Below are 57,671 nucleotides of genomic sequence, written 5' to 3'. Positions count from 1 at the left end.
TTGGCCTGATCCATATTCACGCGGGCAAGGGCGTATACATCACCGACCGCCAGAATCAGCCACCTCTGGGACAGGACCGCAACCGCCAGGCCGGGCAGGTTTATCAATTCCGGCTGGCCATCGAACCCTATGTCGCCGGTTTGGCCGCCCAAATGCGCAACAAGGACCATCTGGCCGCCCTTGAAGCCAGCATTACCGAAATGCGCACCGCATTTGAAAATGACGATCTGATTGCCGCGGCGACGGCCGATACAGAATTTCACGAAGTTCTTCTATTGGCGTCAGGTAATCCGATGTTTGCCAAGGCCATGCATCCTGCCGCCCAGATCATCCACGAAAACCAGATGCTGCCCTTTGCCAATGCCAAGGCGATTGCCGCCCCGCTGGCCGAACATGAACAGGTTTTGCGCTATGTCCGCGAACACAACCCGTCTGGCGCACGCGACGCCATGCATTTTCATGTTCTGAGTGCCGCGACCCGCGCCAAGATCGCCTTTTTGCGCCCGTGATCCGAAATCCCGGTAAAACAAAACAAAACAAAACAAAACAAAACCCCCACCCGCTTTCGCGGATGGGGGTTTCATTAACGCGGTGCCATTCACAAGGAATGGCAAACCGAATTAGGCAGCCGACAGGTCGTCAGCCGAAACGCGACCCGAACGGGAATCGGTGCGCAGTTCGTAGTTGATTTTGTCGCCTTCCTGCGGGTGGCCCATGCCAGCGCGCTCAACAGCGCTGATGTGCAGGAATACGTCATTTCCGCCTTCGTCCGGCTGAATGAAACCAAAACCTTTAGTTGCGTTGAACCATTTAACGGTACCAGTTGCCATCTTTAAATCTCCTATCGAGTATTGATTGGCGTTACGACACACCCCGCGTGGGTGCGCCTATAGAGGTTCGAAAAACAATCAGGCGCGTTCACGCCGCGACTGTTTTCCAGAAGAGTTTGCGCGACCCGATCCGCCCGGCTGCCCGCCAGACTGTGGGCCACGTGGATTGCGATTGCGGTTCGCACCGCCGCGCTTGCCTTGCGGATTGGCATTGCGGGCACCATTGCCCCCGTTGCCTTTCGCGCGGCGTTCCTCGGTGCTGCCCATAAAGGACAGACCGGAAGAAATTGAATTGTCGCCCTGCGCACGGTCGCGGCGGTTTCCATCGGAATCAACGCGCTTGACCGGGCGCTTGCGCCCATCGGAAGAACCGGCATTGCCTGCCGGGCCATTTCCACGACCGTTGGCCGGGCTGGATTTGATCCCGCCCTTGTAACGGCTTCTGGATTTTTCGAGTGCCGGGTTTACCTCTGCCTGTGCATTGGCATTTCCCTCGCCATCACGACGCTGGGACGACTGGCGTGCCGGACGATCACTTGAACGTTCCGGACGATTACCGGCTGCTGCACGGCTGCCTTCGCCGTCACGACGGGCATTGCCACCAGCATTGCGACCGCCATTCCCATTACCACGACCGTTTCCACGGCCCTGACCATTTGCAGCACCACGTCCCTGGCCACGACCCTGGCCCTGACCACGACCGCCGCCTTCACGACGACCACGGTTGGTTTCGCGTGCTTCGGCCGACTGTGCCTCTTCGGCCGCCGCGGCTTCTGCGTCGCGACGGTCGATCACCGGGATCGACTGACGGGTGGTTTTTTCGATATCGCGCAGAAGACCGCGTTCTTCTTCATCACAGAACGCAATCGCCGTACCGCTGGCACCGCCACGGGCCGTACGGCCGATACGGTGCACATAGCTTTCCGGAACATTGGGAAGCTCGAAATTCACGACATGGGTCACGCCATCAACGTCAATACCGCGTGCGGCGATATCGGTCGCGACAAGCACACCGATCTGACCATCCTTAAAGGCGTTCAGGGCGCGCTCGCGCTGGTTCTGGCTTTTATTGCCGTGAATGGCGGCTGCACTGATTTTATTGGCTTCAAGATGACGTGCAACACGGTCCGCACCGCGCTTGGTGCGCGTAAAGACCAGCGTACGCTTGAAAGCCGGATTATCAAGAAGCTCTGCCAGAAGCTGACGCTTGCGGGTCCGCTCGATCAGGTAAACCGACTGGTCAACACGTTCCTGGGTGGTTGCAACCGGGGTCACGGAAACCTTGACCGGATCGGAAAGCATATCACCGGCCAGCTGACCGATCTGGGTCGGCATCGTCGCCGAGAAGAACAGGTTCTGACGATCACGCGGCAACATCTTGATGATGCGCTTGATCGGCGGCAGGAAGCCAAGATCAAGCATATGGTCGGCCTCATCGAGCACAACCACATCAACATGCTTCAGCGTCAGTTTGCCACTATCAACATGATCCAGAAGACGGCCCGGCGTCGCGACCAGAACCTCGATGCCCGGCGTAATCGCCTTGATCTGCGGACCATGGGCAACACCGCCCACAACCACAGCAACACGGACATTCAGGAACCGGCCATAGGCACGGAAACTGTCACCGATCTGTGCGGCAAGCTCGCGCGTCGGCGCAAGCACAAGCACACGGCAGGCACCTTTGGGTGTACGGCCTTCGGTTTTGGAAAGTCGATCAAGAATCGGCAACGCGAATGCTGCCGTCTTGCCGGTACCGGTCTGGGCGATACCAAGCAGGTCCTTACCTTGAAGCAGGGACGGAATGGACTGCGCCTGGATGGGTGTCGGCGCGTCATAGCCTTCTTGCGCCAATGCGCGAAGGACCGGCTCGGCCAGGCCGAGTTCGGAAAACTGGGTCAAATAAGGGTAACTCGTAAATTAGAGGCTGCAGACAGCTGGGACAACGCCCGGTGAAATATAGTAATCAGGTCTGCGCCTTGCAGTTCTGGAAGCACCCGCGTAGCTGGACACTTCAATGCGTTCTTAGGTCAACCACTCAACAGTGGGGGATATACATCCCCTCTACGCTTCTGGAGCGATCAAATTTCTGCGACACCATGCGCAGAGTTTGCCCATCTTGTCAAACGCCATATTTGTGACAGCCCCGCGTTTTACGCAAACAGACCCGGCAGATTTGCGCGCCGGGCCTTCGTCACAGCCAAGAAAAGCTACTATTTCCAAAACCCCATCCGGGGCCTCACCACATTCTCACAGAATTCCTTGAAAGTGAGCACATTTGGATGCCCCGCGTACTCATTCTTCAGCCCCGCCACCTTGCGCTCAGACAGCAAACTTTCGGGAATTACAAGCTGAACATTAATTCTCGCCATATCTTCAATCGTGCTTGCGGGAATGTTCTCATCCACGGTTGTCAGGTATAAATCACGATCTCCTTTTTCCCGCTCTACCTGCTTCCATCGCTCACGCAAGGTTGTTTTTGCACTAAGAATAAGCCCCTGCTGATTCTCAATTTTAACCCTCTTAGCGTAAGAAAGTGATGGAAGAACAAAATCTGGACGCTTTTTATTCTCCAGAACGACTTGCTTTTCGAACGGAATTAAAGCTGCACCCAACATCGCTTCAATATGATGCTCGTAAGAGTATCCTGCCCGCGACTTTCGTTGCTGGCTGGCTGACAACATCAATTTGTCAATTTCAGCCAATGCATCGGTAAGGCGCCGCATGATTTCAATGGCATTAAAGGCCTTTGGCTCATCCCCAAACACTATCCTCACCAGCTGAACTGCGCGCTCTTGGCGCTGATACTCTCGAAATAGATCCCACTCAATACTCCTGCTGATCTCGCGTAATGCGTCGCCGGGACAGTCCATTTCAAATGGATTAATATCTTTGCGCCTATGGATATCCATGAACTTGGATCTTGCAATGTGAGCAAGCTCAAGTGTTGTCGGCATTTTCGCGCTTGTAGCTGCGAAAAGTCCTATTTCTCCTCTTTGCCAAGCAGCTACAATTTGATCAGCAAAACCCAGAATTCCCTCTTGCTCCTGCTGCTTGACAACTCCTGTATCAAATTCACCAACGATGAAATCAGGTTCGAGGCTTAACAGATCTTCCAAATAGGCGACTTCTTCAGACGTAGAATCAATTGTCATACATATGAAGACTGTCCCTCCCGCTCTCTGTTGCTTTGCCATCAAGAAAAAAGACGCAGGCAACAAGTCGCAAAATAGTGACTTCGGAAGTCCAGTTAAGTGAGTTTCGGGCCCCTTGCTGGTATAATGAACCAGTCGGCTTCGCTTCTCTTCGTTGCCATTCTGCGGCCAAACCGTAGAGAAGAAGCTTTCTCGAATTGGTTTTGCTTCAGGATCCAACCTCTCCTTCACTGAGAGTTCCGGGAAAAAGCCTCCCTCCCGTTGCTCTTGCGGAATGTAGACCCCAGCCTGATGCTTGTTTGGAAAACGCGCCCAATCACGGTCATTGTTGGATAGCTTTTTTACAAGCACGCGATCCGATGTCTCAAATAGCCTCAACAGAAGTTCTGTATCACTACTCAAACCATCGAAGTTGAGCTCTCCTTGCAAGTTCATCGGCTTCTCCCCCGAATCTCGTTATGGTTGCTATTACCTTTAAGCCAATCCGACACCATATTCACTAGACTAGAGAAATCAAGCCGACCTTTCCCTTTTAACGAGCATTCCCAGACAATTAACGTTCTTATCTGCTTATCATGTAATTGAACTAAAGCCTGGCTATCGCGGAGCCTGTTTCTGCTCAGCTTTTCCCTCCAGAATTCCTCACGAGACTTAGGCCACCTGAACAGGTGACAATCGTGGCCATGCCAAAAGCATCCATGTACGAATATGACAGCATTATATTTGGGAAGAACAAGATCAGGCTTACCCGGCAACTGCCTGTCATGAAGGCGATAGCGAAAACCCCGGGCGTACAACGCCTTACGGACCAAGATTTCTGGCCTTGTATCCGTCGCGCGAATTTTTGACATCATCTTGCTGCGTTGTTCAGGCGAGACAATATCAGCCAAACAATTACTCCGCTGCGACGCTCTCTTCGTTCACGACAACTGCACCCTCCGCCCTCATGCTCTTCAACACATAAGGCTTCATCTGCCGTGCTATTTCCTTGATCACCGGCACGACGACAGAATTTCCGAACTGTTTGTATGCACGGGTATCAGAGACAGGAATTTTCATCGTAAAAGTATCATCGTCAAACCCCATCAGGCGGGCACATTCACGCGGCGTCAAACGGCGCGGATTCCGTCCTTCACCCTGATCGATCAGAATTTCACTGCCATCCTTGTAATAGCGCGCAGAAAGCGTTCTCGCCTTGTCGTCCGGCCCGCAAAGACCGAAGCCAAACCCGTTTCCTTTCGCCTTATGCTTCGCAGCATAATCAAACAGATACTTCCAGAGCTTGTCCGACAACGTATATTTCGGGTTCACAACACTTGAAACATTGGCCTGCGCATCTTCAGGCTGCAATGTAAACTGATGCTCCGGCTCTTCGTCGGGGGCATGCAATATTGTACCTATGACCGGCCCGGAAGCAGCATCTGCAAACTTGCAGGCGTCGAAATCGAAGCCAACATCTTTTCGAAAGCCGACAATAAAAATTCGTTCACGGTGCTGAGGTACATAGCCTTTCCCGTCAACGACACGGGCCTGAACGTGATAACCAAGCTCGTCGCGCAATGCGCCCATAATAGTATTGAACGTGTCACCCTTGTTGTGGCTTTTCAGGTTCTTTACATTCTCAAGCATGAAAGCTGCCGGCTTGTGGTGCTTGAGAATGCGAAGAACATCAAAGAAAAGCGTGCCTTGTGCCTTATCCATGAAACCGTGAGCGCGCCCAAGAGCATTTTTCTTCGATACACCGGCAATCGAGAACGGCTGACACGGAAACCCTGCAAGCAGAACATCATGTGCCGGAATTTCTTCGGCCTTGATCTGCGTTATATCCCCTGCGATCTGGTGATTGTCATTCGGGAAGTTCTCCCGATACGTTTTCTGCGCATATGTGTCCCACTCGCTGGTAAAAACACATTTCCCGCCCGCCGCTTCGAATCCGCGCCGAACTCCGCCGATTCCCGCAAACAGATCAATAAAGGTGAAATCGCTCATCGACTGGTCCCGGTTAAAATTCTTTTTGTATATCAAGGTGCTTTCAAGGTCTTGCAGGCATCCTCTCTCAGGAATGCTTTTCCCTGAATCCCATTGCTCGACCGTCTGTCTTGATACACCAAACCATGCTGCCGCGTCATCAAGAGACCAGCCGTTTGCTGTACGTAGTGCGTGAAAACCGGCTTCCATTGCGCACCTCCTTACAGAAATAAGAACAAAACAAGAATAACTTTTATCGTAATTCATGCAAGTGAAGAATCACGTTTTGTTCTTATTTCAAGTTGTGAGCGCGAGTTACCGCGCTCACAAAAGTCGAAGGCCCGCATTTAATAGGCAGAACAAGGGTTCGCCGCACCACAAGGGTTATAGGCAGCACACGGATTTGCTGCCGCACACGGGTTGCTTGCCGCTGCCGGGGCACAGGGCGATGCCGCGCACGGGTTATAGGCACCGCACGGGCTTGCCGCGCACGGATTGGCCGCAGCACAGGGATTGCCAAGACTGCGCGGATTCAAACGTGCCGCACAGGGACTTGCCGCACCACAGGGGTTATAGGCCGCACACGGGTTCGCGGAACACGGCGATGCAGCGCACGGGTTATACCCCGCCCCACACGGACTCGCCGCACAAGGGTTTGCAGCACAAGGATTATATCCCGCCCCACATGGATTGGCGGCACATGGATTGGCCGCACACGGATTATAGCCCGCACCGCAAGGATTGGCGCCACAAGGATTGGCACCACACGGGTTCGCGCCGCACGGATTTGCCGCACACGGATTCCCCGCACAGGGATTTGCGCCTGCTGCCGGACGTTTTGCCGGGGCCGGGTTGGCGATGGCCGGAATGTTTGCCGTGTGGGTGTAGTGATCAAGGGCGACCGCGCCGGTCGCTGCCAAAAAGACCGCACCGAACAGAAGGGTGTTTTTCTCGCTCATTTCCGGAATCCATCCAATCCAAATGCCGGACGCAGGGCGATACCGACCCAGCTGCCTGCAAAGGCCAGCACAAACCACAACCAGCCATGCACGCTGCCCGATGCGATCCCGCTAAAGAATGCACCGATATTGCAACCAAATGCCAGACGCGCGCCATAGCCCATCAGGATGCCGCCAACCGCGGCCGCCAGAAGCGACGCCATCGGCACCGAAACCTTCGGCGCGAATTTACCGGCAAGGGCGGCGGCAAAGGCCGCACCGATCACGATGCCGAAATTCATCACCGAGGTATTGTCTTCAAGAACCGAATTGCCAAGCGCCTTGGCAGGCCCCGCCCAGTTCCAGAATTCCCAGGTTTCGACCGGAATGCCGATGACCTGGGCGATCTTCGCACCCCACAGGCCAAAGCCGAACGTAATCGACCACGGATGACCGGCAATCAAAAGGGTCGCAATGTTAAGGCCGGCTAAAAGCAACCCGGTCCAGACCAGCGGCCAGGGACCATGGAACAGGCGCGCCAAACCGGCACGCGGTGCCTTGGGCGTTGCTTCAAGCGACCCGTGGGCACGCTTTTCGACAATCACCGTGATCAATGCGACAAGTGCCAGACCGCCAAAGGTCACGGCAAGTCCGCCACCAACGCCAAGCTCGCGCCCCAAACTCATCGGCGGCAAGGCCGGAAGTTCAAGCCACATTGGCAAATGCGCCGTCCCGATCACTGCCCCGATGATAAAGAACACAAGGGTCAGCAACATCCGCGAACTGCCGCCACCAACCGTAAACAGCGTTCCCGAACCACAACCACCGCCAAGCTGCATGCCAAGGCCAAACATAAAGGCCCCGACCAGAACCGATGTCCCGACCGGTGCGACCGCCCCGACAATCGGATCACCCAACGGATTGCCAAGCGCCAGCATCGGGATAAAGGCCGCGGCCGCCACCCCGATCATCAAAAGCTGGGCACGCATTGCACGCCCGCGCTTCTCGACCGAGAACCGGCGCCAGCCACCGGTAAAACCGAATGACGCATGATAAAGGGAAATACCCAGCAATCCGCCAAGGCCGTAAAGAACCGCCTGATGAAGATCAACTGCTTGGGCAATGGCAATACCGACAATCACAAACAGCACTGCCGTCATCGCGGCCGGGCCTTTGTCAAAGTCAAATCCCGGGGCTTCCGGGCGAGCTTTAAGGGTCGTTTCTGACATGGTGACGCTCAGTAACGTTAAATGAAATCTTTAAACGCGAACGGAACCGGGTCGCCCCGATTCCGTCCAAAACAAGTCTGCCAACAAGGTCGGTATGATACCCGGATTTATTCCGGAATGATCATCTCGCGGCTCGGATCAGCAGCCCATTCGGTCATGGAGCCATCATACATTGCAGTGTTTTTGTTGCCCATCACTTCAGACAGACCAAACCACGCAACCGATGCCCAGTGACCGGTATTGCAATAGGTGATTTCCTTGGCGTCAGTCGCGACACCTGCATCGGCCACCAGCGATTCAATCACGTCAGATGCGACAAACGCACCGTTCTGATCGCTATAGAATTCCGACTGTGCGATGTTTTTCGCACCCGGAACGGCACCGGCACGGGCAACCACACCGCTTTTGGTTTCGCCCTTGAACTGCGATACCGGACGCGCATCAATCAGCGCGACACCCGCATCACGTGCCTTGGCAACGTCATCGGCAGTCGCCAGAAGTTCCGGACGGAAATCGGCGTTAAAGGCCACAGCACCCGGTGCAACCGCATCGGTCGAAACCGCTTTGCCCGCGGCAAGCCATGCGCGCTGACCACCATCAAGAATGGTAACCGCGTCATGACCCAGAACCTTGAAGGTCCAGTAAACACGGGTCGCGCCACCAAAGTCGGAGCTGTTTTCACCGGCCGGGACAATAACAACCTGTTTGTCATTATCGATACCAAGCGAACCGATACGGCCCGAAATCACATCAAGCGGCGGCAACATGCCGACAACATTGTCGACCTTCGCACGCCAGCCGAACTTGCCATAGGGCGCATAAACCGAACCCGGAATGTGACCTGCATCATAGGGGCTGCCCTCTTTGGTCAGCGAACGGATGTCCACAACAACCAAAGACGGGTTATCAAGATTCGCTTCAACCCAGTTGGCATCAACCAACGGCTTGTCGGTCAGGCGTTCGGCCTGGGCCGCACTGCCAGCAAAGGCAAATGCCACAGCTGCAACAGCAGAAAGAACAAGAGCGCGCATGGGGCCTGTCTCCATCATTCTGAAATATTCATAAAACTGTGAAAGAGATGTAATCACCCACAGAAAAATGTCAATAATTCATTTATAACACAATTTTTATGTTTAATTAACGAGCGATCTAACAGAAGCCCCCGAACATGAGGATCGCGTGCCCCGCAAATGCAGCATCACTGCGCGCCTTCGGATTTCCGCGGAAAGAAATGATGATTACCCCGCCCAATGCCCGGAACGCAGTCCCCAACCGCCAACCACATTAATCAATGCGACGGCACGTTTGATCCAAGCGCAGTAAAGGCCGTGCCGATGCGATCAATTTTCTCGGCTTCGGCTGCCAGGGAACCTGTTCCGTCATCCCCTTTGTAATAGGAACAGAAATCCGGAATGACCCAGGTGTTTTCAAGCACACGGATATCGTAGCGATCCCGAATGGTGTCCCGTTCAATAATCAGACGGGTATTTGCAAAGGCATGGAAATCCCCGTCCATCATCACCCCGTCATCGGTAATAACACACGGATCATAGCCATATCCCGCCGGCCACGGCTTCAGGGTGTCCTTGACATAGGCAATCGCCACATCGGGCGGCATAAACTCAACCGCGGTCTGATCAATGCCCGCTGTTTTGAACTCGCACCCGGCCAGTCCGGTTAGCAGCATTGTCGCCCCTGCCAGCTTCTTGAAGTTTGTCACGTGCTCTTCCCCTGTTTAACCGAACAAATGTAATTCAAATTTGCCCCCTAGCGACTTGCAGGACGCGGGGTTGCCGTTAAATGTTTGCGGGCCTGTTCAAGCCCCGCCAGTTCCGATGGACACAAAGCATCGGGAATATCCCCGGATGCAACCACATCCATTCCGGCCGTCAATTTTTCGATTGGGGCCGAAATCGGGGATGCCGAAACCGCACTTGCACTGACTTCCTTACCCGGTTTCAGGCCAATCAATGTTCCGTCAGCCAAACGCACCGACATATCCGATTTCAAACCGCGCCCGGCATTAAGGTCAAGGATCACAAATCCCCAATCCGCTCTGACCTCGCGGATGCGACCAACCACGTTTTCGGAAACCTTGCCTTCCCGGCATGTACGCAAAGCTGCCTCCGCGCTGCTGACGTCATCAACGGCCCGCTGATATAGTATCTCTGCACGTGCATCACTGTTTTCACTATAAGGCAGGAAAGCAACCGCCGGCGGCTCTGCAAGCGGATCATCAAGCCCTTCGAACTCAAGGGCCGCAAGATGGATGATCTCTTTCTTTTCGGGACCGGTGACAATCAGCGCCATGCCACTGGGGAAAATCTGCACCCTGTCGACGGCATAGGCCCCCTCTTCCCTGTTCTCCCGTCGCTCCCACAACAATGTCCCGCTTGCACCACTGTATTTGCGAACGAACAGTGTTTTCTTGCCCTCTGATGACGCTTGTTCAATACCGGCAATAACGATGTCTTTTCCATCCACCGCGAACTCGACAGACTCTCTGTAATTCCTGTTCACGACCGGCATCAGGCCAAAGGACCTTAACCACAAGGGCTGACCTGAAGACAAGGAAACCGCATGAACTTCGTGGACCATTCCCTTATTGTCCGGCAGGTATCTTTTCGTCAGGAAATAAGCATTGCTGCCATCTTCCGACACCTGGACGGACATGATAATCCGCCTGAGATTATCAGGCGAAAAGTATCCCTCGTTATATTCATAGGTCTTCCCGTTAACCGGACTGCCCCGCAGTTCCTTAACGAGGCGTCCGCCCTTATCAAATTTCAAAATCTTTTGGGGCGCCCATGCTGTGCGATCATAAAACGCATAGAAATTTCCAAGCCCATCTCGTGCAAGCCCGACCACATCGGGATTATCGTTTTTGGATTTCCCCTGATAAAACTGGCGCCATTGTCGGTTACCGTCGGCGGCATATCGCTCGATGAAATATCGCTCGCCCCCTAAACTAAAGGCCATAACGAACCCGCCTACGCCGTCCGCAACCAAATATCTGGTATTTCCGTAATACGCGATCTCGCCCGGAAGCGCTTCATTCTGCGGATTAAACTGCCACCGAACCCGCCCCAACGGATCCAGTTCAAAGGCCAATGCCCGCGTCAAATGGTTTTCGTTACGCCATCCACCATTGACCATCTGGCCCCCCACGACGATCCGTCCATAATCGACATCGATATATGCCGACATATAGTTGGCGACCGCCCCGCCATATACCGTTCTCCATTGCTGATCACCATTGGCATCGTGGAAGCTCACCACGATATTGGCCTCTGCAAGGTCATCGTTTGTCCACCGGGCAACAACGTAGCTACCGTCGGGATAAAGTAACGGTGTCCCGCGGGCAGTAATATCGCGACGCCAGCTTGTCGACATTGCCTTTTTACGGCGATTTAGCTCTGTCTGAATTGCCTTGGCACGTTTTTGCAATTTCCCGCCATTGGCAAGATATCGGTTGATCGCATCTTCGGCGGCCTCGTTCCGATGCATACGCATCAATGCCTGGGCCTCGGCAAACTCGATTTCGACACCAACCGGTTCACCAAGCGCCCGGATCCGTGCTGACAGCGCAAGCGTTTCCTGATCATCCGCCCTTAACACGGCATCACCAAGGATACGGGCAAGTGCTTTGAAATCGTCACTTACCTGTGCAACAGCAACTTGTTCCGAGACGACAAGAAACAAGGCCGCGATTACGAGCCTGCGGGTAAAATGCAACACCATTTTAAGACCCTCGACCCGGTGTCACATTGATTGCGTTTTCCCGCGTGCATGTCGTCGACGTATCTTTACAAAGATACGTATTGCGCCGGGCAAGGATGTTTCCCGGCAGCTTGTAGCGTTCCGATATATTGCTGTCATAGGGCGCAATTGCTTTCTCGCAGAAGAAAATCAGCCCTTTGTTAAACGCAACACTGCGCCCCTCGTAATCCGCATCACGACAACCGACATATCCAAGCGCCTCGGGCAATGGATTATTGGTCAGCGTGTTCTGTGTTGGCCCGTCACAATACCAGGCATCTGCGCCAAACCCCGGATCCTTTTCTTTTTTGTGATAACAATACGCCAACGCTTCTTCGCGACTAACAGGTGCCGATGCCAAGGAAAGACCTTGGCTCCCCTGATCGCCCAATGTTTGTTTCGCCGTTGGTGCCAATGGCGTACTGGCCGTGCCCCCGCCCAGCGCAATAACAATCGTCCTGTTCTCTGACGAACGCGTCGTTCCCTGCGAGCCAGAGGGGACTTTGACAGACGGAAGCCCCCCGGAAATGCCCGGCAACCCGGTTGACGTCGAACCAGTTTGGCCGCCCGATTGCGTAATATTTCGCGATTGATTAAGGGCCGCATCCAATTGACGACGTGCTGCCTCGGCTTGTCTGTCCGCGGCTTCGGCTGCTGCCCGGCTTTGATTGGCAACCGCTGCGGCCTGTGCATCGGCGCGGCGTTGCGCATTGATTGCATCGACCGTTGCATAGGCCGAATTTACGGCTGCCTGCCCCTGTATCTGCGCAGACGCAATGGCATTTGCATTGCGGGTGATCGCTTCCATAATGATGCTGTTTGCACTTGCTTGGGCTGCGGCATTTTCGGCGGCACGGCGCGCAGCAGCAGCTTCCCGTTTCGCTTCTCGCTCGGCTTGGGCAAGCATCTCTTCGCGACGCTCTGCTTCTTCTTTCTCAGCCCGAAGCCTGTCACGTTCGGCTTTGGCTATGTCGGCCAGGTTTTTGCGTGCAAGCTTTTCGTCTTCTCGCGCGATATCAAGCCTGTCGCCTTCGGCTTTACGCTCATCGCGTGTTTGCGCTTCTTGCGCCACGCGTTGTTCATTCGCGGCAAGTGACCCGTTCAGTGCTTCCAGAAGGATTTGATCAAGCAAGGCAGAACTGCTCGGGGCAGCGACTGCTGTGAAAGACCACACGATGAAACCAATCGACGCTACCAATCTCAGCATTTCACACCCGCAACATTACCTTGTGCGAGAAAAATCTACTTTAGGGTTTGCCCATCGGCAACTTGGAAATCCTAAGGACGCAAATTATTCAGATACCGGGCAAATTCACCCGCAAACGCGTCCTGCGTTTCGCGGGACCGCAATGCGGGCGGGCGGGTCAGGAAACCGTGCAGGGATGCGATGACAAACTCCGCCACCGCCGAGGATTCAACATCGGTTCGCACGGTCTTGTTAAACTGTGCCCGGCTGATTTGTGATGCCAAGCCACGCCGCCAATAGCGGTAAACGCCATCAATGCGTTTGCGCAATCCTTCATCAAGCTCGCCCGCACCCGATGCCAGACGGGCCAGCGGACAGCCGCCTTCCAGAAGTTCCGGTGCATCATCGCGGCCCAGTCGATCCACCTGCCCCATCATCACCGGCAGGATGTCATGGACTTCCTCAAGCTCATCAAGCCACACCGCATCGATATAGCCCGGCAAACATTCATCGATCACCGCATTGACCAGTTTGGCCTTGCCCGAAAAATGATGATAAAGCGCGCCTTTGGTGCACCCGCTGATATCAAGGATATTGGCAATCGATGCCCCGCCAAATCCGGCCCGGCGCACTTCACCAAATGCCGCATCCAGAAGCTTCTGCCGGGTCAGGTCGGGATCGCGCACCCGCTTGGGCACCAGCGCACCGCCGGAATGCGGCCCAACCTCCATGCTTTCATCCACTTCAAGCGTATCATCATCGGCGTGATCATCGGCGCGCGTGATCCGCGAAAGGGCTGCTGAAATGCTGAAAGGTTCTTTGGACATCGTGGCGATCTGATATGGAAATGAGTGTTGTTTTTCAGGTTCCTCTGTTTTCCCGCCAAGGTCAACCAGACAGCCTGCATATTGAATGCTTTCTCTATGCGGATTGATGACGCAGCCCCTTGCAATTCAATGCAAAGCATACTCTATTGTTGGAAATGCTCGTTTATGGGCGCGCCCCAATTACCCGTCGGATAGCAGATGCAGCTTGATTCCATCGCCTTTGTCGCAGCCGAAACCAAAATCGCACAGGATGCGATGTATCGGCTGAAACATCGTTATGGCCATACAGCCCCGGACAAGGCCGAAGTCATCGTCGCCCTTGGCGGTGACGGCTTCATGCTCGAAACCCTGCACCGCTATATGGGCCGCAAGGTGCCGATTTATGGCATGAACCGCGGCACTGTCGGGTTCCTGATGAATGAATTCCGTGAAATGGGCCTGCCCGAACGCATCGCCGAGGCCCAAACCGTCGAACTTCATCCCCTTCAGATGGAAGCCCACACCGTTTCTGGCGAAAGCCTGTGCGCCCTTGCGATCAACGAAGTTTCCCTTCTGCGTGAAACCCGCCAGGCCGCCAAACTGCGCATCAAGGTCGACGGTGTTGAACGTCTGGCCGAACTGGTTTGTGATGGCGCGCTTGTCTGTACGCCTGCGGGCAGCACGGCCTATAACCTGTCCGCACATGGCCCGATCCTGCCGATGGGCAGTGGCTTGCTGGCCTTAACGCCAATAAGCCCGTTTCGCCCGCGCCGCTGGCGTGGTGCGTTGCTCCCGCACGGGGCCGAAGTTGTCTTTACCATCGAAAACCCGGAAAAACGCCCGGTTTCTGCCGTGGCCGACTATACCGAGGTCCGCGATGTTTCCCATGTCAAGATCCGCGAAGATCGCAACATGAAGATCAAATTGCTGTTTGATCCCGAACATAATCTCGAAGAGCGTATCCTTAAGGAACAATTCGTCGAATGACCACCGCCGCACTTGCACCGTCACAAGACACCATTGACTGGTGCCGCAAACTGATTGCCCACCCGTCGGTCAGCATGACCCCGAACATGGCCCTGATCGAAGAGGTGAAAGCCTTCCTCGACGGGCTTGGCTATGAAACCCTTGTTGTCCGCGATGACAGCAACACCAAGGCCAATCTTTATGCCACCATCGGCCCGGCCGTGAATGGCGGCGTGATCCTGTCAGGTCACAGCGACGTTGTCCCGACCGAGGGCCAGAACTGGGCATCCGATCCCTATGGCATCGATATCCGCGACGGCAAACTTTATGGCCGCGGATCATGTGACATGAAGGGCTTCCTGGCCTGTTTGCTGGCCAAGGCCGAGACATTCAAAAACGCCGATCTGCGCGTGCCGATCCATCTGGCCTTTACCTATGACGAGGAAGTCGGATGTCTTGGCGTGCCAAGTCTGGTCGAGGCGATTAACAACCTGCCGCACAAACCCGCCATGTGCATTGTTGGTGAACCGACCGAGATGAAGGTCATCACCCAGCACAAAGGCAAATATTCCGCCCGGGCGCATTTCACCGGCCGGTCGGGGCATTCGTCGCTTCCGGGCGAAGGTGTTAACGCTGTTGAATTCGCCTCGGAATTTGTTGTCTTCCTGCGCAAGCTGGGCCGCAAATGCCGCGATGAAGGCCCGCATGATGATGAATTCGTGCCCAATCACACCACCTTCCATACCGGCGTGATCAAGGGCGGCACACAGCTTAATATCATCCCGCAGAATTGCTTTGTCGATTTTGAATTCCGCAATCTGCCCAATGATGATCGTGATGCGCTCAAGGCGCAGATTTTCGAATATCTCGACACGGTCCTAATCCCGGAAATGCGCGAAACCTATGCCGATGTCGGGGTCGAGATCGAAGTGGTTTCCGACATGCCGGGCCTTGCCACGGGCGATGACGAGGAAGTCACCAAACTGGTCATGGCGCTGACCGGCGCCAACACGACCGGCAAGGTAAGCTTTGGCACAGAAGCCGGGGTCTTTTCCGCGATGGGCGATATTCCGACCGTGGTCTGTGGCCCGGGCAATATCGAACAGGCCCACAAGCCAGACGAGTTCATCGAACTTGATCAGTTGGGCCGCTGCGAAGTGTTTCTGGATAAATTGCTGGCCGTTCTGGTCAAGTAACCGGCCAGATCACCGCACATATATAAAAGGGCTGCGAATTTCGCAGCCCTTTGTCGTTTGGCACATCAGGTCTGGATCAAACCAGATTGGCGTCAAAGAATTCCGCGGTGCGTTCGTTTGCCGTATTGGCATCGGCCTCGTCATAATGGGCGCCACCCTTGCGCGCAAAGGCATGATCACGCCCCGGATAGATATGAAGCTCGGTCAGGGAATGATCGCCAAGTGCTTCCTTGATCACGTCCTGCGCCTCGGCCGGGATATATTCATCATTGCCCGCAAGATGCACGATCAGCGGCTTTTTGATGTTATCGGCCTCGTTCATGTAATTATTCATGCCGCCTCCGTAATAGGCCGCAAAGGCATCGCCATCGGTTCGTGTTGCCGACAGGAAGGTCAAAAGCCCGCCAAGGCAGAAACCAACAACCCCGACCTTGCCATTGGCCCCCTCGATACCGCGCGCGGCCGTCATGGTTGCGGCGATGTCTTCAACGCCCTTATCAACGTTGAACGCCTGGTAATAGCCAAAGGCCTGCTTCCATTCGGCTTCGGACTTGTCGGTAATGTCGATGCCCGGCTTGATCCGCCAGAACAGGTCGGGACATACCGCGATATAGCCCTGCTTGGCATAATCATCGGCAATCCCGCGCATCACCGCATTGACGCCAAAGATTTCCTGAATAACCACAACAACCGGCGCCGGAAGGATTGCCGGCATCGCCACATAGGCCTCGAAATTCCCGTCCGGGGTGGTCACATCAAGCTTTGTCATCGCAATCAACCTCCTTGTTTTGATCTTTATGTCCAGTCAGTTAAGACCAGAATACCCGATCACAAGGGGATCGCTGCAAAAAACCACGCCCGCCCGTCGATAAATCACGATGACACGATTTGGGGTCGCTATATCGGGTTGCTAAATCCCGTGCGGCTGGTTGAACTCGGCCGCCATCTGGTCAAGTTCATGCCACAGGCTTTCGGCAAAGCTGCGCAGGACCATGATTTCAAAGCATTCCACGTCGGTGCGCGTGATCATCGCACCGATATGACCAATCATGGTCATCGCCGACGCACCCACAGCAAAAACATCATCGGCAAGATCAACCATCGTCCCCTTGATCAGAACATCACGGACCTTCGCCCCCGAAAGCATGATCCGAACCCGGCCATGGGTCTGATCGGACAGCGCAAATTCGGCGGGCATGTGCCCGGCAATCTCGGCAAAGCGGCCTTGTGAAATGTCGCAATCCCCAACCCAGAACCACTGGCCGGGCGACGGCGAACGAAGCCCGCCGCCAAGGTCGGGCGCAATATCGCCCAAAACCTTGGTAAGGCCGCTTTCATCTGGCGCGCCATTACCCAGAACATGAATGACAAAGCCCGCACTGACCGGCGCGATATGAACCGCGGCATGCCCGTTGGCATCCGGCTTGGCCGGAAATGGCGATACGTTATTAAGCAGAAAATCACGCATGGAGCTTCTCATTCTCTGGATCGACAAAGGCCGGATTGCAAAGGATGCCGGTAATGCTGGTCCCGGCAAGACCGTTCCAGATGACGACTTCCTCGCCATACCGTTCCGGCCCGCCTTTCACCAGCGCCAGGCCAATCGCATGACCAAGGCTTGGCGAATAACACATCGAGGTGACATAACCCTGATCATTGGCAAGACTGACCTCGTCCCCGACCTTAAGGATATGCGACCCGGTGGCAAATTTGTCCTCCGGTGATTTCGGCTTGATCCCGACCAGTGCCGGGCGCATCGGATCAAGAAGTCCTTCGCGCCGGTTCATCACCCGACCGATAAAGTCATCCTTGGTCACCGAAACCATCCGCCCCATACCAAGATCGGCGGGCGTCACCGTGCCATTAATCTCGGCATGGGTGACATGGCCCTTTTCAATCCGCATGACGCCAAGCGCCTCGGTGCCATATGGCGCAATGTCAAATTCCTTGCCCGCCACCATGATGGCATCGGCAACGCTTTCGCCATATCCGGCCGGAACCGCGATTTCATAGGCAAGCTCGCCCGAGAAGGAAATTCTGAACAACCGCCCGGTCAGCCGACCGCCAAACATCGAAACTTCGCGCGCGGCAAGGAACGGGAACGCCTCGTTTGAAATATCGTCATCAATGATCTTGGCCAGAACATCACGGGCCTTTGGTCCGGCAACCGCCATCTGTGCCCATTGATCGGTCGCCGATGCCAGCCGCACATCAAGTTCGGGCCACAAAACCTGCGCACAGAACTCAAGATGGGTCAAAACCCCCGCCGCAAGGGCGGTTGTCGTCGTCATGAAGTAATGATTTTCGGCCAAACAACTGGTCGTGCCATCATCATAGACCAAACCATCCTCGCGCAGCATGATGCCATAACGCGCCTTGCCAACGGGCAATTTCAGGAAGGCATTGCAATAAACCCGGTTCAGGAACTCTGCCGCGTCGGCACCAAAAATCTCGATCTTGCCAAGGGTTGAAACATCACAAATCCCGACATTTTCGCGCACATTGCGAACCTCGCGATCAACACTGTCGCGCCAGAATGTCTCGCCGTCTTTCGGGAACCAGCTTGATCTGTACCAAAGCCCGGTTTCAACAAACTTCGCCCCGTTGCGTGCGGCCCATCCATGAAGCGGCGATTTGCGCACCGGCTGGAATTCGAACCCCTTCGATGCGCCAACAAGTGCGCCAAACGACACCGGCGTATAAAACGGGCGGAATGTCGTTGTGCCAATCTCGCCGGGCGACACACCCTTGTTTTGGGCAAGGATGCCAATCGCATTCACATTCGATGTCTTGCCCTGATCGGTCGCCATGCCGTTGGTGGTATAACGCTTGGCAAGTTCGACGTGATCATATCCTTCGCGCATCGCAAGGTTGATATCACCCGCCGTCACATCGTTCTGATAATCAACAAACGCCTTGCCCTTGCTGGGTGGCACCGACCAGATCGCAACCGTTCCCTGCGCAATATCATCGACCTGTTCCAGACCAGGCAAACTTGCCGGCTCCCCGGTTAATCCAAGCACGCCCAATACCGAAACCGCCGCCTTGGCACCGGCCACAAAGCACGATGCGATCCCGGCATTTCCGGCAACCGCCCCTGCGGGCACCATGCCATCGCAATTTTCGGGCGGCAGGAAACCAACATGTTCATCCGACCAGACCGGCTTTGCCCCGCGATGACAGGCCAGATGCACAATCGGGCTATAGCCCCCCGAAACGGCAAGCGCATCAACCGCAATCACTTCATCGCGGCCATCATCATGACGCACGGCAATCGATTTGATCACCTTGCGTCCGGCCGTATCACGAACCATCGCCCCGGCAATCAACCGTGCCTTGCCGTCGTAATCAATATCGGGGCATTTGCGCGGATCAATGATCGCTGCAACCTCGATCCCGCTTGCTTCAAGGTCCAGCGCGGTCTGATAGGCCTGATTGTTATTGGCAAAAAGGGCAACGCGCTTGCCCGGTGCGACACCAAACGCATTAAGGTAGGTCCGCATCGCACCCGCCGTCATCACACCGGGCCGGTCATTGCCGCCAAACACAATCGGGCGTTCCTCGGCCCCGGTTGCCAGAATGACCTGTTTGGCAACAATACGCCAAAGCCGTTCCATCGCCCGGTTCGGATTGATCGCCGTCTCGGCAAGATGCTTTTGCACCCGCTCAACCGCGGCAAAGACCTGATCGTCATAGGCCCCGAAAACAGTGGTGCGTTTTTTGATCTCGACATTGGGCATGGCATGCAATTCACCAACCATATCGGCCAGAACCGCATCGGCGGGCTTACCGCCAATCATGCTGCCTTCGGCCAACATGCCACCGCCAAGCTGCGCACCTTCATCGGCAATAATCACCCGTGCCCCTGCCCGGCCCGCGGTCAGTGCCGCGGCAAGTCCGGCGGGACCGGACCCGATCACCAGAACATCGCAATGCGCCCAGCATTTCTCGTAATAGCCGGGATCGGGATCATAACTTGCCCGGCCAAGACCGGCGGCCTTGCGGATCAGCGGTTCATAAACCTTTTCCCAGAATGCCGCGGGCCACATGAATGTCTTGTAATAGAACCCGGCACCCAGCAACGGCCCCAAAAGGCCATTCATCGCCCCGATATCAAAATCCACATTCGGCCAGCAATTCTGTGATCGCGCTTCAAGCCCGTCAAAAAGTTCCGCCATGGTCGCACGGGTATTGGGATCCCGACGGCCATCACGCCCGATGGTCAAAAGTGCATTGGGTTCTGCCGCCCCGGCGGTCAGGATGCCACGCGGGCGGTGATATTTGAAACTGCGCCCGACCAGTTGCCTGCCATTGGCAAGCAGGGCGGACGCCACCGTATCACCGCCAAAACCGCGAAGCTTCTCGCCGTTAAAGCTGAATTCACGCACATCATCGCGATCAATCAGCGTACCGCCATCCATCCGGAAACTGGTCATGCCCGGCCCTCCGCCTTAAGAGTACTGGCATCAACCACGTTACTGGTTTCATGGGTGACCGTGTTGCGATCCAGCACCAGCCAGCGACGGCATCCGCCCGAATGGTGCCAATATTCCCGATGCTGCCCGCGCGGGTTATCGCGCAGATAGACATGATCAAACCAGATGCTTTCATCCGCACCCGCAACCGGACGCGGGGTTGCGACTTCGCCGCGCACGGTAAATTCCTCACGGGGGCGGGAACCGCAATGAGGACATTTGACAAGACTGCTCATTTCCAAATTCCTTTGCGGCTTAGTGCAGGTTGGCCTGGGCACCAACGCCCTTTTCATCAAGCAGATAACCGCGTGCAAATCGGTCCATGCGGAATGCGGTCGCGGTTTCATGCGGGCGATCGGTCGCCAGCAAATGGGCATAGCAATAGCCCGATGCAGGCGTCGCCTTGAACCCGCCATAACACCAACCCCCATTGAAATAGAGATTGCCGATATGGGTCCGATCCATGATCGGCGATCCATCCATGCTCATATCCATGATGCCGCCCCAACTGCGCAGGATACGCACCCGCGACAATGCCGGGATCATCGCCATTCCGGCCTCGGCAACATGTTCAACACAGGCAAGGTTGCCGCGCTGGGCATAGGAATTATACCCCTCGATATCCCCGCCAAACACAAGCCCGCCCTTATCGGACTGCGACACATAAAAATGCCCGGCCCCGAATGTGACGACCGTATCGATAAACGGCTTCAACCCCTCGGACACAAACGCCTGAAGCGCGTGACTTTCAATAGGAAGGCGCATATCGACCATTTGCGCCACATGGCTTGAACTGCCCGCAACCGCCATTGCAAGTTTGCCGCACTTGATTGCGCCACGGGTGGTTTGAACGCCCGTGATCTGATCACCATCACGGTCAATCGCCGTGACTTCGCAATTCTGGATGATATCAACACCGTTCTGATCGGCCCCACGGGCAAATCCCCAGGCCACCGCATCATGGCGCACCGTACCGCCACGCGCCTGCATCAAACCGCCCATGATCGGAAAACGCGCATTGTCGTAATCCAGAAATGGCAGCTTTTCACGCACCTGATCACGATTAAGCAGGTCTGCATCCACCCCGTGCAACCGCATGGCATTGCCACGCCGCGTATAGGCATCGCGCTGTACGTCGGAATGATACAAATTGATCACGCCACGCTGGGACACCATGGCGTTGAAATTGAAATCCTGCTCCAATCCTTCCCACAGCTTCATCGAGAATTCATAGAACGGGTTATTGCCTTCAAGCAGATAGTTCGACCGGATGATCGTCGTATTACGCCCGATATTCCCCGACCCCAGATAGCCCTTTTCAAGAACGGCCACATTGCGGACGCCAAACACCTTGGAAAGGTAATAGGCCGTCGCCAATCCATGCCCGCCACCGCCAATGATGATCACATCATAACGGGGTTTCGGGTCGGGATTGCGCCAGGCCGGTTTCCAGTTCTTGTTCTTGGAAAAAGCATTGCCAAGCAATGACAGGGCTGAATAACGCATCTTTGATCTTTCGCTGTTGCCCGCAACGGGTACCAACCGATCTTGACAGAGCCACAATTTCCAGCTTGTCTAAAAAAGACATCTAATAACATATTTGGGACATCACATTTGATGCCGCCAAACGCGCGATCAGGGGCATGTGATGACATCGGAAACCGAAATCAGGGCCAAATCCAAACCGGCCACCCCGGTCACACCTGCCGCCAAGACATCGTCACCACAGCCGCAAATGCATTCTCACTCCCCCGCCGGTCCGACTGCGTTCCCGGCCCCGCAACAAATCGGCTTTTTTCTGCTGCCCGATTTCGCGCTGATGTCCTATGCCTCGGCAATTGAACCGTTGCGGGCTGCCAATCTTCTGGCCGGGCGGCCGGTGTACAACATCCTGAATTATTCGGTGTCCGGCGGGCATATCGCCTCGTCCTCGGGCACAGCGGTCCCGACCACGCCACTGGCCCAGGCCCCGACCAATTTGCACAGCCTGTTTGTCTGTGCCGGTGGCCATCCGTCGCAATGGCAGGCCCCCGGAATGCTGCCGGCCTTGCGCAAACTGGCCCGCTGGGGCGTGCGGATGGGCGGCATTTCCAGCGGGGCCTATGTGCTGGCGGCTGCCGGACTGTTGGGACAACGCCAATTCACCATCCATTGGGAACATGCCCCGGCCCTGATCGAAGCCTTTCCCGATCTCGAACCACAGCGTGCCCGCTTTGTCATGGATGGCGACCGGATCACGTGTGGCGGCGGGGTCGCGCCGCTTGATATGATGCATGCGATGATTGCCGAGAATCTCGGATCGGATTTCGCCACCCGGGTTTCGGACTGGTTCCTGCATACCCAGGTCGGCACATCAACCGGATCACAGCGCGCATCCCTTGCCGAACGTTACAACCTTCATCATCCGGGACTGTTGCGGGTTCTCGAAAAGATGGAAACCACCATCGAAGACCCGAAATCCCGCGAAGAAATGGCGCGCTTTGCCCGCCTGTCCACCCGTCAGCTTGATCGTCTGTTTGATCAGCATCTCGGGAAGTCGTTCCTTGAAACCTATCGTCAGGTCCGCCTTGATCATGCCCACCGGCTTTTGACCCAAAGTGCCCTGACCATTTCCGAAATTGCCTTTGCCACCGGCTTTTCAAACAGCAGCCATTTCTCGCGCAGCTACAAGGCAACCTACGGTATCACGCCAAGCATGGCACGCGGCGACTGATCGCTGCATTCCCCACCCCGTTCGGCAAGGAAACCTATCCAACCGAGGGGCGCATATCCCGGACAACGATTTCGACAGAATCGGCACGACTCAACGAGTCTGCATATTTGATATGCATAATTTTTCAAGGCCTATTTTTTAAACATTTGATCTATCGGCGATCCACCAACTTAACTAACTATTTATTTTTATTATATTTTTTGCAACGCACAATAAAAAACACATTTGAACTTGTTCACTACAATGAATTGATTTTTAATAAAAGGAATGTCCATCGGGGGGCATTATGTGATGGAGAGACTAAAATGGAACAATCCGTACCGGAGTTGATGGCAAGGCTCGATAGCCTTGAGTCATCACTCAGCATGGCAACGACCATCAATTCCGAAGTTTTCTATTGGTGGTGTACAGCACTGATGCTTGCCATCCATGCAGGCTTCCTTGCGTATGAAATGGGTGCATCGCGCGCAAAGAACGCGCTGGCATCGGGCATGAAAAACCTGATCGCGTTCGCATTCCTTATTCCGGCATTCTATTATGTTGGCTGGTGGATCTATCTGGCGTTCCCGTCAGGCTTCAGCATCGCCGAAGGTTCCGAGGCAGGCCTGCCCTGGAGCGAATTCATGGGTCCGAACCTGACCGATAACGCATCGGGCATCTTCTATGCGGCCTTCACCCTGTTCGCTGCAACCACCGCCTCGATCATGTCGGGTTCGGTGATCGAACGTATCCGTATTTCCGGCTTCACCATCCTTGCCATTTTCCTTGGCGCGGTTGTCTGGATCCTTGGCGCATCCTGGGGCTGGCACCCGGATGGCTGGCTCACCACCGAGTGGGGCCTTCATGACGTTGGCGCTGCTGGTTGCGTGCACACCGTTGCCGGCTTCTTCACCCTTGGTGTTCTGATCAATCTCGGCCCGCGTATCGGTCGCTTCAATGCCGATGGTACGGTCAACAATATCGACGGCCACAACATGCCGATGTCGCTGATTGGCCTGATGCTGATCGTGATGGGCTTCTTTGGCTTCCTTGGCGGCTGCATCATCTATACCGGTGACATGTGGACCACCATCTACAACACCCCGACGACCCTGTCGGCATTCGCATTCAACACCCTGATGGGCGTTGCAGGCGGCATGATCGGTGCCTACCTCGTCACCCGTGATCCGTTCTGGATGATGTCGGGCGCACTGATCGGTGTGATTTCTTCGGCTCCGGCTCTTGATCTTTACTATCCGGGCTTTGCCTTCCTTGTCAGCTTCGCTGGCGGTTGCATCATGCCGAAACTCAACGACATCCTCGTTGGCAAATTCAAGATCGACGATGCTGTTGGCGCGGTTGCCGTTCACGGCTTTGGCGGCGTCTGGGGCCTTATTGCAGCGGGTCTGTTTGCATCGGGCTATCCGAACGTTGCCGGTCCGGACATCTCGTTTGTCGGTCAGCTTTCCAGTGCGGTTGTCTTCATGATCCTTGGTTTCGTTCCGGGCTATGCCCTGTCTTACGTTCTTAAGGTCGTCGGTCTGCTGCGTGTTACCGAGAAGGCAGAACTGGCTGGTCTCGACAAGGCAGAAGTCCCGGTCAGCGCATATCCGGAAAGCTCTGTTCCGGCTGCGTTCACCAACGATCCTACTTCGCCGACCCCGGCCGAGTAATCCGTTCCTGATCCTTTAAGACAAGGAAACTGAAAATGAACACATCTCCGATTACCAGCTGGGAAGGTGCAGAGGCCTATTTTACCTTTGCTGACAAACCGGCCCTTCTGGCTCTGTTCACGCTGATCGGTATTGGCGTATGTGTCTGGACCATCGTTTCGATGGCCACCCACGAGAACAAAGCCTACAAAGACATGTAATCTTTGGGACTGACGGGATGTTTTGCCAGCCTGCCCTGAACCCAATCGGCACAACATCCCATCACGAACACAGCGAAAGGCCAGCCTTAAAACTGGCCTTTCGGTCTTTCTTCGAATGACACCCCAAAACGGGCTGCCATTCCCTTGCAAGCACCATGACCGGCACCGGGCATATCGCTACATTCCGGCACCCTGACCACATCTGACTTGCACCCCAGATCATTCACCGCAGAGGCCACAATGATCGACCTTTCCCACCCCCTTCCCTATCCCCATGCTGTTCGCGCCGCACGCCCCAGCCGCATCCTCAATGCCGGGCGCACCGCGATGGCACGCAATATCGAACGCTATGAAATTCCCGGTCGCGGGGCCGCCCTGATTGCCCTTCGCGAAGGCGATCTTGTCACCCTGACCAATATCGAAGGGATGCAAACGGTCGAACTGATCGGCCTTGATCCGGCGGGTGGCGCATTGCCCTCGATCTTCGAGCAACTCCCGCACGGCAAACCACGCGGCCTGATCGACCTTCTGGGCAATCCCTATGACACAAGCCTTGCGCGCTTTGCTGCCACTCTCAAACGCCGCGATATCGCGCTTGAAAATTGCCTTGCGCTACGCATGTTCGGCAATGCCAGCCCGGCCGGGGACAGGATCGAATTGACCGCACAGTTTGACGGATTTGTCATCATCGCCACGCCTGCGCCGATCATGCAAATTGATGCCCACAACACGGCAAGCCCGATTGCGGCCGAAATCAAACGTGCCCATCACCATGACACATACAGCTTTGCCTTGCCGGACCCGCTGGCCGACCCGAATCTTGATCTGCGCGTGCATGCCGCCACCGCACAAGCCTATGAAATCAAGGCTGGTGATTACATTCAGATTCTTGATGTCGACGGGCGGCAATGCACCGATTTTCAATGCTTTGATGCCCGCAAACTTGATCGCGGCATCCAGAACCCGCTGGATGTCACCACCACGCGCACACTGATGGGGCACGCCTATCCCATGCCCGGCCTGCATGGCAAATATTATGATCAGGACATGGACCCGCTGGTCGAGGTTATCCAGGATACCTGCGGACGCCACGATGCCTTTGCCATGGCCTGTGCCGCCAAATATTACGACGATATCGGTTATCCGGGGCATGTGAACTGCACCGATAATTTCAACGGGGCCCTTGCCGCACACGGGGTTGATCCGCGATCCGGCTGGATGGCGATCAATTTCTTTTTCAATACCGGCATTGATGATCACGGTGTGATGTATGCCGATCAGCCCTGGTCACGTCCGGGCGATTACGTGTTGCTCCGCGCCATGACCGATCTGGTCTGTGTATCGTCGGCCTGCCCTGATGACACCACGGCGGCCAATGGCTGGAAACCGACCGACATTCATATCCGTGCCTATGACAGCACCGAAAAATTCACCCATGCCGTTGCCTGGCGCCCGACAGCAGAGGCCGAAGCAAAAATGACCAAAGAAACTGCCTTTCACCCGCGTTTTGGCGAACTGACCCGCAACTTTGTTGACTATAAGGGGTTCTGGCTGGCGCACGAATATACCGGCTTTGGCATGATCGAAGAATATTATGCCTGCCGCGAAAAGGCCGTCGTGATCGACCTTTCGGCCCTGCGCAAATTCGAAATCACCGGCCCCGACAGTGAAACCCTGATGCAGCATTGCCTGACCCGCAATGTCAAAAAGCTCGGCATTGGTCAGGTCGTTTATTCCGCCATGTGCTATCCGCACGGCGGGATGATTGATGACGGTACTTTGCTGCGCCTTGGGCAGGATAATTTCCGCTGGATTTGCGGCGATGATTACAGCGGTATCTGGTTGCGCGAACAGGCCGCCAAGCTTGGCCTGCATGTTCTGATCCGTTCATCAACCGATCAGATGCACAATATCGCCGTTCAGGGACCCAAAAGCCGCGATATCCTGCGCGAAGTTATCTGGACACCACCCCATCAGCCCAAGCTTGATGAAGTCGGCTGGTTCAAATTCACCATTGGCCGGATCGGGGATGCCAAAGGCGCACCTGTCGTTATCTCGCGCACCGGCTATACCGGGGAACTCGGCTATGAAGTCTGGTGCCATCCCAAGGATGCGCTGACGGTCTTTGATGCGATCCGGGACGCCGGGGAACCGCACGGCTTGACCCCGATGGGGCTTGCCGCCCTTGATATGGTGCGGATCGAAGCCGGGCTGATTTTCGCCAATTACGAATTTTCCGACCAGACCGATCCGTTCGAAGCCGGGATCGGCTTTACCGTGCCGTTGAAATCCAAGGAAGACGACTTTATCGGCCGCGATGCCCTGATCCGGCGCAAGGATCATCCATCCCACAAACTGGTCGGGATCGAGATTGATGGCAATGTCGCCGCCAGCCACGGCGACTGCGTCCATATCGGGCGCGCCCAGATCGGTGTTGTCACCAGCGCGATGCGATCTCCGATCCTCGGCAAAAACATCGCCCTTGCGCGCATCGACATCGCCCACGCCGATCTTGGCACCGAGGTCGAGATTGGCAAACTTGACGGCCACATGATGCGCCTGCCCGCCAAAATCACCGCTTTCCCGCATTACGACCCGGAAAAAACCAAGCCAAGATCATAACACGAAGAATCCTCACATTCCTGCAAACCCATCCAAAGCACGCCCGCCATCCCAGCCCGGCGTGCTTTTCTTCATCCCGCCCATCGCAATCCTCGGCGAAAAAGCCATCCAGCCCGGTTTGGCTCCGGGTCTGGCTCTGGCTCCCGCTCTGGCTCCGGCTCTGGCTCTGGTTCTGGTTCTGGTTCTGGTTCTGGCTCTGGCTCTGGTTCTGGCTCTGGCTCTGGTTCTGGCTCTGGCAGCACATCTGCACTGGTCCCACTCGACCTTGCCCAACCCAGCTCCGAACTTTCCAGCCTTACCAGCCCCGCCCGATCTCTCCCGATCCTGCCCAGCCCCACCAGACCTTGCTTAATCCTGAGTAATCTGTCGGCCCAGCTCCAAACCTCACAGTCCTGCCCGACCTTTCCCGGCCCTACCCAACCCTGCCCAAAACCCAACTAACCCAGCCTAATCCAGCCCATCCCTCCTGATCGACCTCGGCCCCAGTCCGGTCTTACCCGTCCCAACTCCAATCCCGGTCCAGCTCCAACCCAATGCCTCCTTAGCTTTGCCACAGCGCTGCCCGTCCCCGGTCCATCCTCATCCCAGCCTCGCCGCAGCTACCTCGTCTCAAATCAAAGCCCATCTCAACCTCGCCGCAGCTACCCCCTCTCCGATACAACCCCATCTCGGCTTCTCCGCAGCTACTCCCTCTGCGATTTCACTTGTGGATGCCTTGGGCATCATGACCCCGCAAAACCCAATCCTCATACAAAAGAAAACACCGCGCCTTGGCGCTGGGGTGACTGCGAGGTTTCTCTGTCAGGAGATGACAGCAGGATTATTAGTTTCTATTTAATAATAAGCGTTATTCTGCAGCGCTGCTTTTTAATCCAGTTTGCAAATAAGCATCCAGACTGTCGTCAAGCTCATCAAGCCAGGGCGTATGATGGGCCGGGGACATGTTGCCGGTCATAAGTGACCTGTATGACTTGTTGCGATAGCCCATAATGTCATGGGCCTTGTCATGTTCCCATTCCTCGAAAGTCTTGTTGACCCCTTCGATGTCAAACATCGGATAGTCTGTCATTTCAATAAGATGGGCGGTGTAATCGCCCTGGAACCAGATCATGTCATGATCGTCTTTCAGGCCTTCTTCGCGGTCCCGCCAGGCTTGACTATCCGCCTTCATCACGTCCTTTGACGGCAAATCAAGACGGCCCATGATGACATCACGCGCATACCATGCCTGTGCATCAAACATGTTGAAGGTATAGAACTGGTCCTGCATGCCCAGATACATCAATTTTGGGTTTTCGTCCCACACCACCCCGTTATAAAGACCCAATGGCCACAATCGGTTAGCGGTCTTCAAGCGCAAATCATCGGTCAGGAACGGGAAGTGATGCTGATAGCCGGTACACAGGATAATCGCATCGACATCACGTGATGATCCATCCTTGAAATAAGCCGTATTGCCCTCGACCCTGGTCAAAAGCGGCACCTCGGCCCAGTTATCGGGCCAATCAAAGCCGATGGGATTGGTGCGGTGACTGACCGTGACGGATTTGCAGCCATATTTATAGCATTGCGATCCGATATCCTCGGCCGAATAGGATGTGCCGATGATCAGGATGTCTTTATCTTTGAATTCAAGCGCATCGCGGAAATCATGGGCATGCAGAACGCGCCCACCAAAGGTCTCGAAACCCGGGAATTCCGGCACATTTGGCGTCGAAAAGTGACCGTTCGCGACGATCACATAATCAAATTCCTCGGATGCGATGATATCGTTTTTGAGATCATGCGAGGTGACCGTAAAGGTCTGTGACGCATCATCAAATTCAACACTGCGTACCGGCGTTCTGAACCGCACCCACGGGCGCACATTGGCCTTTTCCACCCGGCCCTTGATATAATCCCAGATCACCGCGCGCGGCGGATAGGACGCAATCGGTTTGCCGAAATGTTCCTCGAATGTGTAATCGGCAAATTCAAGGCATTCCTTGGGTCCGTTTGACCACAAATAGCGATACATCGATCCGTGGATCGGTTCGCCATATTCATCAAGACCGGTGCGCCAGGTGTAATTCCAAAGCCCGCCCCAGTCTTCCTGGCGCTCAAAACAGACAATCTCGGGGATCTCGGCCCCTTTGGCTGCTGCTGACTGGAATGCACGCATTTGCGCCATGCCCGACGGGCCGGCTCCGATGATCGCAACACGAAGTGTCATTGCCTTTGATCCCCTGATAAACCATTTTCCTTGTCCTCCCTTCGGCTGTTTTTTTGTGCCGTTTTTCGTGCCGTTTCGGGCCGTTTTTCAGGCCCTTATCCCTAGTCGGGGAAAATCCCCGGCGATGTCGGCGCACCGTCGTCAAATTGCGACAACCACTCGACCAGGATCGGGTGATAGCGTGACAACCCTTTGTATTCGACAAGTTCCGGGCGCAGATCGCGCATCACACGATGCAGGCGACGGCCCCATTTCGGCTGGGTGACGACTTCGTTCATCGCCATCAAATAGGTACGGATCGGAAACAGGATCGCGTTCGATCGCGGCAACCGCCAGAAGGTCTGAAGCTCGACCCGAAGATGGATCTTTTCGCCGATATTTTCAGGCGTCACCGTGGTGCGATCCGGGCCCCATTTCGGATAGTTTTCCGGGCTGGTATCAAGCCTTGGATTAACCGTCAGCGTCCAGTTCAGACGCCGGGACGGCTGCCCTTGCGGCAGGGAAAGCAGGAATTTCAACGCGCGCTGAAACACGCCCAATTCATGGGCCAGCGGCACCGGTGCATGCCATTCAAAGAAATTCATGCCGACATCAAAATCAAGCGACCAGTCGGCCTGTGCGGTAATGATCCCGGCATCAAGCCAAAGATTGCCGTCGCGCTGATCAAGGATGGCATGGTCGCCCTGCACCTGGCGGCCGATATATTCCATCGGATGACATGGCAGGGCCGAACTGTCGCCAAAGATGAACGTATCGTCGATCTGAAGCGGCTTGTTGATCCAATGCCAGCGATCCCCGTCAATGGTCAGCTCGAACAGATCGGGATAATCACGCGCCTTGGAAACCATCACCAGTTCGACAAAATCCCAACCGGCTGTTTCCATATGCGGCAAGGCCTGACAGCGACCGGGATCATCGGCAAGAACAAGCGCGCGATCCTTCATTTCCGCGACGTAATGTTCGTCCACATCAAAGGCATGTTCAAACGGGCTTCCCGCCCGTGTGGCGTGATGCGGTTCCACATTGGTCGAATACATATAAACGTCTTCGGGAAACGGGAACGGAAAGCGCGGGATGTTGCCCGGACTGTTGGCATAGGTGAAATCGTTACGGAATGTCTCGTTTCTAAACTGAATGGTCATGATGCCGATCCCCCTTACAGATCAAGCTCAAGGCGTTCACCGCGAAAACGCGACACGCAGGGCATGATGAATTGCTTTGAGGCACGCTGATCGTCGTCAAGCCAGTGGTCGTTGTGGGCGATATCGCCATCACAGGTGACGACCCTGGTTTCGCATTGACCACACGCCCCGCCACGACACAGACAATTGACCGGGGTCCCGGATGCCTCGATGGCTTCAAGCAAGCTTTGTTCCGGCCCGACCGCGATATCGATCCCGGCCTTTGCCAGATGGACGGAAAATGCCTGACCAACCGGCGGGGACAGGAAATGTTCGAAATGGATGTGGGCGGCGGGCCAGCCAAGGTCGGTTGCGGTTTTGACAACCGCTTCGATCATGCCTTTCGGCCCGCAGACATAAACATGGGTGCCAAGCGGTTGATCAGACAAAAGTTCCGCCAGATCAGGACCACCGCCCGCATCATCACAATAACATGTGACATTATCGCCAAAGCGATCCTGCAAGCTGTCCATATAGGCCGCCTGTGCCGCAGTACGGGCCGCATAATGAAGTTCGAACGGCGCACCAAGTTCGGATGCCTGCGCCATCTGGGCGATGAACGGCGTGATACCGATACCCCCGGCAATCATCAGATGTTTGCGGGCCCGCAAATCAAGGGAAAACAGGTTCACCGGGGCCGAGATATTCATCTTCATGCCCGCTTCGACCTTTTCATGCATGAATTTCGATCCACCGCGCCCGTCATCATCACGCCGAACCGAAATGGCATATTGGCCGCGCTCAAACGGTGAACTCATCAATGAATAGGCATTCTTGCGCTTGGTCGAACCATCAAGCATTTCAACAACGATATGCGCCCCGCCGGAAAAGGCCGGAAGTTCGTTACCGTGGATATGTTTGAATTCAAACCGCTTGATGATCGAATTGACTTCGACAACCTTGCTGACAACAACCGGGATTAAATGATCGGACGCACTCATTTGAACACCTCCCTGATTTCGACTTCCTCGGTCGGGTCTTCGGCATTGATGCAAACACCCTGAAAGGCGGCCAGACGCCGGGAATAATGATCGCGCACCAAAAGCAGAAGATCACAGGACGGGCATTTGACCGGCTGTGTCGTGACCTTTTCGATCATGGTTTTGCAGTGAACGCATTGAACGCGCCTTGCCAGACTGCCGCGATGTTCACACTGCACCGCTGTATGATCGAGCCCGCATTCCTCGCCCTTGGCGACAGCCTGCCCAATCAGGCCCTCGGTCCCGGCAAGGTAAAGCTGACTGCCCATTTTGGCATCGGCCAGCCAGTCGCCAAGCCTGGCAATGGCGTCATCAATGGTCGGGAAGTGTTCGAACCGTTTGGCCCCCAACGCGTAAAGGGCGGTGATCAAGGCGTTTTCACCCGGCGTCGGCACATAAAGGATATGCACCTTTTCCATGAAACCTTTCGGGGCGGCTTGGGCAACGCGGATAACACATTCTGCGCCCGAAGCATCGGCAACAAAGTAATGCGCCAACCCCGGCGCAATCGCCAGGGTGCCATAGGTCGGGCGCGAAAGAATGCTTTCTTCTATCAAACTTTCAGACATGGTAGCGGGGTCCCGTTCTGTCAGAAACCAAAGGATCGGCTTGGCGATCCGGGGGCCTCTGACGGCCCTCGTCGCGGCACATCAACCCTTGGCAGTTCTTTTGGACTTGGAAGGATCATCAAACGGCATGGTATGGGCCATACCGCCCAGCATCCCGTCCGCCCCGGCAATTTCAAGACGCACACCCTGCTGGGCGCAATCAACCGCCAAACGGGCAATTGCCATGGTCTGTTCTTTAAGCGGGCTATACATCGCGCAGGTCACAACACCGACCTTGGTCCCGTCCTTGAACACAGCAGCCCCTTCGGCCGGGACTTCCTTGCCGTCAAACAGGATGCCGAAAATCTTGAAACGTTCCTTGCCCTTGAGACGGTAATGTTCCTCGGCCCCGCGGAAACCGGTTTTGCCGGGACTGACCGTGAAATCAAGACCCAGTTCCCAAAGGGTATCGCCCGGCCCTTCGTTTTCGAACGGGTACATCTGCGAGTTGTCATAGGGATAAAACAGCAGGTAACTTTCGACACGCAGCATATCAAGCGTGGTAAAGCGGGTCGGAATAATGCCCATATCGGCACCTTCGGCAACGATACGATCCCAGATCATCCCGGCATCCTGCCCGCGACAGAAAATCTCGTAACCGCGTTCACCGGTATAGCCGGTCCGCGAAATCATCACAGGCGCGCCAAACAACTGGGTCTGCATGTGATGGAAATAGGGAAGATCGCGAATGCCGGGCACATATTCCGCCAGATAGTCGACAGCCAACGGCCCCTGAAGCGACAGGTCATGCAGGTCATCATCAAAGCGAACCGACACATCGCGCCCCATGGCCGCACGGGTCAGTTCTTCGTGCCCGGTGCCCGAACCGTGAACCACCATCCATGAATTCGGTCCCATGCGATAAATCACACAATCATCGGTAAACTTGCCCTGATCGTTAAGCATGCAGGCATAGACCGACTTGCCCGGATAGATCTTTTCGACATTGCGCGTGGTGGCATAATCAATGACATGCGAGGCATGTGGCCCGGTGATATGGACCTTTTTCAGGCCCGATACATCCATGATCCCGGCCTTGGTACGGATGGCGATATATTCCTCGTCCCAATCCTTGTCATAGGTCCATGCCGTTCCCATCCCGCTCCAGTCTTCAAGATTGGAACCAAGCGCCCGGTGGCGGTCGGCAAGGACGGAAAATCTCCAGCTTGCAGTCATTGTGATGGCCTCCTGATTTGGTCGCCTTGTCGCGCAATCAGCGCGCAATTATCGGCTTTTTATGTTCTCCATTCTGGCGGCAACTTGTTCGCGAACGCAATATTTATTTTTCATTTAATTCAATAATTATTCCTCAAAGGTGATTTTCTGCGGCATTGCAGTAATTTGCCCATGCCTTGCAAACTCGCCAAATCTGCAAATTGATTTTCCCTTCAGTTGATAAATCTTTCCTGACAGTTTAAATGACTCTGGAAGGTCTGTTTGTCGTCCGGCGATCCAACCCGTCACGATGCAAAGACCCAAAACAAAAGACAGCCGCAAAAGCGGCCCGGCAGGAAACCCAGGAAACGATCAGGAAACGCGCCGCCCCGGTTTGGGACGGTCGCGAAGGAAGCCGCCACAATGGCAGATACCAAATCGAACACACCGACGAAAAGCACCGCCAATAGCGAGCAAGGACACAGCATGGACTCCATGAACAAACCGGCCGCCCTTACCCAGGACCCGCATGCTCTGCGCGAGCCAAAGGAAAACAATCTGGAAATCGCGATCGGCCACGAAGTCCGTGCCCTGCGCAAGAAACTTGGCATCACCATTGCCGATCTTGCGTCGGCAACCGGCATCTCTATGGGGATGTTATCCAAGATTGAAAACGGTGTGACGTCACCGTCTCTGACATCGCTTCAGGCATTGGCAAGCGCGCTTGGCGTACCGCTGACCGACTTTTTCCGGCGTTATGAAGAACCGCGCAATGCGGTGTTCGTCAAATCGGGCGAAGGCATTGCGATTGAACGGCGCGGCACGCGTGCAGGCCATGAATATAACCTGCTTGGGCATATTGATAACAATACCAGCGGTGTCGTCGTCGAGCCCTATTTGCTGACGCTGACCGAGGAGTCGAGCAGTTTCCCCGCCTTCCAGCATGAAGGCATGGAATTCATCTATATGCTTGAGGGTGAAGTACGCTATCGCCACGGTGATCAGCTTTATTACATGCAAGCCGGTGACAGCCTGTTTTTTGATGCCGATGCACGGCACGGACCGGAAGAACTTCTTTCATTTCCAATCCGTTATCTGTCGATTATCTGCTACCCGGCACGCTCGTAAACTTTCTTCACGGTGAAGAAACTAATTCACCCTGATGAAATTTTTATTCTTATGAGTTGATTCCGCAATCGCGAACAGCTAGTCTCCATTCAAGCAACAGAATGGAGACTGTCCTGCCATGTGCGGCATCGTTGGTTTATTCCTTAAAGATAAAAGTCTGGAACCGCAGCTCGGCGCTTTGCTGTCGGAAATGCTGGTGACCATGACCGATCGCGGCCCTGATAGTGCGGGGATCGCCATTTATGGCGCAGATCAGAACAATCTGGCCAAACTCACCATTCAGTCCCCGGAACCGGAAACCGATTTTGCCGGTCTGACCGATGAGCTGCGGGCTGCGGGCATTGCAAATGCATCGATCCTGCCCAAAAGCACACATGCCGTCATCACGGTTGCCGCCGATCAGATGGATGCCACCCGTACCGCCCTTGCCGAACTTCGCCCCAATGTCCGGGTGATGGGCACGGGCAATGTCATGGAAATCTATAAGGAAGTCGGCCTGCCCAAGGATGTGGTCGAACGGTTCAAGATTACCGACATGTCGGGCACGCACGGGATCGGCCATACCCGTATGGCAACCGAAAGTGCGGTCACGACCCTTGGCGCCCATCCGTTTTCGACCGGATCGGACCAGTGCCTTGTCCATAACGGGTCGCTGTCAAACCACAACAATCTGCGCCGCGAACTGTCCCATCAGGGCATTCGCATGGAAACCGAAAACGATTCCGAAGTTGCCGCAGCCTATCTGACCGGGGAAATGGCCAAGGGCAAGAACCTTGGCGAGGCCCTGACAAGTGCGCTTGATGACCTTGACGGGTTCTTCACCTTTGTCGTTGGCACCAAGTCGGGCTTTGGGGTTGTCCGTGATCCGATTGCGTGCAAGCCCGCCGTCATGGCCGAAACCGATGCCTATGTCGCATTCGGGTCGGAATACCGCGCGCTTGTAAACCTGCCGGGCATCGAAGATGCGCGGGTTTGGGAACCGGAACCGGCCACGGTTTATTTCTGGGAACACTGATTTTCAAGAACCCTGTCGGGTGCTGCGCCGCGCGCCCCGACCCGGCCGTTTGACACAGGCGGCCCTAGAAGGAAGGAACACACATGCCAGTGTTTGATCTTGCAACCACCGAACTGCGCGACCTGAATGCGTCGCTTCATGCACTTGATAAAGAAGGTGGGAACGAGGAATTCGAAGTGACCAATCCTCGGGGCGCCCATGCGGTTGCCGTCGGGATTGATGCCCCGGTCGATGTCCATATCAAGGGCAGCGTCGGTTATTACTGCGCGGGCATGAACGAAACCGCCCACATCACGGTTCATGGCAATGCCGGTCCGGGTGTGGCGGAAAACATGATGTCGGGCAAAGTCGTGATCAAAGGCGATGCCAGCCAGTATGCCGGGGCGACTGCCCACGGCGGATTGCTGGTGATCGAGGGCAATGCATCGTCACGATGCGGCATTTCGATGAAGGGCATCGACATCGTCGTCAAAGGCAATATCGGCCATATGTCGGCCTTTATGGCACAGTCGGGCAACCTTGTTGTTCTGGGTGATGCCGGTGATGCACTTGGTGATTCACTGTATGAGGCACGGCTTTTCGTGCGCGGTACGGTCAAATCGCTTGGTGCGGATTGCATCAAAAAGGACATGCGCCCCGAACATATCGAAATTCTGGCCAAGCTGCTTTCGGATGCGGGGATCACGGATGTGAAGCCCGACGAATTCACGCGATATGGCTCTGCCCGCCAGCTTTACAACTTCAATATCGATAATGCCGACGCTTATTGACGCGCAGCGCTGAAACCACGTTTTCAGCCCAGAAACAGGATCAGACCATGAGCCACAAACATCCCGTTACCACGCCGCGCAAATCGGCAACTTTTGACGATTACACCCTTTCAGAAATCCGCCGTGCCGCCGCCACCGGCATCTATGACATTCGCGGCAGCGGCGCAAAGCGCAAGGTCCCGCATTTTGATGACCTGTTGTTCCTTGGCGCATCGATGTCGCGCTACCCGCTTGAGGGATATCGCGAGAAATGCGAAACCGCGGTCACGCTGGGCACCCGTTTTGCCAAGAAGCCGATTGAACTTAAAATCCCGATCACCATCGCGGGCATGAGTTTCGGTTCGCTTTCCGGTCCGGCCAAAGAGGCCCTTGGACGCGGTGCAACCCTTGCCGGAACATCGACCACCACAGGCGATGGCGGCATGACCGAGGAAGAACGCGGGCATTCGCAAACTCTTGTGTATCAATATCTTCCGTCACGGTACGGCATGAACCCGCGCGATCTGAAGCGCGCCGATGCGATTGAAATCGTTATTGGTCAGGGCGCAAAGCCCGGTGGCGGCGGCATGTTGCTGGGTCAGAAAATCTCGGACCGCGTAGCCCATATGCGCAACCTGCCCAAAGGGATTGACCAGCGTTCCGCATGTCGTCACCCGGACTGGACCGGCCCGGACGATCTTGAGATTAAAATTCAGGAACTGCGCGAAATCACCGACTGGGAAAAGCCGATCTTTATCAAGGTTGGCGGTGCCCGCCCCTATTACGACGTGGCCCTTGCGGTCAAGGCCGGTGCCGATGTCGTGGTTCTGGACGGGATGCAGGGCGGCACGGCGGCAACGCAGGAAGTGTTCATTGAACATGTCGGTCAGCCGACCCTTGCCTGTATCCGTCCGGCGGTAAAAGCGTTGCAAGACATGGGAATGCATCGCAAAGTACAACTGATCGTATCTGGCGGCATTCGCAACGGGGCCGACGTGGCAAAGGCATTGGCCCTTGGCGCGGACGCGGTTTCCATCGGGACTGCCGCACTGGTCGCCATCGGGGACAACGATCCCAAATGGGAAGAAGACTATAACGCGCTTGGCACGACCGCCGGTGCGTATGACGATTGGCATGAAGGCCGTGATCCCGCAGGCATCACGACCCAGGATGCCGACCTGATGAAACGGGTTGATCCGATTGCCGCTGGGCGGCGTCTGGCCAACTATCTGAAGGTCATGACACTTGAAGCGCAAACAATTGCGCGCGCCTGCGGCAAAAATCATGTGCACAACCTCGAACCCGAGGATCTGTGCGCACTGAATATCGAAGCGGCGGCCATGGCCGGTGTACCGCTTGCCGGGACCAGTTGGATTCCCGGTCAGGGAGGATTCTAGAACATTAACGCACCACCGGAACCGGTGTGCCTTTTGGCACGCCGGGATAACCGTTGGCACTGCATAAAATTCGTCAGGGGACTTCAATGACCAAGGATCTATCAGTCTTTGCCCGGGAACGCGGCATAAAGTATTTCATGATCAGCTATACCGACCTGTTTGGCGGACAGCGCGCCAAACTTGTTCCCACCCAGGCGATTGCTGACATGCAGGAAGAAGGTGCGGGATTTGCCGGTTTTGCGACATGGCTTGATCTTAGCCCGGCACATCCGGACATGTTTGCGGTGCCCGACCCGGATTCCGTCATTCAATTGCCGTGGAAGCCCGAGGTTGCCTGGGTTGCCGCCGATTGCGTGATGGATGGCCAGCCGCTTGAACAGGCGCCGCGCAGTGTCTTGAAAGCGCAGATCGCCAAAGCAGCCAAGCTTGGACTTAATGTCAAAACCGGGGTCGAGGCCGAATTCTTCCTGATCAGTGAAGACGGTGCATCGATTTCCGATGCTGCTGATACTGCCGAGAAGCCCTGTTATGACCAGCAGGCGGTCATGCGCCGTTATGACGTGATCGCGGAAATCTGCGATTACATGCTGGAACTGGGCTGGGGTGCCTATCAGAACGACCATGAAGACGCCAATGGCCAGTTTGAAATGAACTGGGAATTCGATGATGCGCTTAAAACCGCAGACAAGCATTCCTTCTTTAAATTCATGGTCAAATCGATTGCCGAAAAGCATGGCCTGCGGGCGACCTTCATGCCCAAACCCTTTGCCGGGCAAACCGGAAACGGGTGTCATTGCCATGTTTCGGTCTGGAACGAAGCCGGTGAAAACGCCTTTTCCGACAAGGGTGCACCATTTGGTCTTTCGGCCAAGGGCAAGCATTTCCTTGGCGGGATCATGAACCATGCCTCTGCCATGGCCGCGATCACCAACCCGACGGTCAATTCATATAAACGCATCAATGCCCCGCGGACCATTTCGGGCGCGACCTGGGCACCGAACTCGGTCACCTGGACCGGCAATAACCGGACCCACATGGTGCGCGTACCGGGACCGGGGCGTTTTGAATTGCGACTTCCTGACGGGGCGGTAAACCCCTATTTGCTTCAGGCCGTCATTATTGCGGCGGGTCTTGATGGCATGGCAAATGCCGCCGATCCCGGTACGCATTATGACATCGACATGTATGAAGAAGGTCATCTGGTCAAAGATGCGCCGCGTCTGCCACTGAACCTTTTGGATGCGTTGCGCGAATTTGGCCGCAACGAAGCCCTTCAGTCCGAACTTGGCATGGCGTTTTCCAAGGCGTTCCTCAAGCTCAAGCAAAAAGAATGGAATTCATACGTATCGCATTTCTCGCAATGGGAACGCGAAAACACGCTTGATATCTGATGCTTCTGCCCGGCCCCAATCATTCCCCGATGGACGGGGCCGGGTTATTTTCAATCACTGTAAATTTGAAAGCCAGACGAGATGAAAAGCTACGTTCTGACAGTCACCTGTGACTCCCAGCGCGGGGTTGTTGCCGCCATTTCCACCTATCTGGCGGAACAGGGTTGCAACATTACCGACAGCTCGCAGTTTGATGATATGGAAACCGGCCTGTTCTTTATGCGGGTTGCGTTTGTCAGCGAAACCGGCGTCGATCAGGAAACCCTGTCGCGTGGCTTTGACGGTCCGGCAACACAGTTTGGCATGAATTATCAGTTCCATGACAGTGCCGAGAAGATGAAGGTTCTTCTGATGGTGTCGCGGTTCGGTCATTGCCTGAATGATTTGCTTTATCGCTGGAAGATCGGGGCATTGCCGATTGATATCGTCGGCGTGGTTTCAAACCACTTTGACTATCAAAAGGTTGTTGTTAATCACGACATCCCGTTCCACCATATCCCGGTAACCAAGGACACCAAGTCCGAAGCCGAGAAAAAGCTTCTGGATATTGTTTCAAACAGCGAGGTCGAGCTGATTGTTCTTGCCCGTTACATGCAGGTTCTTTCCGACAGCCTGTGCAAGAAAATGAGCGGCAAGATCATCAATATCCACCATTCATTCCTGCCAAGTTTCAAGGGGGCCAACCCTTATCGGCAGGCATATGAACGCGGGGTGAAACTGATCGGGGCGACGGCGCATTATGTGACCGCCGACCTTGATGAAGGCCCGATCATTGAACAGGATATCGCACGCATCACCCACGCCCAGAATTCGGCCGATTACGTGTCGATCGGGCGTGACGTTGAAAGTCAGGTTCTTGCCCGCGCCGTCCACGCCCACATTCACCACCGATCCTTTATCAACGGCAATCGCACGATTGTCTTCCCGCCAAGCCCGGGAAGCTATGCGTCCGAGCGCATGGGATAATCCACACCACACGCCACAAAAAACGCCCCGGACATCCACAATCCGGGGCGTTTTGCGTTTGATCAGGCGTCCGTCTGGCGCAATTGATAGGGCAGGATAATCGTCACCATAAGTCCGCCTTCAATGCGGTTGCCGATTTTGATATCACCGCCATGGGCACGAATGGCGCGTTGGGCAATCGACAGGCCAAGGCCAAAACCACCGCCCCAGGCATTGGCTTCGCCGCGCACGAAGGGTTCGAACAGATCATCAAGCTTGGCGTCTTCAATCCCGGGTCCTTGGTCACTGATCTCGATGCGGAAGCGATGATGATCACGGTCATCCTCGGCGGTGATTTTCACCACCTGCCCCTCGGCCGAATGACGCAGGGCATTGCGCACAACATTTTCAAAGGCACGACGCAGAAGTTCGGGACTTCCGCTTAGAACCGGGACAGCACCATCAAGGACTGCCTTTTGTGTTCCGAAATCGGCATCAACGACAACGCCGGTTGCCTCGGCCTCGAACCGGGCATCCCCGACAACACGCCCCAGCAAGTGATCAAGATCGATCCATGATTGCTGTTGGGCGGCACCGCTTTCGACCCGCGACAGGGTCAGAAGTTCCCCGACCAGTTCATCAAGCCGCACGGCTTCCTTTTCGATCCGGTCAAGTGACGTTGCACTTTTTGCCGCCGACTGGCGCGCCAGCCCGACGGCAAGCTGCATCCGCGCAAGTGGCGATCGTAATTCGTGCGAAACATCATTAAGCAACCTGTCACGTGCGGCGACAAGGCGTTGCAGCCGTTCGGCCATCACATCAAAGTCACGGGCCAGATCGGCAATTTCATCGCGCCGCCGCCCGATGGTTTTGCCCAGCCGATAGTCAAGATTGCCTTGCGAAAGTTCTTCGAAGCCGGTGCTTATTTTCAGGATCGGACGGGTCAGATACCAGGCCAGAACCCCGCTGAAAAGCAGTGCACCGATACCGCCAATAATGATCAGAGGATTGGGCACGGTCCAGCGGGAACGTTGCGGGATTTCGGCAATCACGTCACTGACATCAAAAATCAGATGAATGTTTTCGCCCGCTGGTCCCGTGACCACCTGTTCAAATGCCGGATTATCCTTAAGCGCGCTAAACCAGCCGGGAGATGCCGTATCGGGGCGCATCCGGGCAAGATCAGGGATCGGCGCAACATCATCGCCGGTTTCAATGATCAAACGCCCGCGTTCATCCTTGGGCCAATGGGAAATGGTGGCATCAAGGGCCTCAACCCCGCCATGCTTTGCAACCTCGGCGGCTGTGTGCAGATATCCCGGTGCGGTTCGTTTGAGATACCCGATATGGAAAGGCTCGGGCGGCCCGCCATATAACATCAGCAGCGACCAGACCCCGAACGAGATACCGGTAAAGGTTACAATAAACCCGATCAGGATTTTCCAGAACAAGCGGCTTTTCATGTGTCCTGCCTTAAACGATAGCCAAAGCCACGCACGGTTTCGATCATAGCGGCATCCCCACTGACCGATTGCAGTTTCTGGCGCAGGTTGCTCATATGCACATCAATCGAACGATCATAAACTTCGCGCGGACGGCCAAGCACCTTGCGCGACAGTTCATCCTTGGAAAGTGCGCGTTCGCCTGCGCGCATCAGAACTTCAAGCAGATTGAATTCCGACACGGTCAGATCAAGCACGGTGCCGTCATGACTTGCCACCCGGCTTGCGGTTTTGAGTTTCAACTTACCAAGCAAAAGCTCGTCCGCCGGATCGGTTTCGGACGGATTTGCACCATCAACCGCCACCGGTTCGGCCCGGCGCAAAACAGCGCGGATACGGGCAACCAGTTCACGCGGATAATAGGGTTTGGGGATATAGTCATCCGCACCCAGTTCAAGCCCGATCACCCGATCAACATCATCGCCCTTGGCGGTCAGCATGATCACCGGCACCCGGCTTTTGCCACGTAATTCACGCAGGACATCAATCCCGCCCATGCCGGGCATCATGATATCAAGCAGGATCACGGCATAGCCGCCTTCAAGGGCGCGCGCCAATCCTTCCTTGCCGTTATAGGCCTGGGAGACGTTAAAGCCCTCGCCGTCGAGATATTCGGCAAGCATGGCACCAAGTTCGGCGTCATCATCAACAAGCAATATTCGGGTCAATCGTTTGCGTCTTTCCTTGGCCGGGCAATGCGGGCGGCGTGAACGGGATCAGGCGATGTTTATGATGCCATTTTACTCATGAATGCGCCGGTTAAAAGGGGCACGCGCCCGTCTTTACACATTCCTTACACATCATTTTCGTCCCCCTCACCCACAAGGTGCCCCCGGCTTGTTATCTGTTTTTCATCAGGACTGCGCATATCGCGCCACTGACCTATTTCAGGATGAATGCCCAATGAGAAAAACCGGAAAACGTATCCGCAACACAGTGATTGCAATTGTTGTACTTGTTGGTGCTGCGTGGGGATTACAGGCCTATCTGTTCCCCAGCAGTGCCGAGACAACCTTTGTCACGGCCAAGCCCCGTGTCGGCACGATTGCCGATACGGTTCTTGCCACCGGCACGGTAAGCGCATCCAAACTGGTCAGTGTTGGCGCACAGGTTTCCGGTCAGATCACGGCCCTGCATGTCGAGTTGGGCGATCAAATCCATGAAGGTGACCTGATTGCCGAGATTGATCCATCAACCCAGCAAAACGATCTTCGCGAAGCCGAGGCATCGCTTGCCAATATCAAGGCACAACTTGCCGCCCAGAAGGCGACCTTAAAGCAGGCCGAACTTGATTTTGCCCGCCAAAAGAAAATGCGCGCCCTTGATGCATCCCCGCAGGAAGATTTCGAGGCCGCCGAGGCGACCCTTGCGATTGCCAAGGCCGATATTGATGCCCTGAATGCGCAAATCGCACAGGCCGAAATCGCGGTTGATACCGCCCGCATCGACCTTGGCTATACCAAGATTACCGCCCCGATGGATGGCACCGTTGTCGCCATGCCGGTCAAGGAAGGCCAGACCGTCAATGCATCGCAATCAACCCCGACCATCATCAAGCTGGCCAAACTTGATACGGTCACCATCAAGGCCGAAGTATCCGAAGCCGACATCATCCATATCAAGGAAGGTCTTCCGGTTACTTTCACGGTTCTGGGCGATGCCAGCACCGTTTATCAAAGCACGCTTCGCGCCATCGAACCGGCCCCGACCGGGATCGAGGATGATGACGAAAATACCGACGACGAAGCGGTTTATTACAACGCCCTGTTTGACGTGCAGAACCCCGACCGCCTGTTGCGGTTATGGATGACCGCCGAGGTCACCATTGTTCTGGATCAGGCCGAAAATGCATTGATTGTGCCCTCTGCCTCACTGAACGGGCCGACACCGGAAGGAACCTATTTCCTTGATGTCATCAATGCGGATGGCAAACCCGAACCACGGTCGGTCACGGTTGGGCTGAACACAAATATCAATGCCGAAATCACCAGTGGCCTGAATGCCGATGACGAGATTGTCGTTGGTATGACAAGCAGCGCGGATGCGCAAACCACAACAAGCGTGCGCCGGGGTCCTCCGGGCGGGATGTTCTGATCATGCGTGATGAAAACATGACCAATGGCAATCAGATGACGACAGGCGCACCGCTGATCGAAATCCGCAATCTGTGGCGGCACTATCCGGCAGGCGATGAACAGATCGCTGTGCTGAAGGGCGTTAACCTGACCATTGAGCGCGGCGAAATGGTCGCGATCATTGGCGCATCGGGATCGGGCAAATCGACATTGATGAATATTCTTGGCTGTCTGGATCGCCCGACAGAGGGGGAATATCGTATCAATGGCCGACTGACCGGTGATCTTGAACCTGATGAACTGGCCGCCCTGCGCCGGGAATATTTCGGATTTATCTTTCAGCGTTATCATCTGCTTTCGGATTTGACCGCCCTTGGCAATGTCGAGGTGCCGGCAATCTATGCCGGGGCCGATACCGAAGAACGCGCCAAGCGCGCAACAGATATACTGACCCGTGTCGGATTGGGCGAACGCATTCACCACCGCCCCAGCCAGCTATCGGGTGGTCAGCAGCAACGTGTCAGTATTGCGCGGGCGCTTATGAATGGCGGGGATGTCATCCTTGCTGATGAACCGACAGGTGCGCTTGATACCCAAAGCGGCAAACAGACCCTTGATCTGTTGCGTGATCTTCATCGCGACGGACATACCGTTATTCTGGTCACACACGACCATGACGTTGCCGCCCATGCCGAACGCATCATTGAAATCCGCGACGGTGAAATTATCCGTGACGAGCGCATTGGTACCAAGGCAGACCGAATTAACACCACTGCATCGATTGACGCCATCGGACAAAAGGCAGCCGGTTTTCTGTCACAACTCAGCCGGTTTGGCGAAGCATTCAGAATGTCGCTGATTGCGATGAATGCCCATCGCCTGCGCACATTCCTGACCATGCTGGGGATCATTATCGGTATTGCATCGGTGGTATCGGTCGTGGCCCTTGGCACCGGATCACAGGAACGCATTCTTTCGGATATCAGTTCGATTGGTACCAGCACGATCGATATCAATCGCGGCAAGGATTTCGGAGATCGCGACGCCGATCAGATCAGAACCCTGACCGCGGGCGATGCCGAAATATTGTCCAGCCAGTATTATGTCGACAGTGTCACGCCGCGGGTTTCAAGCACGGTCGCCCTGCGTTATCGCAACATCGAGGTCAATGGCAATGTCACCGGCGTTGGCACCGACTATTACCGGGTGCGCGGATATGAAATGGCCGAAGGCAACTGGTTTGATCAAAGCGCAATCTCCAAACGCGCCCAGGTCGCCATCATTGACGACAACACGGTTCAGAAACTGTTTTCGGACGGCGAAGACCCGGTGGGTGAAGTCATTCTTCTGGGGTCGGTTCCGGTTCAGATCATTGGTGTCACGGCCCCGAAAACCAGCACATTTGGCAATCAGGACAGCCTGAATATCTGGGTTCCACACAGCACGGCTTTGACCCGCATTCTTGGCCAAACCTATCTGAGCAGCATCACGGTTCGCGTGGCCGACAATGTTGAACCGGCCCTTGCCGAAAAGCAGATCACCGAACTTTTGACCCAGCGTCACGGCACCAAGGATTTCTTTACCATCAACAGCGACAGCATCCGTCAGACGGTCGAGAAAACCACAAGCACCATGACGCTTCTGATTTCTTCGATTGCGGTGATTTCGCTGATCGTTGGTGGCATCGGGGTGATGAATATCATGCTGGTATCCGTCACCGAACGTACCGGTGAAATCGGGGTCCGCATGGCCGTCGGTGCACGGCAAAGCGATATCCTGCGCCAGTTCCTGATCGAGGCGGTTCTGGTTTGCATTCTGGGTGGTGGCCTTGGCGTTCTAGGTGCGCTTGCGATTGGCGAGGTGTTCGACCTGATCGGCAGCAGCTTTTCGATGGTTTACTCGCCGACTTCGATCATCGGTGCCTTTGCCTGCGCGACATTGATCGGCATCACATTCGGCTTTTTGCCTGCGCGTAATGCCGCGCGTCTTGATCCCGTCGATGCATTGTCACGTGACTAGGAAAGAACAAAGAAAATGAAAAACATTCTGAAAACCGGAACCATCCTTTCCATGCTGGTGCTTGCCGGATGTTCGAGCCTGACCGAGGTGACCTATGGCCGCCCGGATATGGCGATGCCCGGAAACTGGGGTGTTGCGACAAGCAGCGTTGAAATCAGTGATGATGCGAAAACCAGTGCCGAAATCCTTGCCCGGACCGGATGGTGGAAGAACTTTGACGATGATCAGCTTAATCAACTGATTGCCATCGCGCTTGAAACCAATAACGACCTTGCCGCGGCAACCATCAAGGTCCGTCAGGCACAATTGACTGCCGGACTGGCCGAAGATGCGCTGTATCCCGATCTGTCTGCAGGCGGGGATGCATCCACATCGCGTCAGTTTGACAGCGAAGATAATCGCAGCAATGGCGATATCACGCGAAGCTATGGCCTTGATGCCGGGATCAGTTACGAGCTTGATCTGTGGGGCAAGCTTGGTCATGACCTTGATGCTGCCCGGTGGGAAGCCCTTGCCACCCTTGAAGATCGCGAAAGCACGGCCCTTTCCCTGATCGGAACCACGGCGACCCTTTACTGGCAAGTGGTATATTACCAACAGCGTCTGGATATCGCACAGGCCAGCATCGACTATGCCCAACAGACCCTTGATCTGGTCGATGTGCAATATGCGTCGGGTTCGACATCATCCCTTGAAGTCAACGAAGCACGCAGCAACCTTGAAAATCAGCGTGCGGCATATGCCGCAGTTGAACAAAACCTGACCGAGGCCAAAAACGCCCTTTCGATCCTGTTCAATCAGCCGCCATCTGATATCGAAATTGCGCGCCGCACCCTTCCGGCCGGGCTTTTGCCCGCCATCCCGGAAGGATTGCCCGCAGACCTTCTGGAACGTCGTCCAGATGTTCGGGCCGCGGAACTGCGTCTTCGCGAAAGTGTCGAGGATCTGAATTCGGTAAAGACCAGTTTGCTTCCGACCATCAGCCTGACCGGCACGCTGGGATCAAGCAGTGATCAGTTGCGCAATCTTTTATCCAATCCGATTGGAACTCTTGGTGCCAGCCTTGCGTTACCTTTCCTGAACTGGAACGAGGGGCAATTGAACATCAAAGTATCCGAAGCCGAATATGAACAGGCCATCGTGGAATTCCGTCAGACCACCTATCAGGCGATGGCGGATGTGGAAAATGCCCTGTCGGCGCGCACCAATTATGATCGCCGGGCCGAACGCCTTGAAGCAGCCCTTGAGGCGTCCCGCAATGCCGAGGGCATCTATGAAAGCCGTTTCCGTTCCGGTGCAGTTGCGATGCAGGACTGGCTTGATGCACAGGAGAACCGTCGTACCACCGAAGAAACCGTGATCGAAAACCAGCTTGATCGCATCACCAATTTGATCACGCTATATCAGGCACTTGGCGGTGATGCCACGACCCGGGCAAGCCTTTCCGATCCGTCATCAGGGGATCAGGTCAGTTCGACCTGATCGCATAAATTGAAAGGTCACGACATGCCCGTTTATCGCGGCAGGAAGACACAGTTCCTTGGGCGGATGATGATGTTGGCCGGTGGCGGGCTGTGCCTTGCGGCACTTGTCCTGACAGTTCGGGAATCAAACCTTTTATCCGACGGGGAAGTTGTTTTTGAACGCATGTCCCAGCCGACATCACCGCCAGGACTTGATTGCACGGCGGTCAACTGCCCGTGGGACGATGCCGCGCGCCGCATTTCCGATCGCATCGAGGACATTACTCGCCGCGATATCACATTGCCGGGCCTCCATCCGCCGCAGCCGCCCTTCGAAGAGTTCGACCCGTTCTTTGATCCCCCGTGGATCGGTGGCTAATTCTTCGCCGTTCTCAAACGCCACCGGATCGAGCCAATCAAGCTTCAAGGTCGTCAGGTTAAGACGCAACACATCACCATCGCGCAAATAACCGATCCCGCCGCCGGTGAATGCTTCGGGCACCATGTGACCGATACACGCACCCTTGGTCACCCCGGAATAACGGCCATCGGTGATCAGCATCGAAGATGCTTCAAGAATGCGATGATGACGCAAGTTCTGGGATGGTGAAAACATTTCAGGCATGCCATAGGCTTCTGGTCCCTGCCCGCCAATGACAAAGGCAAAGGACAAATGCCCCTGTGCCAGCATGTCCTTGGGCGATTGCATATCAACCCGGTTTCCGCCGTTGCGCCGAACGACCGCGGCAATCAGTTCCTCGTCCACGCCATCGGTTTCGATCAGGCGCGTTACCAGATCAGGGGAGGCAAAATCACCATTACAGACATGTTCGTTTTCATAATAGCGAACGATGAAAACATGATCGTCAAAATGCGACAGTAAATGATCACTCATCCCCGATGTTTTGACCGCGCAGTTTTCAAAGAAACTGCCGGTAATCACATCAACACCGGATCGTTTGCGCACCGGGGTTGCCCGAATAACCGATGCATCACCAAGCGACAGATCAACCGGATTTTCCAGACCGGCAATCCGTTCGGCCCAGGATTTCCCCAAAACTGTTGGCGCATCAAGGTCCATCGCCACACCCAGATCAGCCAGAATGCGATAGATGCTTTCCATGCCGCGGTTTTTGCCCTCGGCCATTTGTTGGGCCAGCACAAAGGTATCGCGATTTTCGGTCAGACTATGGGCAAAGATTTCAGGCACCGGCGTTTCGGTACGGACATCCTGATAATCATCAATCGACACATCAAACCCGGCATAGCGCATCATGAAAGGCAGATGCAAAAGCATGTTGCTGCTTGATCCGGTGGCATTATGGATGCGCACGAAATTGGCGAAGTTGGCTTTCAACAGATTGCCAATCGCATATTCCGGTTTGTTGAAAACATTAAACAGGGCATCAACCCCGACCGCCACCGCACTAAAGGGCGGAACGTCCGTCAAAAGCTCCAACTCCGGCGGGGTCAGACCAAAGGCCGCCAGCATGGTACGCGATGAATTTCCCGTGCCGTTAAAGGCGCAAATACCACCCTTTGAATCACAGGTCGCGGTGGCAAGCTGATCGAGCACACGGCGTTCAAGCGCCCCGTCGATCAGACCAAGCAACCGGGCACGTTCAAGCAAACCGGCAAAGGCCTCGTCCGAGGTGCATTGCAGGATATAGCGCATATTTTCGCGGATATCCGATCCCAGATCATCATGCCCGGCCGCGTCCGCACTGGCCGCGATATCATCAAGCATACGGCGCGTGCCTTCGGGAATTTCACCGCCTTTGAGAACATGGGACGGTGCAAAAACCGCCCAGACCGGGGCCTGATCCCCGCGATAGGCACGGGCATGATCAGCCGCCGCCAGACCGGCAACCACCGCAGCCGGTGATTTGTCACAGCCGGCAATGACATAGGCCGCGTGATAGCTGTGCCCTTCGAAGGTGATGTTCACAGCCGCCGCCGTGTGATTGCGCGACGCCAAAGAATAGCTTTGCCCGATATTGTTTTGCGCGGTGCCATCACAGATTACGGGCACATGAAACAGAAACGGTACCCCGCCCATTTCCCAGATGCGAATTGCCGCCATCAAGGCCTGTGGCCGGTCCAAAAGATGGGCCGGATGATCCGGCGCGCCGCCGATGATCGCAATGCGCGGCCGGTTTTCAACCAGACGCCCGACCACATCCCTGATTTCCGGGACGCCAAAATCACGATCCCGGGCAACCACCGGGTTTTCATTCACCGCATCGCGCAGCAATTTGACAACCGTGATCGGCTGATTGGCCAGACCCTGAATACAATCACGGTACGGGTTGGCCTTTTCATCAATGATGATCGGGGATGCAGGAAGATTGGTCGGTGACATTATGGCTGTTTCTCAATCGCAAAGACGTGGCGGGACAGGCTTGGTCATACAAATCCGGACGGCGACGTTACCGTTTTGACATTGGCATTATTCAGACGATGCCGCCATCAACAATGAAGTTTTGCGACGAACAGGCCGATGAAACATCGGATGCCAGAAACAGCACCATCTGCGCCACATCATCACCAACCAGGCGGCGTTTGACGCATTGTTCTTGCTGAATGCGTTCTTCGTCTTCGGGCGAAATCCAAAGATCAAGCTGTCGCTGGGTCATGATGCAGCCCGGCGTTACGGCATTTACACGAATGCCATCATGCCCCCAGTCACGGGCCAGTGCGCGGGTCAGGCCAATGATCCCGGCCTTTGCCGTTTCATAGGTCACCAGATCAGGAAGCCCCATCATATAACTTACGGAACTGAAATTAATGATGCTGCCAGCCCCTTTTTCCTTCATGCCCGGGGCGACGGCCTGCGCGCAAAAGAACTGGTGACTGAGATTGACATCAAGGCCGCCCCGCCATTGTTCCGGTCCGATGTCTTCGGGGCTGTGGCGGTCATCGCGGGCGGCGTTATTGACCAATACATCAATCGTGCCGATTGTTGCCGACATTTCGCGCACAGCACCGGGAATCTGCGATTGGTTGCGCAAATCCAGTGACTTGTAGACCGGCGCAATTCCGGTCTTGTCACGGATATCGTCGATCAGCTTTTGCGCTGCATCGTCGTCAATATCGAAGAATCCGACATGCGCCCCCTGGGCACAGAATGCCCGGACGATGGATGCCCCGATCCCGGATGCACCGCCGGTTACAAGCACGGATTTCCCGTCAATGTCATGATAACTCGCTGTCATAACGTTCCCTGTCATCTCTTTCTTTTATTTTAGACAACCAAATTAAATGATGCAGTGCATCATGAAGGATTCCGGCCAAAATCAATCCTGAATACAGATTTCACCGCCGATTTGATCGCCAAAAGGTCTGTTTTTAATTTAATCACTAAAAAAAATTTGACAGGACGGCTTCTTCGCGTCAACATTTTTTCGACAACAAAAATAAATGTCGCAACAAGACACATTCATTCAGGGAAGAAACCAATGAAAAAACTCCTCTCCACGGCCATGCTGGCCGGTACATTATTGCTGTCTGCAAATGCCTTTGCTGCTGATCTGACGGTTGGTGTCAGCTGGTCGAACTTCCAGGAAGAACGCTGGAAAACCGATGAAGCCGCCATCAAAGCCGCCCTTGAAGCCGCTGGCGCGGATTACATCAGTGCGGACGCACAGAGCAATCCGTCCAAACAGCTTTCCGATATTGAAAGCCTGATTGCACGTGGCGCGAATGCGCTGATCGTTCTGGCACAAGACTCCGCCTCGATCGGCCCGGCCGTTGAACAGGCGATCAATGAAGGCATTCCGGTGGTTGGTTACGACCGCCTGATCGAAGACCCGAACGCCTATTACATCACGTTCAACAACAAGGAAGTCGGTCGCCTTCAGGCAGAAGCCGTTTTTGGCGCACAGCCAAGCGGCAACTATGTCTTTATCAAGGGCGCCCCGACCGATCCGAACGCCAATATCCTGCATGAAGGTCAGCTTGAAATCCTTCAGGCGGCAATTGATTCAGGCAACATCAAGGTTGTTGGCGAGGCCTATACCGACAGCTGGCAGCCCGCGATCGCACAGCGCAACATGGAACAGTTCCTGACCGCGGCGGACAACAAGGTTGACGCAGTTGTCGCATCGAACGACGGCACGGCAGGCGGTGTGGTTGCCGCCCTTTCAGCACAAGGCATGCAAGGCATTCCGGTGTCCGGTCAGGATGGCGACCATGCTGCGCTGAACCGTGTCGCCCTTGGCACCCAGACCGTATCTGTCTGGAAAGACGCCCGTCTTCTTGGCAAACGCGCCGCAGAAATTGCCGTGGAACTGGCAAAGGGCACCAAACTTGGTGACGTTCCGGGCACAGAAAACTGGCAGAGCCCGAACGGCAAAACCATGAAATCCTTCTTCCTTGATCCGGTTGCGATCACCCAGAACAAGCTTGATCTGGTGATTGATGCCGGTTGGGTTTCCAAAGACGTCGTTTGCAAAGGCGTTCCAAGCGGCAAGGTATCTGCCTGCAACTAAGGCGGTCATTTAACTCCCTTTACCTTGCTTAACCCGGGGTCGGCTGCTGTTCCCGTGCGCAGATCACAGCATGTCGGCCCCGCTGCCTTACGAGCGTTTTCATGTCACGACTACTTTCGAAAATGGAAGTCGACCGCCGGTTGGTTGGCCTTGCCGTTGTTTTGCTGATCATCTGGATCGGCTTTGACATTGCATCGGGCGGGCGATTTATTACCCCGCGCAATATCTTTAACCTGTCGGTTCAGACGGCATCTGTTGCCGTAATGGCCTGCGGGATGGTTTTGATCATTGTTACCCGCCATATCGACCTTTCAGTCGGTGCCATTCTGGGTGTTCTGGCGATGATCATGGGCGTTGTCCAGACCGATTTATTGCCGCAGTTTCTTGATTACAACCACCCTGCAACCTGGATTTTGACCCTTTTGATCGGCGTTGTTATCGGGGCTGGCATTGGCGGCATTCAGGGGCTTGCGGTTGGATATCTTGGCGTTCCGGCCTTTATTGTGACCCTTGGCGGCCTTCTGGTCTGGCGCGGGTCGGCCTGGTGGGTCACGCAGGGACGCACGGTTGCCCCGCTTGATCATAATTTCATTTTGCTGGGCGGCGGGATTGAAGGCACGATTGGCGCGACATGGAGCTGGATCGTGGCTGCGATTGCCATTCTTGCGATCATTTACGCAGCAATCATGGAACGCCGTCGTCGTCTTTCATTCGAATTCCCGGTCAAGCCGGTCTGGGCGGAATATACCAACACCCTGATCAAGGGCGGACTGGTTCTGGTGGTTGTGACGACCCTTAATGCCTATCACCTGCCGACACGGGCGGCAGAACGCCTGCTTGAGAACAAGGGCATTCCGGTGACGCCGGAAAATCTTGAAATTTCGCACGGTATTCCGATCCCGCTTTTGATCGTCGCCCTTGTCGCCATCATCCTGACCATCGTTGTCAAACGCACGCGGTTCGGTCGGTACATCTTTGCGATTGGCGGCAATCCGCAGGCAGCCGAACTTGCAGGCATCAATGTCAAACGCATGACGGTGGCGGTTTTTGCCCTGATGGGGGTTCTGTGCGCGATCAGTGCAGCGATTTCATCGGCACGACTGCAATCGGCGGGCAATGATCTTGGCACCCTTGATGAATTGCGCGTCATTGCCGCGGTGGTGATTGGCGGAACGTCGCTTGCCGGGGGTGTTGGTACGATTTATGGCGCGCTGATTGGCGCGCTTGTGATGCAAAGCCTTCAAAGCGGCATGGCGCTTTTGGGGGTGGATACATCCCTTCAAAGCATTGTCATCGGGCTGGTTCTTGTTCTGGCCGTCTTTAGCGACAAGTATTTCCACCGTCGTTACAGCGACCCGACCGCGTAAGGAGACCGGATATGACCGACATGACAGACATGACCACGAAGACCGATCCGCTTGTTGAAATGCGCGACATCCACATCAGCTTCGGCGGGGTCAAGGCCGTCGACGGAGTTTCGATTGATCTTTATCCCGGCGAAGTCGTCGGGGTACTGGGCCACAACGGGGCTGGCAAATCGACCCTGATCAAAATCCTTTCGGGTGCCTATCAGGCCGATAGCGGCCAGATCATTGTCGACGGCAAGGAAGCCAAAATCGAGAATGCCCGCGATGCGCGCGACAACAATATCGAGACGATCTATCAGAACCTTGCCCTTGCCGATAATCTTGATGCCGCCCAGAACCTGTTTTTGGGCCGCGAGATCATCGACAGGTTCGGCTTCCTTGATGACGCGGCGATGGAACACAAGGCGCGCGAAGTCCTTCATCGCCTGAATCCGAATTTCAAGAAATTCACATCACCTGTTTCGGCCCTGTCAGGCGGGCAACGGCAATCGGTTGCGATTGCACGCGCCCTTTTATTCGAAGCACGCGTGTTGATCATGGACGAGCCGTGCGCCGCCCTTGGCGTGCATGAAACCAAAATGGTCGGCGAACTGATTGATCAGTTGAAACGTGACGGTCTCGGTATATTGTTGATTAGTCACGATCTTCATGATGTGTTTGATCTTTCCGACCGCCTGCATGTGATGAAAAACGGCAAACTGGTTGGAAGTGTCCGCACCGAAGATGTCACCCATGATGATGTTCTTGGCATGATCATTCTGGGCAAAATGCCCGAACACCTTATGCACCTTGCCGGTCCCGGCGCAACCAACGGCCCTGCTGCCACCAACGGATAAGCGGCAAACAGGAACACAGCAAAGCAAAACAAGCGAGACGACCTTATGACCAATGGCTTTCCGGTAAACCAAACCGACATTCTGCCCGATGACGCCAACCGCGCCATTCTGATTGGCCGTATTTGGGACCCACGGGTTTCCGGCCCGACACCGGTTCTGGTTGACGGTGAAAACCTGCGCGATATCAGCAGCCTTGCCCCGACTGTCAGCCAGCTTCTTGAACGCGATGATCTGGTGGCGCGCCTGTCAAATCCGTCAAGCTTCCCGACGGCGGCCTTGCTTGGCGATATTCTGGAACAATCCCGTCCGGGGGCCGATGGCAATGTCACCCATCTTCTGAGTCCCAATGACCTTCAGGCGATCAAGGCAAGCGGTGTGACCTTTGTCGCCAGCCTGCTGGAACGTGTGATCGAGGAACAGGCACGTGGTGACGCCAGCAAGGCCGACCAGATCCGCACCGAGATCATCGGCATTATCGGCGACGATTTGTCACAAATCGAACCGGGATCAGCCAAGGCCGCCGAGATCAAACAGGTCCTGATCGAAAAAGGCGCATGGTCGCAATATCTTGAAGTCGGCATTGGCCCGGATGCGGAAATCTTTACCAAATCACCGGCAATGTCAGCGGTTGGTCATGGCGCGCATGTCGGCCTGCATCCGATTTCGAACTGGAACAACCCGGAACCCGAAGTCGTCCTGACTGTGACGTCAAAGGGCAAGATTGTCGGCGCGACCCTTGGCAATGATGTCAATCTACGTGATGTCGAAGGGCGTTCGGCCCTGCTTTTGGGCAAGGCCAAGGACAATAACGGGTCGTGCGCCATCGGACCGTTCATTCGCCTGTTTGACGATCACTTTACCCTGGAAACCGTCAAGGGTGCCGATCTTGCGATGGCAGTTGACGGCAAGGATGGTTATCACCTTGATGCCGTCAGTTCGATGAGCCAGATCAGCCGCACACCCGAAAGCCTGGTCGGTCAGGCGATTGGCAAACATCACCAGTACCCGGATGGCTTTATGCTGTTTTTGGGCACCATGTTTGCCCCCACCGATGATCGCGGGGGTGCCGGCAAGGGCTTCACCCACGAGATGGGTGATCTGGTGACAATTTCGACACCAAGCCTTGGCAAACTGATCAATCAGGTGGACCGTTCGGACGTTATCAATCCGTGGGAATTTGGAATCACGGCATTGATGACCAACCTTGCGGCACGCGGGCTTCTGTAACGCAGCCTTTTCTATCCCCTTGCCAAAACGGGATAAAAAATGCCCATATTCACAAGGCGGGCACAAAGCCCGCCTTGCCATCCCACAGGATACTGACACGCTTCATGAGCCGCCGTACCGAAGCCGACACCCCACGCCAACCTTCCCAGATTGCCATTCTGCGCTATTTGCGCATTCACGGCCCTGCCGCACGCATCGATATCGGCACGGCAACCGGGTTAAGCCCGGCGACCGTCACCTCGCTTACGGCCGATCTGATGGCGCAGGGACTGGTGCAGGAAAGTCAGGGGGCGGCAAACGGGAACGGCAATGGTGGTTCAACACGCGGTCGCCCCAAGGTGCTACTTGATCTTGTGCCCAATGCCGCCTGTGTAATTGGCGTCAAGATCACCATCAATCTGATCGAAATTGCCCTGGGCAACTTCAAGGGCGAAATTGAATGCAGCTCCGAGTACAGTATCAATACCCGCGACCTTGATGAACAGGAACTGATCACGACCCTGATCCGGCTGATCGAAGAATTCGTTGAACAGCACAAGGATTTCTCGGCCCGCCCGCCAGTCGGCATCAGCATCGCGGTTCAGGGCGTTTGCGACAGCAATAGCGGCGAGATCATCTGGTCCCCGGCCCTGCGTCACCGCAACATCCCGCTTGCCAAGGCATTGGGGACACGGTTTGGCGGTATTGTCCAGATGTCAAACGATGCCAACTGCATCGCCACAGCGATTTCGCAAAACACCAATCTGCATCGCGGCGGCGACTTTGCCGTGATCATGTTGGGATACGGCATCGGCATGGGACTGGTCCTGAACGGGTCGGTTTATAATGGCGACTTTGGCACTGCTGCCGAATTCGGCCACACCAAATATCAACCCGACGGCCCGGTTTGCAATTGCGGCAAGCGCGGCTGTCTTGAAGCCTATATCGGGGATTATGCCATCCTGCGCGATGCCCGGGGTCTGATTGACCTGCCTGATACCAACAGCCTGCATCCCAGCGAAGAACAGATGATGGATCTGGTTGCACGCGCACGCGGCGGTGATGAAGGCCTGGCTGATCTGTTTCGCCATGCGGGCAAGGTTCTGGGATATGGCATTGCCAATCTGATTGCCCTGCTTGGCCCCAAACAGATTTTCATCACCGGATCGGGCGCACGCGCTTATGACATGATGGAACCGGAATTGATGCATGGCCTTGAACAGGCACAGGTTCCGGAATTGCGCCGCGGCCCGGAAATCACCCATCTGGCATGGGACAAGGACCTTGCCCTGCAAGGTGCGATTGGCCAAAGCCTTTTGCGGCATGATGAAAACATGTTTCAGGCCCCTACCGCCAACTAACATCACCCGCCAATAAAAAAAGCCGCCCCGTCAGGAGCGGCTTTCTTGTGTCGTTCATGACATGAAACCAGCGGATTAACGCCCGGTTTTCTTGCGCCATTCTTCGAAATTGGCCTTGGTTTCATCCTTGGTTGCCGGATAAAGACCAATGATCGGTTTGCCCGAAAGGACTTCTTCAAGGACGAAGTCCTCGAAGCTTTCCATGCCGGCGCATTCTTCGGCAAGCTCATCTGCCAGATGGGCCGGGATGACAACAACACCGTCTTTGTCCCCGACCAGAACGTCGCCCGGGAAGACCGGCGCATCACCACATCCGATTGGCACATTAAGGTCATAGGCCTCGTGCAGGGTCAGATTGGTCGGTGCCGACGGGCGGGAGTGATAGGAATGAATGGCAAGTTTGCCAATGCCTTCGGCATCACGGAAGCCACCATCGGTAACAACACCTTCAACGCCACGCTTCATCAGGCGGGTCACAAGGATCGAACCGGCAGAGGCCGCACGGGCATCCTTGCGGCTATCCATCACCAGAACATGACCGGCCGGGCATTCTTCGACGGCAACGCGCTGCGGATGTTTGGGATCACGGAACACTTCAATCGGGTTGCGATCTTCGCGGGCCGGGATGTAACGCAGCGTATAGGCCTGCCCGACCATGTTTTCGTCTTTCGGCGCGACCTGATGGACATTCTGGATGAACTGGTTGCGCAGATTGCGTTTGAAAAGTGCCGTGCACAGCGAAGCGGTGCTGATTCTTTTGAGCTTGTCGCGTGTCGCACTGCTCAGGACATAATCACTCATTATTCGTCTCCGTAGGTTTGCCCGGCGACTTTGCGCCGGGCCGCATCTTGGAAAAAGCAGTTACGCGATATCAGCAGGCAGAACATCGGTCGGGA

General features: G+C 55.4%; 49 protein-coding genes (1 of these 49 running past the window's edge). 22 read left to right on the top strand and 27 right to left on the bottom strand.

Going from position 1 to position 57,671, the window contains the following annotated elements; translation table 11 throughout:
* Nucleotides 1-509, top strand: partial view of a FadR/GntR family transcriptional regulator gene (locus tag TH19_RS17310; protein WP_114103617.1) — the 3' portion only. Its footprint begins 169 nt before the window's first position; 509 of the gene's 678 nt are visible here — the last part of the coding sequence; the start codon falls outside the window, past its left edge; the stop codon is at nt 507-509.
* A gap of 111 nt (nt 510-620) precedes the next feature.
* Here TH19_RS17310 and TH19_RS17305 read toward each other — a convergent pair whose 3' ends face one another.
* The 12 genes from TH19_RS17305 to TH19_RS17250 all read right to left on the bottom strand — a co-directional run bounded on the left by TH19_RS17305 (nt 621) and on the right by TH19_RS17250 (nt 13,892).
* Complete coding sequence (locus TH19_RS17305) at nt 621-830, bottom strand: cold-shock protein (protein WP_068517057.1); 210 nt, start codon at nt 828-830, stop codon at nt 621-623.
* Nucleotides 831-908: 78 nt separating this feature from the next.
* Entirely contained in the window at nt 909-2,732 is a 1,824-nt protein-coding gene (locus TH19_RS17300; RefSeq protein WP_114103616.1) for a DEAD/DEAH box helicase, read from the bottom strand.
* 311 nt (nt 2,733-3,043) lie between these two features.
* The gene (locus TH19_RS17295; protein WP_114103615.1) at nt 3,044-4,420 is read right to left on the bottom strand and encodes a type II restriction endonuclease; all 1,377 of its coding nucleotides are present in this window, start codon (nt 4,418-4,420) and stop codon (nt 3,044-3,046) included.
* On the bottom strand, nt 4,417-4,875 hold the full coding sequence (locus TH19_RS17290; protein ID WP_114103614.1) for a very short patch repair endonuclease: 459 nt from the start codon (nt 4,873-4,875) through the stop codon (nt 4,417-4,419). The genes TH19_RS17295 and TH19_RS17290 overlap by 4 nt, the downstream gene beginning before the upstream one ends.
* Before the next feature lie 4 nt (nt 4,876-4,879).
* Nucleotides 4,880-6,163 carry a DNA (cytosine-5-)-methyltransferase gene (gene dcm / locus TH19_RS17285; protein WP_114103613.1) on the bottom strand — a complete coding sequence of 428 codons (1,284 nt, stop codon included), beginning with the start codon at nt 6,161-6,163 and terminating at the stop codon, nt 4,880-4,882.
* A gap of 137 nt (nt 6,164-6,300) precedes the next feature.
* The gene (locus tag TH19_RS17280; RefSeq protein WP_114103612.1) at nt 6,301-6,912 is read right to left on the bottom strand and encodes a hypothetical protein; all 612 of its coding nucleotides are present in this window, start codon (nt 6,910-6,912) and stop codon (nt 6,301-6,303) included.
* The gene (locus TH19_RS17275) at nt 6,909-8,120 is read right to left on the bottom strand and encodes a YeeE/YedE family protein (RefSeq protein ID WP_114103611.1); all 1,212 of its coding nucleotides are present in this window, start codon (nt 8,118-8,120) and stop codon (nt 6,909-6,911) included. The genes TH19_RS17280 and TH19_RS17275 overlap by 4 nt, the downstream gene beginning before the upstream one ends.
* A 107-nt stretch (nt 8,121-8,227) precedes the next feature.
* Nucleotides 8,228-9,151, bottom strand: a complete 924-nt coding sequence (locus TH19_RS17270) for a sulfurtransferase (protein WP_114103610.1) — start codon at nt 9,149-9,151, stop codon at nt 8,228-8,230.
* A gap of 257 nt (nt 9,152-9,408) precedes the next feature.
* Nucleotides 9,409-9,840: a hypothetical protein gene (locus tag TH19_RS17265; protein WP_114103609.1), complete on the bottom strand. Its 432-nt coding sequence runs from the start codon at nt 9,838-9,840 to the stop codon at nt 9,409-9,411.
* A 47-nt stretch (nt 9,841-9,887) separates the two neighbouring features.
* Complete coding sequence (locus tag TH19_RS17260) at nt 9,888-11,861, bottom strand: hypothetical protein (RefSeq protein ID WP_114103608.1); 1,974 nt, start codon at nt 11,859-11,861, stop codon at nt 9,888-9,890.
* Nucleotide 11,862: 1 nt separating this feature from the next.
* Nucleotides 11,863-13,086 carry a hypothetical protein gene (locus tag TH19_RS17255; RefSeq protein ID WP_114103607.1) on the bottom strand — a complete coding sequence of 408 codons (1,224 nt, stop codon included), beginning with the start codon at nt 13,084-13,086 and terminating at the stop codon, nt 11,863-11,865.
* Between the two features lie 71 nt (nt 13,087-13,157).
* Nucleotides 13,158-13,892 carry a TetR/AcrR family transcriptional regulator gene (locus TH19_RS17250; protein WP_114103606.1) on the bottom strand — a complete coding sequence of 245 codons (735 nt, stop codon included), beginning with the start codon at nt 13,890-13,892 and terminating at the stop codon, nt 13,158-13,160.
* A 198-nt stretch (nt 13,893-14,090) separates the two neighbouring features.
* Between TH19_RS17250 and TH19_RS17245 the strand changes: the two genes are divergently transcribed.
* Nucleotides 14,091-14,858: an NAD kinase gene (locus TH19_RS17245; RefSeq protein ID WP_114103605.1), complete on the top strand. Its 768-nt coding sequence runs from the start codon at nt 14,091-14,093 to the stop codon at nt 14,856-14,858.
* Nucleotides 14,855-16,033 (top strand): acetylornithine deacetylase, encoded by a 1,179-nt coding sequence (argE, locus tag TH19_RS17240; RefSeq protein WP_114103604.1) that lies wholly within the window; start codon nt 14,855-14,857, stop codon nt 16,031-16,033. The genes TH19_RS17245 and argE overlap by 4 nt, the downstream gene beginning before the upstream one ends.
* Before the next feature lie 76 nt (nt 16,034-16,109).
* Here argE and TH19_RS17235 read toward each other — a convergent pair whose 3' ends face one another.
* The 5 genes from TH19_RS17235 to TH19_RS17215 all read right to left on the bottom strand — a co-directional run bounded on the left by TH19_RS17235 (nt 16,110) and on the right by TH19_RS17215 (nt 22,014).
* The gene (locus TH19_RS17235; RefSeq protein WP_114103603.1) at nt 16,110-16,802 is read right to left on the bottom strand and encodes a dienelactone hydrolase family protein; all 693 of its coding nucleotides are present in this window, start codon (nt 16,800-16,802) and stop codon (nt 16,110-16,112) included.
* A 141-nt stretch (nt 16,803-16,943) separates the two neighbouring features.
* Nucleotides 16,944-17,501: a sarcosine oxidase subunit gamma gene (locus TH19_RS17230; protein ID WP_114103602.1), complete on the bottom strand. Its 558-nt coding sequence runs from the start codon at nt 17,499-17,501 to the stop codon at nt 16,944-16,946.
* On the bottom strand, nt 17,494-20,469 hold the full coding sequence (locus TH19_RS17225; RefSeq protein WP_114103601.1) for a sarcosine oxidase subunit alpha family protein: 2,976 nt from the start codon (nt 20,467-20,469) through the stop codon (nt 17,494-17,496). Before TH19_RS17225 ends, TH19_RS17230 begins: the two co-directional genes overlap by 8 nt.
* On the bottom strand, nt 20,466-20,744 hold the full coding sequence (locus TH19_RS17220; RefSeq protein ID WP_114103600.1) for a sarcosine oxidase subunit delta: 279 nt from the start codon (nt 20,742-20,744) through the stop codon (nt 20,466-20,468). Before TH19_RS17220 ends, TH19_RS17225 begins: the two co-directional genes overlap by 4 nt.
* A gap of 19 nt (nt 20,745-20,763) precedes the next feature.
* Nucleotides 20,764-22,014, bottom strand: coding sequence for a sarcosine oxidase subunit beta family protein (locus TH19_RS17215; protein WP_114103690.1), 1,251 nt, complete (start codon nt 22,012-22,014; stop codon nt 20,764-20,766).
* A gap of 142 nt (nt 22,015-22,156) precedes the next feature.
* On the opposite strand from TH19_RS17215, the gene TH19_RS17210 reads away from it, so the two are divergent.
* From TH19_RS17210 to TH19_RS22785, 5 genes are all read left to right on the top strand, one after another.
* On the top strand, nt 22,157-23,221 hold the full coding sequence (locus TH19_RS17210) for a GlxA family transcriptional regulator (RefSeq protein WP_258548017.1): 1,065 nt from the start codon (nt 22,157-22,159) through the stop codon (nt 23,219-23,221).
* Nucleotides 23,222-23,526: 305 nt separating this feature from the next.
* Entirely contained in the window at nt 23,527-24,873 is a 1,347-nt protein-coding gene (locus TH19_RS17205; RefSeq protein ID WP_114103599.1) for an ammonium transporter, read from the top strand.
* 35 nt (nt 24,874-24,908) lie between these two features.
* The gene (locus TH19_RS22790; RefSeq protein WP_181846462.1) at nt 24,909-25,073 is read left to right on the top strand and encodes a hypothetical protein; all 165 of its coding nucleotides are present in this window, start codon (nt 24,909-24,911) and stop codon (nt 25,071-25,073) included.
* 240 nt (nt 25,074-25,313) lie between these two features.
* Nucleotides 25,314-27,695, top strand: a complete 2,382-nt coding sequence (locus TH19_RS17200; RefSeq protein ID WP_114103598.1) for a trimethylamine N-oxide demethylase — start codon at nt 25,314-25,316, stop codon at nt 27,693-27,695.
* 61 nt (nt 27,696-27,756) lie between these two features.
* Nucleotides 27,757-28,047 carry a hypothetical protein gene (locus tag TH19_RS22785; RefSeq protein WP_181846461.1) on the top strand — a complete coding sequence of 97 codons (291 nt, stop codon included), beginning with the start codon at nt 27,757-27,759 and terminating at the stop codon, nt 28,045-28,047.
* Nucleotides 28,048-28,542: 495 nt separating this feature from the next.
* On the opposite strand, the gene TH19_RS17190 is transcribed toward TH19_RS22785, so the two are convergent.
* The 5 genes from TH19_RS17190 to TH19_RS17170 all read right to left on the bottom strand — a co-directional run bounded on the left by TH19_RS17190 (nt 28,543) and on the right by TH19_RS17170 (nt 33,852).
* On the bottom strand, nt 28,543-29,907 hold the full coding sequence (locus tag TH19_RS17190) for an NAD(P)-binding domain-containing protein (protein WP_114103597.1): 1,365 nt from the start codon (nt 29,905-29,907) through the stop codon (nt 28,543-28,545).
* 101 nt (nt 29,908-30,008) lie between these two features.
* Nucleotides 30,009-31,049, bottom strand: coding sequence for a heme-dependent oxidative N-demethylase family protein (locus tag TH19_RS17185; RefSeq protein WP_114103596.1), 1,041 nt, complete (start codon nt 31,047-31,049; stop codon nt 30,009-30,011).
* A 14-nt stretch (nt 31,050-31,063) separates the two neighbouring features.
* Entirely contained in the window at nt 31,064-32,029 is a 966-nt protein-coding gene (locus TH19_RS17180; RefSeq protein WP_114103595.1) for a PDR/VanB family oxidoreductase, read from the bottom strand.
* A complete protein-coding gene (locus TH19_RS17175) occupies nt 32,026-32,637 on the bottom strand; it encodes a dimethylamine monooxygenase subunit DmmA family protein (RefSeq protein ID WP_114103594.1) in 612 nt (203 codons plus the stop codon). Before TH19_RS17175 ends, TH19_RS17180 begins: the two co-directional genes overlap by 4 nt.
* Nucleotides 32,638-32,718: 81 nt before the next feature.
* Nucleotides 32,719-33,852, bottom strand: coding sequence for an aminomethyl transferase family protein (locus TH19_RS17170; protein WP_114103593.1), 1,134 nt, complete (start codon nt 33,850-33,852; stop codon nt 32,719-32,721).
* A gap of 402 nt (nt 33,853-34,254) precedes the next feature.
* Between TH19_RS17170 and TH19_RS17165 the strand changes: the two genes are divergently transcribed.
* The 6 genes from TH19_RS17165 to purU all read left to right on the top strand — a co-directional run bounded on the left by TH19_RS17165 (nt 34,255) and on the right by purU (nt 40,477).
* Entirely contained in the window at nt 34,255-34,959 is a 705-nt protein-coding gene (locus tag TH19_RS17165) for a helix-turn-helix domain-containing protein (protein ID WP_220151755.1), read from the top strand.
* A 118-nt stretch (nt 34,960-35,077) separates the two neighbouring features.
* Nucleotides 35,078-35,974 (top strand): class II glutamine amidotransferase, encoded by an 897-nt coding sequence (locus TH19_RS17160; protein ID WP_114103592.1) that lies wholly within the window; start codon nt 35,078-35,080, stop codon nt 35,972-35,974.
* 83 nt (nt 35,975-36,057) lie between these two features.
* A complete protein-coding gene (locus tag TH19_RS17155; protein ID WP_114103591.1) occupies nt 36,058-36,744 on the top strand; it encodes a GltB/FmdC/FwdC-like GXGXG domain-containing protein in 687 nt (228 codons plus the stop codon).
* Between the two features lie 47 nt (nt 36,745-36,791).
* A complete protein-coding gene (locus tag TH19_RS17150; protein ID WP_114103687.1) occupies nt 36,792-38,120 on the top strand; it encodes an FMN-binding glutamate synthase family protein in 1,329 nt (442 codons plus the stop codon).
* Nucleotides 38,121-38,206: 86 nt separating this feature from the next.
* Nucleotides 38,207-39,511, top strand: a complete 1,305-nt coding sequence (glnT, locus tag TH19_RS17145; RefSeq protein WP_114103590.1) for a type III glutamate--ammonia ligase — start codon at nt 38,207-38,209, stop codon at nt 39,509-39,511.
* A gap of 81 nt (nt 39,512-39,592) precedes the next feature.
* Nucleotides 39,593-40,477, top strand: coding sequence for a formyltetrahydrofolate deformylase (purU, locus tag TH19_RS17140; protein ID WP_114103589.1), 885 nt, complete (start codon nt 39,593-39,595; stop codon nt 40,475-40,477).
* A gap of 62 nt (nt 40,478-40,539) precedes the next feature.
* On the opposite strand, the gene TH19_RS17135 is transcribed toward purU, so the two are convergent.
* A complete protein-coding gene (locus tag TH19_RS17135) occupies nt 40,540-41,919 on the bottom strand; it encodes a HAMP domain-containing sensor histidine kinase (RefSeq protein WP_114103588.1) in 1,380 nt (459 codons plus the stop codon).
* The gene (locus tag TH19_RS17130; RefSeq protein ID WP_220151754.1) at nt 41,916-42,626 is read right to left on the bottom strand and encodes a response regulator transcription factor; all 711 of its coding nucleotides are present in this window, start codon (nt 42,624-42,626) and stop codon (nt 41,916-41,918) included. The genes TH19_RS17135 and TH19_RS17130 overlap by 4 nt, the downstream gene beginning before the upstream one ends.
* Nucleotides 42,627-42,861: 235 nt before the next feature.
* Here TH19_RS17130 and TH19_RS17125 point away from each other — a divergent pair, with 235 nt between their 5' ends.
* From TH19_RS17125 to TH19_RS17115, 3 genes are read left to right on the top strand one after another with little or no spacing between them, the layout of a single operon-like run.
* Nucleotides 42,862-44,052, top strand: coding sequence for an efflux RND transporter periplasmic adaptor subunit (locus tag TH19_RS17125; RefSeq protein ID WP_114103587.1), 1,191 nt, complete (start codon nt 42,862-42,864; stop codon nt 44,050-44,052).
* 2 nt (nt 44,053-44,054) lie between these two features.
* Nucleotides 44,055-46,052 carry a MacB family efflux pump subunit gene (locus TH19_RS17120; protein WP_258548016.1) on the top strand — a complete coding sequence of 666 codons (1,998 nt, stop codon included), beginning with the start codon at nt 44,055-44,057 and terminating at the stop codon, nt 46,050-46,052.
* 15 nt (nt 46,053-46,067) lie between these two features.
* On the top strand, nt 46,068-47,534 hold the full coding sequence (locus tag TH19_RS17115; RefSeq protein ID WP_114103586.1) for an efflux transporter outer membrane subunit: 1,467 nt from the start codon (nt 46,068-46,070) through the stop codon (nt 47,532-47,534).
* Between the two features lie 180 nt (nt 47,535-47,714).
* Here the strand turns inward: TH19_RS17115 and TH19_RS17110 are convergent, their stop codons facing one another.
* The gene (locus TH19_RS17110; RefSeq protein ID WP_114103585.1) at nt 47,715-49,877 is read right to left on the bottom strand and encodes a dihydroxy-acid dehydratase domain-containing protein; all 2,163 of its coding nucleotides are present in this window, start codon (nt 49,875-49,877) and stop codon (nt 47,715-47,717) included.
* A 91-nt stretch (nt 49,878-49,968) separates the two neighbouring features.
* Nucleotides 49,969-50,730, bottom strand: a complete 762-nt coding sequence (locus TH19_RS17105; RefSeq protein WP_114103684.1) for an SDR family NAD(P)-dependent oxidoreductase — start codon at nt 50,728-50,730, stop codon at nt 49,969-49,971.
* A gap of 243 nt (nt 50,731-50,973) precedes the next feature.
* Between TH19_RS17105 and xylF the strand changes: the two genes are divergently transcribed.
* The 5 genes from xylF to TH19_RS17080 all read left to right on the top strand — a co-directional run bounded on the left by xylF (nt 50,974) and on the right by TH19_RS17080 (nt 56,775).
* Nucleotides 50,974-52,005, top strand: a complete 1,032-nt coding sequence (gene xylF / locus TH19_RS17100) for a D-xylose ABC transporter substrate-binding protein (protein WP_114103584.1) — start codon at nt 50,974-50,976, stop codon at nt 52,003-52,005.
* 101 nt (nt 52,006-52,106) lie between these two features.
* A complete protein-coding gene (locus TH19_RS17095) occupies nt 52,107-53,372 on the top strand; it encodes a sugar ABC transporter permease (RefSeq protein WP_181846460.1) in 1,266 nt (421 codons plus the stop codon).
* An 11-nt stretch (nt 53,373-53,383) separates the two neighbouring features.
* Entirely contained in the window at nt 53,384-54,208 is an 825-nt protein-coding gene (locus TH19_RS17090; protein ID WP_404969491.1) for an ATP-binding cassette domain-containing protein, read from the top strand.
* 45 nt (nt 54,209-54,253) lie between these two features.
* Nucleotides 54,254-55,435 carry a fumarylacetoacetate hydrolase family protein gene (locus TH19_RS17085; protein ID WP_114103582.1) on the top strand — a complete coding sequence of 394 codons (1,182 nt, stop codon included), beginning with the start codon at nt 54,254-54,256 and terminating at the stop codon, nt 55,433-55,435.
* A gap of 104 nt (nt 55,436-55,539) precedes the next feature.
* The gene (locus TH19_RS17080) at nt 55,540-56,775 is read left to right on the top strand and encodes an ROK family transcriptional regulator (RefSeq protein WP_114103581.1); all 1,236 of its coding nucleotides are present in this window, start codon (nt 55,540-55,542) and stop codon (nt 56,773-56,775) included.
* 75 nt (nt 56,776-56,850) lie between these two features.
* Here the strand turns inward: TH19_RS17080 and TH19_RS17075 are convergent, their stop codons facing one another.
* Complete coding sequence (locus tag TH19_RS17075; RefSeq protein WP_114103580.1) at nt 56,851-57,576, bottom strand: ribonuclease activity regulator RraA; 726 nt, start codon at nt 57,574-57,576, stop codon at nt 56,851-56,853.
* Nucleotides 57,577-57,671: the final 95 nt, after the last annotated feature.

This window comes from Thalassospira profundimaris (assembly GCF_003326675.1).
In the GTDB taxonomy this organism is placed as follows: domain Bacteria; phylum Pseudomonadota; class Alphaproteobacteria; order Rhodospirillales; family Thalassospiraceae; genus Thalassospira; species Thalassospira aquimaris.
The sequence above is the reverse complement of the archived record's forward strand: the minus strand, read 5'-3'. Positions and strand labels throughout refer to the sequence as shown.

Excerpts from the sequence above, each read along its gene's own strand:
- TH19_RS17075 (WP_114103580.1), bottom strand. The coding sequence starts at position 57,576 with ATGAGTGATTATGTCCTGAGCAGTGCGACACGCGACAAGCTCAAAAGA.
- TH19_RS17170 (WP_114103593.1), bottom strand. The coding sequence starts at position 33,852 with ATGACTGCAAGCTGGAGATTTTCCGTCCTTGCCGACCGCCACCGGGCG.
- TH19_RS17200 (WP_114103598.1), top strand. The coding sequence starts at position 25,314 with ATGATCGACCTTTCCCACCCCCTTCCCTATCCCCATGCTGTTCGCGCC.
- TH19_RS17110 (WP_114103585.1), bottom strand. The coding sequence starts at position 49,877 with ATGTCACCGACCAATCTTCCTGCATCCCCGATCATCATTGATGAAAAG.
- argE (WP_114103604.1), top strand. The coding sequence starts at position 14,855 with ATGACCACCGCCGCACTTGCACCGTCACAAGACACCATTGACTGGTGC.
- TH19_RS17120 (WP_258548016.1), top strand. The coding sequence starts at position 44,055 with ATGCGTGATGAAAACATGACCAATGGCAATCAGATGACGACAGGCGCA.
- glnT (WP_114103590.1), top strand. The coding sequence starts at position 38,207 with ATGACCAAGGATCTATCAGTCTTTGCCCGGGAACGCGGCATAAAGTAT.
- purU (WP_114103589.1), top strand. The coding sequence starts at position 39,593 with ATGAAAAGCTACGTTCTGACAGTCACCTGTGACTCCCAGCGCGGGGTT.
- TH19_RS17305 (WP_068517057.1), bottom strand. The coding sequence starts at position 830 with ATGGCAACTGGTACCGTTAAATGGTTCAACGCAACTAAAGGTTTTGGT.
- TH19_RS17275 (WP_114103611.1), bottom strand. The coding sequence starts at position 8,120 with ATGTCAGAAACGACCCTTAAAGCTCGCCCGGAAGCCCCGGGATTTGAC.
- TH19_RS17165 (WP_220151755.1), top strand. The coding sequence starts at position 34,255 with ATGGCAGATACCAAATCGAACACACCGACGAAAAGCACCGCCAATAGC.
- TH19_RS17175 (WP_114103594.1), bottom strand. The coding sequence starts at position 32,637 with ATGTCTGAAAGTTTGATAGAAGAAAGCATTCTTTCGCGCCCGACCTAT.
- TH19_RS17085 (WP_114103582.1), top strand. The coding sequence starts at position 54,254 with ATGACCAATGGCTTTCCGGTAAACCAAACCGACATTCTGCCCGATGAC.
- TH19_RS17095 (WP_181846460.1), top strand. The coding sequence starts at position 52,107 with ATGTCACGACTACTTTCGAAAATGGAAGTCGACCGCCGGTTGGTTGGC.
- TH19_RS17260 (WP_114103608.1), bottom strand. The coding sequence starts at position 11,861 with ATGGTGTTGCATTTTACCCGCAGGCTCGTAATCGCGGCCTTGTTTCTT.
- TH19_RS22790 (WP_181846462.1), top strand. The coding sequence starts at position 24,909 with ATGAACACATCTCCGATTACCAGCTGGGAAGGTGCAGAGGCCTATTTT.
- TH19_RS17090 (WP_404969491.1), top strand. The coding sequence starts at position 53,384 with ATGACCGACATGACAGACATGACCACGAAGACCGATCCGCTTGTTGAA.
- TH19_RS17280 (WP_114103612.1), bottom strand. The coding sequence starts at position 6,912 with ATGAGCGAGAAAAACACCCTTCTGTTCGGTGCGGTCTTTTTGGCAGCG.
- TH19_RS17245 (WP_114103605.1), top strand. The coding sequence starts at position 14,091 with ATGCAGCTTGATTCCATCGCCTTTGTCGCAGCCGAAACCAAAATCGCA.
- TH19_RS17080 (WP_114103581.1), top strand. The coding sequence starts at position 55,540 with ATGAGCCGCCGTACCGAAGCCGACACCCCACGCCAACCTTCCCAGATT.
- TH19_RS17295 (WP_114103615.1), bottom strand. The coding sequence starts at position 4,420 with ATGAACTTGCAAGGAGAGCTCAACTTCGATGGTTTGAGTAGTGATACA.
- TH19_RS17230 (WP_114103602.1), bottom strand. The coding sequence starts at position 17,501 with ATGCGTGATTTTCTGCTTAATAACGTATCGCCATTTCCGGCCAAGCCG.
- TH19_RS17270 (WP_114103610.1), bottom strand. The coding sequence starts at position 9,151 with ATGCGCGCTCTTGTTCTTTCTGCTGTTGCAGCTGTGGCATTTGCCTTT.
- TH19_RS17190 (WP_114103597.1), bottom strand. The coding sequence starts at position 29,907 with ATGACACTTCGTGTTGCGATCATCGGAGCCGGCCCGTCGGGCATGGCG.
- TH19_RS17210 (WP_258548017.1), top strand. The coding sequence starts at position 22,157 with ATGACATCGGAAACCGAAATCAGGGCCAAATCCAAACCGGCCACCCCG.
- dcm (WP_114103613.1), bottom strand. The coding sequence starts at position 6,163 with ATGGAAGCCGGTTTTCACGCACTACGTACAGCAAACGGCTGGTCTCTT.
- TH19_RS17155 (WP_114103591.1), top strand. The coding sequence starts at position 36,058 with ATGCCAGTGTTTGATCTTGCAACCACCGAACTGCGCGACCTGAATGCG.
- TH19_RS17215 (WP_114103690.1), bottom strand. The coding sequence starts at position 22,014 with ATGCGTTATTCAGCCCTGTCATTGCTTGGCAATGCTTTTTCCAAGAAC.
- TH19_RS17125 (WP_114103587.1), top strand. The coding sequence starts at position 42,862 with ATGAGAAAAACCGGAAAACGTATCCGCAACACAGTGATTGCAATTGTT.
- TH19_RS17205 (WP_114103599.1), top strand. The coding sequence starts at position 23,527 with ATGGAACAATCCGTACCGGAGTTGATGGCAAGGCTCGATAGCCTTGAG.
- TH19_RS17220 (WP_114103600.1), bottom strand. The coding sequence starts at position 20,744 with ATGAGCAGTCTTGTCAAATGTCCTCATTGCGGTTCCCGCCCCCGTGAG.
- TH19_RS17255 (WP_114103607.1), bottom strand. The coding sequence starts at position 13,086 with ATGCTGAGATTGGTAGCGTCGATTGGTTTCATCGTGTGGTCTTTCACA.
- TH19_RS17135 (WP_114103588.1), bottom strand. The coding sequence starts at position 41,919 with ATGAAAAGCCGCTTGTTCTGGAAAATCCTGATCGGGTTTATTGTAACC.
- TH19_RS17185 (WP_114103596.1), bottom strand. The coding sequence starts at position 31,049 with ATGACCATTCAGTTTAGAAACGAGACATTCCGTAACGATTTCACCTAT.
- TH19_RS17235 (WP_114103603.1), bottom strand. The coding sequence starts at position 16,802 with ATGACAAAGCTTGATGTGACCACCCCGGACGGGAATTTCGAGGCCTAT.
- TH19_RS17250 (WP_114103606.1), bottom strand. The coding sequence starts at position 13,892 with ATGTCCAAAGAACCTTTCAGCATTTCAGCAGCCCTTTCGCGGATCACG.
- TH19_RS17160 (WP_114103592.1), top strand. The coding sequence starts at position 35,078 with ATGTGCGGCATCGTTGGTTTATTCCTTAAAGATAAAAGTCTGGAACCG.
- xylF (WP_114103584.1), top strand. The coding sequence starts at position 50,974 with ATGAAAAAACTCCTCTCCACGGCCATGCTGGCCGGTACATTATTGCTG.
- TH19_RS17180 (WP_114103595.1), bottom strand. The coding sequence starts at position 32,029 with ATGAGTGCGTCCGATCATTTAATCCCGGTTGTTGTCAGCAAGGTTGTC.
- TH19_RS17105 (WP_114103684.1), bottom strand. The coding sequence starts at position 50,730 with ATGACAGCGAGTTATCATGACATTGACGGGAAATCCGTGCTTGTAACC.
- TH19_RS17150 (WP_114103687.1), top strand. The coding sequence starts at position 36,792 with ATGAGCCACAAACATCCCGTTACCACGCCGCGCAAATCGGCAACTTTT.
- TH19_RS17115 (WP_114103586.1), top strand. The coding sequence starts at position 46,068 with ATGAAAAACATTCTGAAAACCGGAACCATCCTTTCCATGCTGGTGCTT.
- TH19_RS17225 (WP_114103601.1), bottom strand. The coding sequence starts at position 20,469 with ATGACCAGTTTCCGGATGGATGGCGGTACGCTGATTGATCGCGATGAT.